The sequence below is a fragment of the Kitasatospora sp. GAS1066B genome, from assembly GCF_041262605.1.
GTDB lineage: Bacteria > Actinomycetota > Actinomycetes > Streptomycetales > Streptomycetaceae > Kitasatospora.
The window spans coordinates 172,420-217,101 of sequence record NZ_JBGCCO010000014.1; the positions used below are offsets into that span (position 1 = coordinate 172,420).

General features: G+C 71.1%; 40 protein-coding genes (1 of these 40 only partly in view). 19 read left to right on the top strand and 21 right to left on the bottom strand.

All coding sequences use genetic code 11. The features are described 5' to 3' along the window. The 6 genes from pip to ABH937_RS18085 all read right to left on the bottom strand — a co-directional run. Positions 1-211: the beginning of a prolyl aminopeptidase gene (gene pip, locus ABH937_RS18060; RefSeq protein ID WP_370218796.1), read on the bottom strand. It extends 749 nt beyond the left edge of the window; 211 of the gene's 960 nt are visible here — the first part of the coding sequence; its start codon is at positions 209-211; its stop codon lies beyond the left edge, outside the window. 80 nt (positions 212-291) lie between these two features. After that, positions 292-3,324 (bottom strand): alpha-mannosidase, encoded by a 3,033-nt coding sequence (locus ABH937_RS18065; protein ID WP_370218797.1) that lies wholly within the window; start codon positions 3,322-3,324, stop codon positions 292-294. Between the two features lie 34 nt (positions 3,325-3,358). Further along, positions 3,359-4,618, bottom strand: coding sequence for a glycosyl hydrolase (locus ABH937_RS18070; protein WP_280690143.1), 1,260 nt, complete (start codon positions 4,616-4,618; stop codon positions 3,359-3,361). 49 nt (positions 4,619-4,667) lie between these two features. Then, positions 4,668-5,618: a carbohydrate ABC transporter permease gene (locus ABH937_RS18075; protein ID WP_370218798.1), complete on the bottom strand. Its 951-nt coding sequence runs from the start codon at positions 5,616-5,618 to the stop codon at positions 4,668-4,670. Beyond that, entirely contained in the window at positions 5,618-6,490 is an 873-nt protein-coding gene (locus ABH937_RS18080) for a carbohydrate ABC transporter permease (RefSeq protein WP_370218799.1), read from the bottom strand. The genes ABH937_RS18075 and ABH937_RS18080 overlap by 1 nt, the downstream gene beginning before the upstream one ends. Before the next feature lie 28 nt (positions 6,491-6,518). After that, positions 6,519-7,829: an ABC transporter substrate-binding protein gene (locus ABH937_RS18085; protein WP_370218800.1), complete on the bottom strand. Its 1,311-nt coding sequence runs from the start codon at positions 7,827-7,829 to the stop codon at positions 6,519-6,521. Positions 7,830-8,006: 177 nt separating this feature from the next. Between ABH937_RS18085 and ABH937_RS18090 the strand changes: the two genes are divergently transcribed. The 6 genes from ABH937_RS18090 to ABH937_RS18115 all read left to right on the top strand — a co-directional run bounded on the left by ABH937_RS18090 (position 8,007) and on the right by ABH937_RS18115 (position 16,728). Continuing rightward, on the top strand, positions 8,007-9,026 hold the full coding sequence (locus ABH937_RS18090; protein ID WP_370218801.1) for a LacI family DNA-binding transcriptional regulator: 1,020 nt from the start codon (positions 8,007-8,009) through the stop codon (positions 9,024-9,026). Between the two features lie 135 nt (positions 9,027-9,161). Further along, a complete protein-coding gene (locus ABH937_RS18095) occupies positions 9,162-10,073 on the top strand; it encodes a glycosyl hydrolase family 18 protein (RefSeq protein WP_370218802.1) in 912 nt (303 codons plus the stop codon). An 83-nt stretch (positions 10,074-10,156) separates the two neighbouring features. Continuing rightward, on the top strand, positions 10,157-14,437 hold the full coding sequence (locus ABH937_RS18100) for an NEW3 domain-containing protein (protein ID WP_370218803.1): 4,281 nt from the start codon (positions 10,157-10,159) through the stop codon (positions 14,435-14,437). Then, on the top strand, positions 14,434-15,177 hold the full coding sequence (locus tag ABH937_RS18105) for a hypothetical protein (protein WP_370218804.1): 744 nt from the start codon (positions 14,434-14,436) through the stop codon (positions 15,175-15,177). Before ABH937_RS18100 ends, ABH937_RS18105 begins: the two co-directional genes overlap by 4 nt. Positions 15,178-15,337: 160 nt before the next feature. Beyond that, positions 15,338-15,979 (top strand): hypothetical protein, encoded by a 642-nt coding sequence (locus ABH937_RS18110; RefSeq protein WP_370218805.1) that lies wholly within the window; start codon positions 15,338-15,340, stop codon positions 15,977-15,979. Positions 15,980-16,080: 101 nt separating this feature from the next. After that, the gene (locus tag ABH937_RS18115; RefSeq protein WP_370218832.1) at positions 16,081-16,728 is read left to right on the top strand and encodes a lysophospholipid acyltransferase family protein; all 648 of its coding nucleotides are present in this window, start codon (positions 16,081-16,083) and stop codon (positions 16,726-16,728) included. A gap of 58 nt (positions 16,729-16,786) precedes the next feature. On the opposite strand, the gene ABH937_RS18120 is transcribed toward ABH937_RS18115, so the two are convergent. From ABH937_RS18120 to ABH937_RS18130, 3 genes are all read right to left on the bottom strand, one after another. Beyond that, entirely contained in the window at positions 16,787-17,164 is a 378-nt protein-coding gene (locus tag ABH937_RS18120) for a hypothetical protein (protein ID WP_280690133.1), read from the bottom strand. 101 nt (positions 17,165-17,265) lie between these two features. Next, the gene (locus tag ABH937_RS18125) at positions 17,266-17,949 is read right to left on the bottom strand and encodes a hypothetical protein (protein ID WP_370218806.1); all 684 of its coding nucleotides are present in this window, start codon (positions 17,947-17,949) and stop codon (positions 17,266-17,268) included. A 115-nt stretch (positions 17,950-18,064) separates the two neighbouring features. Beyond that, complete coding sequence (locus ABH937_RS18130) at positions 18,065-18,832, bottom strand: SDR family NAD(P)-dependent oxidoreductase (protein WP_370218807.1); 768 nt, start codon at positions 18,830-18,832, stop codon at positions 18,065-18,067. A gap of 480 nt (positions 18,833-19,312) precedes the next feature. Between ABH937_RS18130 and ABH937_RS18135 the strand changes: the two genes are divergently transcribed. Together ABH937_RS18135 and ABH937_RS18140 are read left to right on the top strand one after the other, a co-directional pair. Then, on the top strand, positions 19,313-20,536 hold the full coding sequence (locus ABH937_RS18135; RefSeq protein WP_370218808.1) for an arylsulfotransferase family protein: 1,224 nt from the start codon (positions 19,313-19,315) through the stop codon (positions 20,534-20,536). A 227-nt stretch (positions 20,537-20,763) separates the two neighbouring features. Beyond that, positions 20,764-21,738, top strand: a complete 975-nt coding sequence (locus ABH937_RS18140; RefSeq protein ID WP_280690129.1) for a serine protein kinase RIO — start codon at positions 20,764-20,766, stop codon at positions 21,736-21,738. Between the two features lie 95 nt (positions 21,739-21,833). On the opposite strand, the gene ABH937_RS18145 is transcribed toward ABH937_RS18140, so the two are convergent. From ABH937_RS18145 to ABH937_RS18165, 5 genes are all read right to left on the bottom strand, one after another. Beyond that, positions 21,834-23,921 carry an alpha-galactosidase gene (locus ABH937_RS18145; RefSeq protein WP_370218809.1) on the bottom strand — a complete coding sequence of 696 codons (2,088 nt, stop codon included), beginning with the start codon at positions 23,919-23,921 and terminating at the stop codon, positions 21,834-21,836. Positions 23,922-24,171: 250 nt separating this feature from the next. Then, positions 24,172-24,897, bottom strand: coding sequence for a VC0807 family protein (locus tag ABH937_RS18150; RefSeq protein WP_370218810.1), 726 nt, complete (start codon positions 24,895-24,897; stop codon positions 24,172-24,174). A 68-nt stretch (positions 24,898-24,965) separates the two neighbouring features. Beyond that, a complete protein-coding gene (locus tag ABH937_RS18155) occupies positions 24,966-25,565 on the bottom strand; it encodes a TetR/AcrR family transcriptional regulator (RefSeq protein ID WP_370218811.1) in 600 nt (199 codons plus the stop codon). A gap of 162 nt (positions 25,566-25,727) precedes the next feature. Beyond that, positions 25,728-26,435: a VOC family protein gene (locus ABH937_RS18160; RefSeq protein ID WP_370218812.1), complete on the bottom strand. Its 708-nt coding sequence runs from the start codon at positions 26,433-26,435 to the stop codon at positions 25,728-25,730. 76 nt (positions 26,436-26,511) lie between these two features. Beyond that, on the bottom strand, positions 26,512-27,768 hold the full coding sequence (locus ABH937_RS18165; RefSeq protein ID WP_280690124.1) for an alpha/beta hydrolase: 1,257 nt from the start codon (positions 27,766-27,768) through the stop codon (positions 26,512-26,514). A gap of 110 nt (positions 27,769-27,878) precedes the next feature. On the opposite strand from ABH937_RS18165, the gene ABH937_RS18170 reads away from it, so the two are divergent. Continuing rightward, positions 27,879-28,337 (top strand): MarR family winged helix-turn-helix transcriptional regulator, encoded by a 459-nt coding sequence (locus ABH937_RS18170; RefSeq protein WP_280690123.1) that lies wholly within the window; start codon positions 27,879-27,881, stop codon positions 28,335-28,337. 68 nt (positions 28,338-28,405) lie between these two features. On the opposite strand, the gene ABH937_RS18175 is transcribed toward ABH937_RS18170, so the two are convergent. After that, positions 28,406-29,305 (bottom strand): AraC family transcriptional regulator, encoded by a 900-nt coding sequence (locus ABH937_RS18175; RefSeq protein WP_280690122.1) that lies wholly within the window; start codon positions 29,303-29,305, stop codon positions 28,406-28,408. A 173-nt stretch (positions 29,306-29,478) separates the two neighbouring features. On the opposite strand from ABH937_RS18175, the gene ABH937_RS18180 reads away from it, so the two are divergent. After that, the gene (locus ABH937_RS18180) at positions 29,479-30,504 is read left to right on the top strand and encodes an aldo/keto reductase (RefSeq protein WP_370218813.1); all 1,026 of its coding nucleotides are present in this window, start codon (positions 29,479-29,481) and stop codon (positions 30,502-30,504) included. A 163-nt stretch (positions 30,505-30,667) separates the two neighbouring features. Here ABH937_RS18180 and ABH937_RS18185 read toward each other — a convergent pair whose 3' ends face one another. Then, positions 30,668-31,693: an aldo/keto reductase gene (locus ABH937_RS18185; protein WP_280690120.1), complete on the bottom strand. Its 1,026-nt coding sequence runs from the start codon at positions 31,691-31,693 to the stop codon at positions 30,668-30,670. A gap of 20 nt (positions 31,694-31,713) precedes the next feature. Continuing rightward, entirely contained in the window at positions 31,714-32,178 is a 465-nt protein-coding gene (locus tag ABH937_RS18190; RefSeq protein WP_280690119.1) for a MerR family transcriptional regulator, read from the bottom strand. A 196-nt stretch (positions 32,179-32,374) separates the two neighbouring features. On the opposite strand from ABH937_RS18190, the gene ABH937_RS18195 reads away from it, so the two are divergent. After that, the gene (locus ABH937_RS18195; RefSeq protein WP_370218814.1) at positions 32,375-32,581 is read left to right on the top strand and encodes a hypothetical protein; all 207 of its coding nucleotides are present in this window, start codon (positions 32,375-32,377) and stop codon (positions 32,579-32,581) included. A 33-nt stretch (positions 32,582-32,614) separates the two neighbouring features. Here ABH937_RS18195 and ABH937_RS18200 read toward each other — a convergent pair whose 3' ends face one another. Beyond that, positions 32,615-32,845: a 4-oxalocrotonate tautomerase family protein gene (locus ABH937_RS18200; protein ID WP_280690117.1), complete on the bottom strand. Its 231-nt coding sequence runs from the start codon at positions 32,843-32,845 to the stop codon at positions 32,615-32,617. Between the two features lie 171 nt (positions 32,846-33,016). On the opposite strand from ABH937_RS18200, the gene ABH937_RS18205 reads away from it, so the two are divergent. Beyond that, a complete protein-coding gene (locus ABH937_RS18205) occupies positions 33,017-33,922 on the top strand; it encodes a helix-turn-helix transcriptional regulator (RefSeq protein ID WP_280690116.1) in 906 nt (301 codons plus the stop codon). Between the two features lie 8 nt (positions 33,923-33,930). On the opposite strand, the gene ABH937_RS18210 is transcribed toward ABH937_RS18205, so the two are convergent. Continuing rightward, on the bottom strand, positions 33,931-34,872 hold the full coding sequence (locus tag ABH937_RS18210; protein WP_370218815.1) for a phosphatase PAP2 family protein: 942 nt from the start codon (positions 34,870-34,872) through the stop codon (positions 33,931-33,933). Positions 34,873-35,072: 200 nt separating this feature from the next. Continuing rightward, positions 35,073-36,047: an NmrA/HSCARG family protein gene (locus ABH937_RS18215; RefSeq protein ID WP_370218816.1), complete on the bottom strand. Its 975-nt coding sequence runs from the start codon at positions 36,045-36,047 to the stop codon at positions 35,073-35,075. Positions 36,048-36,193: 146 nt separating this feature from the next. Between ABH937_RS18215 and ABH937_RS18220 the strand changes: the two genes are divergently transcribed. The 3 genes from ABH937_RS18220 (at position 36,194) to ABH937_RS18230 (ending at position 38,566) form a co-directional block, all read left to right on the top strand. Continuing rightward, the gene (locus ABH937_RS18220) at positions 36,194-37,021 is read left to right on the top strand and encodes a helix-turn-helix transcriptional regulator (RefSeq protein ID WP_280690113.1); all 828 of its coding nucleotides are present in this window, start codon (positions 36,194-36,196) and stop codon (positions 37,019-37,021) included. An 83-nt stretch (positions 37,022-37,104) separates the two neighbouring features. Next, positions 37,105-37,848 carry an SDR family NAD(P)-dependent oxidoreductase gene (locus ABH937_RS18225; protein ID WP_370218817.1) on the top strand — a complete coding sequence of 248 codons (744 nt, stop codon included), beginning with the start codon at positions 37,105-37,107 and terminating at the stop codon, positions 37,846-37,848. A gap of 145 nt (positions 37,849-37,993) precedes the next feature. Continuing rightward, on the top strand, positions 37,994-38,566 hold the full coding sequence (locus tag ABH937_RS18230; protein WP_280690111.1) for a GNAT family N-acetyltransferase: 573 nt from the start codon (positions 37,994-37,996) through the stop codon (positions 38,564-38,566). 142 nt (positions 38,567-38,708) lie between these two features. Here the strand turns inward: ABH937_RS18230 and ABH937_RS18235 are convergent, their stop codons facing one another. Further along, complete coding sequence (locus ABH937_RS18235) at positions 38,709-39,113, bottom strand: RICIN domain-containing protein (protein ID WP_370218818.1); 405 nt, start codon at positions 39,111-39,113, stop codon at positions 38,709-38,711. Between the two features lie 579 nt (positions 39,114-39,692). On the opposite strand from ABH937_RS18235, the gene ABH937_RS18240 reads away from it, so the two are divergent. The 4 genes from ABH937_RS18240 (at position 39,693) to ABH937_RS18255 (ending at position 44,590) form a co-directional block, all read left to right on the top strand. Continuing rightward, complete coding sequence (locus ABH937_RS18240) at positions 39,693-40,568, top strand: alkaline phosphatase family protein (protein WP_370218819.1); 876 nt, start codon at positions 39,693-39,695, stop codon at positions 40,566-40,568. A gap of 111 nt (positions 40,569-40,679) precedes the next feature. After that, complete coding sequence (locus tag ABH937_RS18245) at positions 40,680-41,933, top strand: EfeM/EfeO family lipoprotein (RefSeq protein ID WP_370218820.1); 1,254 nt, start codon at positions 40,680-40,682, stop codon at positions 41,931-41,933. Then, positions 41,930-43,228, top strand: a complete 1,299-nt coding sequence (gene efeB / locus ABH937_RS18250; protein WP_370218821.1) for an iron uptake transporter deferrochelatase/peroxidase subunit — start codon at positions 41,930-41,932, stop codon at positions 43,226-43,228. The genes ABH937_RS18245 and efeB overlap by 4 nt, the downstream gene beginning before the upstream one ends. A 249-nt stretch (positions 43,229-43,477) precedes the next feature. Next, the gene (locus ABH937_RS18255; protein ID WP_370218822.1) at positions 43,478-44,590 is read left to right on the top strand and encodes a hypothetical protein; all 1,113 of its coding nucleotides are present in this window, start codon (positions 43,478-43,480) and stop codon (positions 44,588-44,590) included. Positions 44,591-44,682: the final 92 nt, after the last annotated feature.

Below are 44,682 nucleotides of genomic sequence, written 5' to 3' on the forward strand. Positions count from 1 at the left end.
AGTTGCGCTGGTCGAAGCGGATGACGCGGTAGCGCTCGGGGTCCCAGGCCCTGGTCGGCCGCTGCGGGGCGCCCGCCCCCGGGCCGCCGTGGACGTAGAGGGCGGGCTTGCCTCCGGGGTTGCCGAGCTGTTCGTAGTAGACGCGGTTGCCGTCTCCGGTGTCGATAAATCCATGGTCGTATGGACTGGTGGGAGGGTAGAGATCAACCATAACCGTCGATCCTAGGGCGAGATCGTGGTCGAGTCCCCTGATTTTCTCCCAACCTGACGCCTGGACAAGGGCGTTGAGCCTCAACCGCGCACCAGTCGAAGGGTCACCAGCTGGAACGGGCGTAGCGTCAGCTCCACCGCGCCTTCGGCGAGTTCGGGATCCCCCTCGCCGAGCGGGCGTTCCAGCAGATCGCAGGCCCGCACGGCGGAGAGCGGGAACGAGGCGCGCAGCGCGGTCCGGGCCCGGCCGCCGTGCGCCTCGTAGAGCCGCACCACCACGTCGCCGCTCGCGTCGTCGGCCAGCTTGACGGCGCTGACCACCACCGCGTCGTTGTCCACGCCGACCAGCGGCGCGACCTCGGCGTCGCCCGGCAGCCGCCGCTCGGGCAGGTTGATGGCGTACCCCTCCCGCACCGCGTCGCCGATCGTCGCGCCCGGCACCAGGGCGTGCCGGAACCGGTGCAGGCCCTGGTCGGTCTGCGGGTCGGGGAAGCGCGGGGCGCGCAGCAGCGAGACGCGGACCGTGGTGGTGGTGCCGTGGTCCGCCGCGCGCACGGTGCGGGTCACGTCGTGGCCGTAGGTGGAGGCGGTGACCAGCGCCACGCCCCAGCCGGGCTCGGCGAAGTGGGTGAAGCGGTGGTTGCAGGCCTCGAACTTGGCCGCCTCCCAGCTGGTGTTGGTGTGGGTGGCGCGGTACTGGTGGCCGAACTGGGTCTCGGCGGCGTACCGCTCGGTGTGCAGGTCGAGCGGGAAGGCGGCCTTGAGGAACTTCTCCGTCTCGTGCCAGTCCACCTCGGTGTCCAGGTCGAGCCGCTTGGCGCCGGCGGTCAGGGTCAGGGTCTGGGTCACCCGCGAGTCGCCGAACGAGCGGGCCACCCGCACCGCCACCGCCTGCGGCTTGTCGGCGGCGATCGCCAGCTCGTCCAGGTCGGTCAGGTCGGTGACGGTGTTGCGGTAGAACTGGTCGACGTCCCAGGCGTCCCACATGTTCGGGAAGTCCGGGTGCAGTTGCAGCAGGTTGGCGGCGGCGCCGGGGGCGATCGTCTCGCGTCGCCCGGCCAGGTCGTAGGCCGAGACGACCAGCCCGCGCCCGTCCACCTCGACCCGCAGCAGCCCGTTCGACAGCACGAACCCGCCCGCCGGCCGCGCGTGCAGCGAGCAGTCACCCGCGGAGTCGACCACCTCCCGGGCACCGCCGGCCGCGATGCCCGAACGCTCGTGCGGTGTCGCGTTGAAGACGACCTCATGACCTGATGCACCGTCACCTGCCAGCGCCCGCTGGGCGACCGTGATGATCCCGGTCAGCTCCTCGGCCACCGCCGCGTAGGTCTGCTCGGCCTCCCGGTGCACCCAGGCGATCGAGGAGCCGGGCAGGATGTCGTGGAACTGGTGCAGCAGCACGGTCTTCCAGATCCGGTCCAACTCCTGGTACGGGTAGGCGAATCCGCACCGCACGGCGGCGGTGGCGGCCCACAGCTCGGCCTCCCGCAGCAGGTTCTCGCTGGCCCGGTTGCCCTGCTTGGTCTTCGCCTGGCTGGTCAGCGTGGCGCGGTGCAGCTCCAGGTAGAGCTCGCCGACCCAGACCGGCGGTTCGGGGTACTCGGCCTGTGCCTTGGCGAAGAACTCGGCCGGCTTCTCCCACCGGACGGTGGCCGAGCCCTCCAGGTCCCGCAGCCGGGCCGCCTTGGCGATCATCTCGCGGGTGGTGCCGCCACCGCCGTCGCCCCAGCCGGTCGGCGCCAGCGAGCGGGTGGCTCGGCCCTTGTCCTTGAAGTTGCGGGCGGCGTGCGCGATCTCGCTGCCCTTCATCGAGCAGTTGTAGGTGTCGATCGGCGGGAAGTGGGTGTAGATCCGGCTCCCGTCGATGCCCTCCCACCAGAAGGTGTGGTGCGGGAAGGAGTTGACCTGGCTCCAGGAGATCTTCTGGGTCAGCAGCCACTTCGAGCCGGCCGCCTTGATGATCTGCGGCAGCCCGCCGGTGAAGCCGAAGGTGTCGGGGAGCCAGGCCTCCTCGTTCTCGACGCCGAACTCCTCCAGGAAGAACCGCTTGCCGTGGACGAACTGACGAGCCATCGCCTCCGAGCCCGGCATGTTGGTGTCCGACTCCACCCACATCCCGCCGGCCGGCACGAACCGTCCCTCGGCCACTGCCTGCTTGACCTTCGCGTAGACCTCGGGCCGGTGCTCCTTGATCCAGGCGTACTGCTGGGCCTGGGACATGGTGTAGACGAAGTCCGGCTCGTCCGTGAGCAGCGCGGTCATGTTGGCGGTGGTCCGCGCCACCTTGCGGACCGTCTCGCGCAGCGGCCAGAGCCAGGCCGAGTCGATGTGCGCGTGGCCGACCGCGCTGATCCGGTGCGCGGACGGCACGGCGGGTGCGGCGAGCACCTCGGCGAGCTGCGAACGGGCCGCCGCAGCAGTCGCGTTGACGTCCTGAAGGTCGATGGCGTCCAGCGCGCGTTCGACGGCCCGCAGCAGCTCCCAGCGCCGGGCGCCGTCCACCGGCAGCTCGGCCATCAGCTCGCCCAGCACCTCCAGATCGAGTGCCAGCTGCCAGACGGTCTCGTCGAAGACCACCAACTCCAGCCGGGCCAGCCGGTACTGCGGCTCGCTGCCGGCGGTGGCCTTGTCTCCCAGGCCGGTGGGCAGGAACGGGTGGTAGTCCAGGACCACCGGGTTGGCCGCCGCCTCGACGTGCAACAGCACCGCCTCACCACCCACGGCGGGCGCGGCGACCCGCACCCACTGGTTGTTCGGGTTCAGCCCCTTCACCGGCGTGCCGTCCGGCCGGTAGACCAGGCCCTCGCACTGGAAGCCGGGCATGTTCTTGTCGAAACCCAGGTCGATGATCGCCTCCACGGTGCGCCCGGCCCAGGCGGTCGGCACCGTGCCCGTGACGGTCAGCCAGCTGGTGCTCCAGGGCGCGCCCCAGCGCTCGCCGGCCGCGATCGGAGTGCGCGGCGCGGCCAGACCCTCGGCGACCGGGACCGGCTCGTCGGGCGCGGTCCAGATGCCGACCTCGAGCGGGACGGACTCCGGATGGACCGCGGGGCGGATGCGCTCGTCGAGCACGCGCTTGAGACGGGACTCGACCAGGCTGCGGTCGTCGTGCATGAGGGCTCCCAGGGAAAGGTCGGCTGACGGTGGGTCAGGAGCGGCCGAGGTCCTCGACCGTGACGATTTCGGTGATACCCCGCGCGGCCAGGTGCACGGGGTCCGCCACGCGCTCGGCCAGCAGCGTGGTGGGCCGGGCGCCGTCGGCGGTCAGCCGCATGAAGGCCTCGAAGAAGGCGCCGCCCGGGGCGCAGGTGGACCGCTTGGGCGCCTCGTCCGGCAGCTCGAGGACCAGCGCGGTGCTCCGGGGTGGCGGCGCGCACCAGCCGGCCCGGGCCTCGGCCACCGCCGCGGCCAGCTCCCGACCGGCGGGTTTGGTCTGCTGATCGGTGGTCAGCAGACCCAGGCTGTACTCCAGTTCGGGGAAGTCGGCGAGCGAGCGGTCCACATCGTGCGAGCACCACCAGGTGACGCCCCACAGGTCCGGGCAGTCCAGCGCGGCCGCCACCGTGGTCCGGGTGAACTCGCCGGCCCGTTCGGCGGCGATGTGCGGGGCGGGGGCGCCGACCTCCTGCAGCCAGACCGGGCGGTGCGGGTCGTCGGCCCAGGCCTTGGCGAGCTCGACCAGGTAGGCGGCGTGCTGCCCGGTCGCCACCGAGTCCGCGCCGTAGCGCTGGGCGGTGCCGTTGAACACCCAGGAGTGCACGGCGGTGGCGGCGCCGATCCGGGCCGCCTGGGCCGGGGTGAACGGATGGTCGTCCTGGTACCAGGCCGCGTCGTACTCGGCGTGCAGGTGCAGCCGGCCCGGGGCGCCCTGCTCGCAGGCGGCCAGCAGCCGGCGCAGCCAGGCGGCGGCCTGGTCGGGGGTGATCCGGTCCGGATCGGGGTGCGGGTCGCCGGCGAACTGGTTGATCTCGTTGCCGATGGTCAGCCCGATGAAGTTGTCCCGCTCGGCCAGCGCCGTGGCCAGCGTGCCCAGGTAGGCCGCCTGTCCCTCGACCACCTCGGGGTCGGTGAAGAGGCTGCGCCGGTGCCAGGTGGCCGTCCACGAGGGCAGGAAGTCGAAGCTGGACAGGTGTCCCTGCAGTCCGTCCACCGCGACGGACAGGCCGCGCTCACCGGCCGCGTCCACCAGGGAGACCAACTGCTCGACGGCGCGCGGGCGGATCAGCGTGCGGTTGGGCTGGAAGAGCGGCCAGAGCGGGAAGACCCGCAGGTGGTCCAGGCCGAGGGCGGCGATCGCGTCCAGATCGGCCCGCACCGCGTCCAGGTCGAAGTCCAGCCAGTGGTGGAACCACCCGCGCGAGGGCGTGTAGTTGACGCCGAACCGGGGTCCGGTCAGCTCGTCGGTCATCAAAGACTCCGGTCGTCGTCGGCCAACAGGCCAGCCTTGCACCGCCACGTCAGCCCTTCACCGCGCCCTCGCCGACGCCGCGGAAGAAGAACCGTTGCAGCGTCACGAAGAGCACCAGGACGGGCAGCAGGGCGATCATCGCGCCGGCCGCGATCGCGCGCGGGTCGGCCACCAGGGCGCCCTGCAGATAGGAGAGTCCGACGGTGAGGGTCAGCTTGTCGGGGCTCTGCAGCACCAGCAGCGGCCACAGGAAGTCGTCCCAGGCGCCGATGAAGGTGAGGATCACGATCACGCTCAGCGTGCCCTTGACGCCGGGCAGGGCGATGTGGCGCAGCCGCTGCCAGACGGTGGCGCCGTCGATCACCGCCGCCTCCTCCAGCTCGGCGGGGATGGACCGGAAGGCGTTGCGCATCAGCAGCACGTTCAACGCGCCGATCATCGCGGGCAGCGCCACGCCGAGCAGCGAGTCGCCGAAGCCGAGCCTGGTCACCGTCTGGTACTGCGAGATGATCGTCACCTCGCCGGGCAGCACCAGGGTGGAGAGGAACAGGCCCAGCAGCAGGCGCCGGCCGCGGAACGGCAGCCGGGCCAGCGCGTAGCCGGCGGCGGTGGCGCCCAGCACGTTGCCGGCCACGTCCAGCACCGCGACGATCACCGAGTTCAGCGCGAAGTGGCCCACCGGGATCAGCCGCGCCACGTGCCCGTAGTTGCCGAAGGTCGGGTGTTGCGGCAGCAGCCGGGGGGTGGCGGTGTAGACGTCCTCGTAGGCGCTCTTCAGCGAGGTGGAGAACTCCCAGAGCATCGGCCCGACCGTGATCGCCAGGATCACCAGCAGGGTCAGGTAGCGGGCGGCCAGGCCCAGCGGGGTCACCGCGTCGAACACCGGCGAGCGCCGGCGACCGCGCCCGGATCGCCCGCGCCCGGATCGCCCGCGCCCGGATCGCCCGCGCGGCGGCGTGCTCGGGCCGGCCTCGGCGCGGTGTTCGGAGACGGTGGTCATCAGTCGGTCCTCCGGTTCCAGCGGGCGAGCAGCAGCAACGGGCCGACGGTCAGCACGAAGAGCAGCACGCTGAGCGCCGAGGCGTAGCCGATCCGGCCGTCGCTGCCCGAGGCGGCCTGCTGGATCAGCATCACCAACGACACGTCCTGGCCGCCGACACCGCCGGTGCGCCCGCCCAGCACGTACAGCTCGGTGAAGACGCGCATCGCGTTGACCGCGATCAGCACCGAGACCAGCGCCATGGTGCCGCGCACGCCCGGTACGGTCACCGACCAGAACCGCCGCACGGTGCCCGCGCCGTCCACCGCCGCCGCCTCGTGCAGCTCGCGGCGCACGTTCCCGAGCGCCGACAGGTAGAGCACCATGTAGTACCCCAGGCCCTTCCAGACGGTGAGCGCGATGGCGCTGGAGAGCAGCAGCCAGCGGTCGGTGAGGAAGGGCAGGGTGTGGTGGATCAGGCCCGCCTGCCTGCCCAGCCCGTTGACCAGCCCGCGGTCGTCCAGCAGCCACTGCCAGATCAGCGCGACCACCACGGCGGAGGCGATCACCGGGAAGTAGAAGACGGTCCGGAAGAAGCCCATGAACGGCAGGGTGCGCTGGACCAGCAGGGCCAGCAGCAGCGGCAGGAAGGTCAGCAGCGGGACGCAGACCACCATGAAGATCACGGTGTTCAGGATCGCGTCGCGCAGCTGCGGGTCCTGCCACATCAGCACGTAGTTGCGCACTCCGATGAACTGCCCGCCGCTGAGCGTGTGCACGTTGGTGAAGGAGAGGACCCCCGTGTTGAGCGCGGGCCAGAGGCTGAAGACGGCCAGCCAGATCAGTGCCGGGGCGGTCAACAGCCAAGGGGTGTACCAGCGGTGGGCCTTCATCGAGTCCTCCCTTCGGCACCCGCGTGGCTCACTGGTCCAGCAGCTGGTCGGCCCGGTTCACGGCGTTGTCCAGCGCCTGCTTCGCCGACTCCTTGCCGGTCATCGCCAGCGCGATCTGCTGGTTGAGCACGGTGTTCATGGCGTCGGTCCAGACCGGCGGGGTGAAGTTCACCGCCTTCTGCATGTCCTGGTACGCGAAGACCGAGGCGTCGCCCTGGGCGGTGCCGTCGCTCTTGCTGTACGCCGGGTTGTTCGCGGACGCGGCGCTGCCGGGCAGGTAACCCGGGGCCAGCTTCACGAAGTTGACCTGGTTGGTGTCGTCGGTGACGAACTCGGCGAAGGCCAGCGCGAGCGGCAGGTTCTTGCTCTTGGCGGCGACCGAGACGCCCTGGACGTAGAGCGGGGCGGTGTCCAGCGCGGGGGAGGGGACGATCAGCGGGGTCAGGCTGGGGTTGGTCTGCTGGGTGCTCTGGATGTAGTTGCCGCCGCCGGTGGTCCAGGCGACCTCCTGCTTGTTGAAGAGCGCCGAGTTGCCCTCGTAGGTGCTGGTCAGCACGTCGGAGGGCAGGTAGCCGGCCGCGTAGGCGGCGGTGTACTTGTCCAGCATGGCGGCTGCGCCCGGGGTGTTGAAGGCGAACTTCTTGCCGTCCGAAGTCATCAGTGCGGTACCGGAATTGACGATGTCGGAGAGTCCGGGCGGGCGGCTCATCAGGTAGTCCTTGCCGCCCGACCGGTCGTGCATGACCTTGGCCTGGGCGAGCAGGTCGTCGAAGGTCTTCGGCAGGTGGGCGGGATCGAGGCCGTCGCGCTGGAGCATCGCCTTGTTCCAGAGGCTGATGTCGGTCCCGAGGTACCAGGGCAGGCCGTAGCTGTCGGCGCCGAGGTCGGCGTAGCCGTAGGCGGCCACGCCGCTGTGCACGTAGTCCTGGGCGAGGGTGGGCACGTTCTTGGTCAGGTCGAGCAGCCCGCCGACCTTGGCGACCGAATGGGCGATGTCCGGCGGCAGGTTGACCACGTCGGGCAGGCTGCCGCTGGTGACCTGGCTGGTCACCTTGTCGGTGTAGCCGTCGCCCGGCTGGTCGATCCAGTTGATCGTGGTGCCCGGGTGCCGGGTCTCGAAGTCCTGGACCAGGCCGGTGAAGTAGGGCGTGAACTTGTCGTTCTTCAGCGACCAGGTCTGGAAGGTGATGGTGCCCTTGAGCGGGGCGTCGGCGGCCACGCTCTGCTTGGCCGCGTCGGAGCTGGTGCCGCCGACGCCGCAGCCGCTGAGCGCCACCGTGCTGATCGCCGCGATGGCCGCGACGGCCGCGGGGGTGAAGCCTGCCCGGACTCTTGGCATGGAGCTCTCCTGGGTTCTGCCCGGCCGGTGGGGGAGTCGGCGGGGCGCGGGAACGGGATGAGGGAGCGAATCGAGGGAGTTCCGCGGAAGTTCTGAAGCGGTTTACTAAACCGGTCCAGTAGCTTTTGTGGACTATGCTCCGGCGCAGCAACGGTGTCAAGAGAGGAAACACGACACGTGGGCAGACCGACCATCGCCGACATCGCCCGAGCGGCGGGGGTGTCCAAGGGTGCGGTGTCCTTCGCGCTCAACGGGCGTCCCGGGGTCAGCGAGCAGACCCGCAGCCGGATCCTGCGGGTGGCAGAGGAGATGAACTGGCGCCCGCACAGCGCGGCCCGGGCGCTGGGCGGGTCCCGGGTCGGCGCGGTCGGGCTGGTGCTGGCCCGCCCGGCGCGTACGGTGGGGGTGGAGCCGTTCTTCGCGCAGCTGCTCTCGGGGCTGCAGGCGGAGTTCTCGGCGCGCTCCACCGCGCTGCAGCTGCTGGTGGTCGAGGACACCGTCGCCGAGATCGAGATCTACCGGCGCTGGGTCTCGGAGCACCGGGTGGACGGCTTCGTCCTGGTCGACCTCCAGGTGCGCGACCCGCGGATCGAGGTGCTCGAAGAACTCGGCACGCCGACCGTGGTGCTGGGCGGGCCGGGGCGGCACGGCAGCCTGCCCAGCGTCTGGGCGGACGACCGGGAGGCGATGCTGTCGATCGTCGAGTACCTGGCGGCGCTCGGCCATCGCCGGATCGCCCACCTGGCCGGACTGCCGGCCTTCCAGCACACCCAGCGCCGGATCCGCGCGCTGCGGGACGCGGCCAGGCGGCTCGGCCTGAGCGAGACGCTCTCCTTGCCGACGGACTTCAGCGACGCGCAGGGGGCCGCCGCCACCCGGACGCTGCTGGCCCGGCGGGAGCGGCCGACCGCGATCATCTACGACAGCGACGTGATGGCGGTGGCCGGCCTCGGGGTGGCCGGCGAGATGGGGGTGGCGGTGCCCGGCGAGCTGTCCATCGTCTCCTTCGATGATTCGCTGCTGGCCCGGATCGTCCACCCGCCGCTCACCGCGCTCTCCCGGGACACCTTCGCGCTCGGCGAGCAGGTGGCCCGCACGCTGCTCGCGGTGCTGGACGACCCGGCCGCGGCGGTCGACCTCAAGACGCCGACGCCGCGCCTGACGGTCCGGGAGAGCACGGCGGTGCCGCGCGGGTAGGCCGCCGTCGGCGGGTATCTGACGGACAGTCAGATGATGGGACCATTGACGCGCAAGCTAAATCGATTTAGCGTCCGGGGCGAAGCGGCCGCTTTCCGTGTCCACCCGCCCATTCGCCCCCATCCGGAGGTATCCATGACGGGTCGCCTCGCCCGTGCCTGCACGGCCCTGCTGGCCACCGGCGCCCTCGCGCTGTCGGCCGGCACCGCCAGCGCGCACGCGCACACCGCCCCCGCCCACCATGTGGTCGCGTACTACCAGACCCAGTACGACAACGGTGCGTACGTCTCACCGCTGCCGCTGAAGAACACCGCCACCGACATCGAGGTGGCTGCCTTCCACCTCAACGCCGGCAGCGGCATCACCCTCAACGACGACCCGCCGTCGGCCGCCAAGTACACCCAGATGTGGCGCGAGCTGGCCACCCTCCAGAAGGCCGGCACCAAGGTCGAGGCGATGCTCGGCGGCGCCGCCCAGGGCAGTTACGCCGACCTGCACAACGCCTTCACCACCTACTACCCGCAGCTGCGCGACACGCTGCGCGCCCACCACCTGAACGGCGTCGACCTCGACATCGAGGAGAGCTTCTCGCTCGCCGACACGGAGCACCTGATCAAGCAGCTGCGCACCGACTTCGGCAGCGGCTTCGTGATCACCCTGGCGCCGGTCGCCACCGACCTGTCGGGCGGCTCCAGCTTCTCCGGCGGCTTCGACTACCGCCAGCTGGAGCAAGCCGTGGGGAGCAGGATCTCCTGGTACAACACCCAGTTCTACTGCGGCTGGGGCGACCTGAGCAACACCTCCGCCTACGACGCGGTCGTCCGCAACGGCTTCGCCCCGTCGCGGGTGGTGGCCGGCACCGTGACCAACGCCGCCAACTGCGACGGCTACGTCGACCCCGCCACGCTGGGCGGCACGCTGCACTCGCTGGTCGGCGAATACCCGGGTTTCGCGGGGGTCGCGGGTTGGGAGTACTTCAACGCCGTGCCCGTGAACGGGACCGGCCCGGCCTCCTGGTACGCCGCGGCCAAGCAGGCCACGGGCTGACCTGGGCCGGACCGTCCGCCCGCCTGTTCGCCTGCCCGGCCGCCTGCTCGCCCGTTCGTCTGACGCCCAGAGAGGATCGACCCGTGCCGGTCACCATCACCGCCGTCGAATGCACCGACCTGTTCGTCGGCACCGCCGAGGCGCCCCGCCAGGTGCTGCGGGTGGCCGTCGACGGACCGCCCACCCCGATCACCGTGCGGGGACCGGGCGTGCGCGGCGAGGCGACCGGCACGGGTCTGGTCGAGGTCCCGCTGGAGCTGGCGCCGGACGCCGCCGTGGGCACCGAGCTCCCGGTCACCGTCACCGCCGGCGAGGCCGTCGCCGAGGCGGTGGTCACCGTCGCCGAGCCCGGCTGGACCATGTTCCTGGTCTCGCACTTCCACTACGACCCGGTCTGGTGGAACACCCAGGCCGCCTACACCTCCCCCTGGGAGCTGCTGGCCGGTGACGCCACCACCCGGCCGCTGTGGGAGCGCAACGGCTTCGCGCTGGTCGACGCGCACCTCGAACTCGCCCTGCGCGACCCGGTGTACAAGTTCGTGCTGGCAGAAGTCGACTACCTCAAGCCCTACTTCGACCAGCACCCGGAGCGCCGCGCGGAGCTGCGCCGGTTGCTGGAGCGCGGCCAGGTCGAGCTGGTCGGCGGCACCTACAACGAGCCGAACACCAACCTGACCGGTGCCGAGACCACCATCCGCAACCTGGTGCTCGGCATCGGCTACCAGCGCGACATCCTGGGCGGCGACCCGCAGACCGCCTGGCAGCTGGACGTCTTCGGGCATGACCCGCAGTTCCCCGGCTACCTGGCCGACGCCGGACTGACCGGCAGCGCCTGGGCCCGCGGTCCGTTCCACCAGTGGGGCCCGATCCAGAAGAACTTCAGGACGGCCAAGGACGACGCCACCGTCATGCAGTTCCCCAGCGAGTTCGAGTGGCTCGCGCCGTCAGGCCACGGCGTGCTCACCCACTACATGCCGCACCACTACTCGGCCGGCTGGTGGATGGACTCCGCCGCCGACCTGGCCGCCGCCGAGGCCGCCGTGTACGAGTTGTACCGCAAGCTGAAGCCGGTCGGCGCGACCCGGAACCTGCTGCTGCCGGTCGGCACCGACTACACCCCGCCGAACAAGTGGGTCACCGAGATCCACCGCTCCTGGGCCGCCAAGTACCTCTGGCCGCGCTTCGTCTGCGCGATCCCGCGCGACTTCCTGACCGCCGTCCGGGCCGAACTCGCCGCCACCGGGCGCCGGCCGAGCCCGCAGACCCGCGACATGAATCCGGTCTACACCGGCAAGGACGTTTCCTACATCGACACCAAGCAGGCCCAACGCGCCTGCGAGGTAGCCGCGTTGGACGCCGAGAAGCTCGCCACCCTGGCCGCGCTGCAGGGGCTGGGCCGCTACCCGCAGGCGGCGCTCGACAAGGTCTGGCGCCACCTCGCCTACGGCGCTCACCACGACGCGATCACCGGCTCGGAGTCCGACCAGGTCTACCTCGACCTGCTCGGCGGCTGGCGCGAGGCGCACGACCTGGCCGCCGAGGTGCGGGACACCGCACTGGACGCGCTGGTCGGGCAGATCGACACCGGCGGCGCGGGGCCGGCCGTGGGGTCGGCCGTAGGGTCGGCGGAGGCGGTGGCCGTGGTGGTGGCCAACACTCTCTCCTTCGACCGCTCGGGCACCGTCTCGGTGCGCCTGCCGCAGGGCCGCACCGACGCCCGGGTGGTGGACGACACCGGCGCGCCGGTCGCCTGCGCGGTCGACCGCGGCACCCTGTACTTCCACGCCGACGGCGTCCCCGCGCTGGGCTGGCGCACCTGGCGCGTCCTTGACGGAGCATCAGATCCCCTGTGGCGCCCGGTCGAAGGCCTGACGGCGGAGAATCAGCGGTACCGGGTCACCGCCGACCCGCAGCGCGGCGGCGCGCTGAGCAGCGTCCACGACCGGCTGCACGGACGGGAGTTGATCCAGCCCAGCCAGGTCGGCAACGAGCTGCGGATGTACGAGGAGTACCCGCAGCATCCCGACTTCGGCGAGGGCCCCTGGCACCTGCTGCCCAAGGGGCCGGTGATCGGCGCTGCGCAGAGCGTCGGTACGGTGCAGCGCGAAGTCGGGCCGCTGGGCGAGCGGTTGGTGGTCACCGGCACGGTCGACGGCCTGCGCTACGAGCAGAGCGTCACGCTCTGGCACGGCGTCGACCGGGTCGACTGCCGTACCCGGGTGCTCGACCACCGCGCCGCCGACCGGCTGCTGCGGCTGCGCTTCCCGCTCGACCTGCCCGGCACGCTGCCGGTCAGCGAGGTGGCCGAGGCCGTGGTCGGCCGCGGCTTCGCGCTGCCCGAGGTGGACGTGGCCGAGGCGCCGTGGACCCTGGACAACCCGGCCAACACCTGGTTCGGCCTGAGCGCCACCGCCCGGATCACGCTCACCGACCCGGCAGGGCTCCCGCTCGGCGAGCGCGCCCTGGGTGTCGCCGAGGTGGTGGTCCCCGCCGAGGAGGCCGCCGCCGAGGCCCGCGAGCTGGTGGTGGCACTGGCCCGGGCCGGCGTCACCGCGACCACCGCGAGCGCCGACCGGTCCCGGTACGGCTGGCTCGACGTGGACTCCAACCTGCCGGACTTCCGGATCGTGGTCGGCGGCCCCGAGCGCAACGCGGCCGCCCGGGAGCTGCTGGAGCGGGCCGGCGGCGAGTACGCGGCGGTGCTGGCGGCGCACGGGCGGGTCTGGGTGCCGGCCGGGAAAGCGCTGACCGAGGTCTGGCAGCCGGGCGCCGACCTGCGCGACCTGCGCGCGCTGCCGGCCCTGGTGGTCGCCGACCCGGCCGCGCTGGCCGAGGACCTGGGCGACGCCTTGATCGGCGCCAGCTGCCCCGGTCAACTCCCCGCCGCCGAACGCCTCACCGACCACACCGCCGCGCTGCTCACCTACGGCCTGCCCGGCTTCGCCGTCGACCCCACCGGCGCGCTGCACCTCTCACTGCTGCGCTCCTGCACCGGGTGGCCCTCCGGCGTCTGGATCGACCCGCCGCGGCGCACCGCGGTGGACGGCTCCTCCTTCCAACTCCAGCACTGGACACACGACTTCCACTACGCCCTGGTCTCCGGCGAGGGTGACTGGCGGGCCCTGACGCTGCCCGCGCAGGGGCAGGAGTTCAACCACCCGCTGCTCACCCGGCTGGCGCCCGCGCACGGCGGACCGCTGCCGGCCACCCACTGCTGGCTGCGGGTGGACCCGGCGCGCGAGGTGCGGCTGAGCGCGCTCAAGCCGACCGGGAACCCGATCGCCGCCGGGTCGGCGGCCGAGCTGGACCCGGCCGCCGGGGTCACCCTGCGGCTGGTCGAGTCCACCGGGCTCGGGCGCACGGCGCGGCTGAGCGGGGCGCTGACGCTGGACGGCGTGCACCGGGCGGATCTGCTGGAGCGGCCGCAGGAACCGCTGGAGCGGCTCGACCTGACGGGAGCTCAGGTGCTCACGCTGACCGCGCGACCCGGCGCTTCGGCCTCCTCGGGTGGCCGCCCGCTCGGCCCGGTCGCCGAACTCGCCCAACCCGTGCACGCCCGCTACTGGTTGCACAACCGCGGCCCGGCGCCGCTGGGCTACCTGCCCGTCTCGGTCGGCGTCAGCCCGGGACTGCTGACGGCGCACGGGGGCGGGAGTACGGGCGCGGGCGGGGGCGCAGACGAGGGGGAGGGCGAGGGCGCGGCGCTCGAACTCTCCGTCGTCCTCGCCTCGCAGCTGCGGGACGCGGCGGTCGAGGGCACCGTCGAGCTGATCGCCCCGGACGGCTGGCAGGTGAGCCCGCGCCGCCGCCCCTACCGGCTCGACCCCGCCGGGCAGGTGCGCTTTTCGGCCACCGTGACGCCGCCTGCTGACGCATTGTCAGGACTGTACTTCGTCGCCGTCCGCACCGAGTACGGCGGGCAGCAGATCGAGGACGTGACCACCGTCGCGGTCGGCGAGCTGCCCGACCTGCTGCCGGCCCCCGGACAGTTGCCCGACGGCTGGGGACAGGCCCAGGGCACCAAGGCGGCGACCGGGCGGGACACCGGCCTGTCGGTCGAGGTCGGCGCGGAGTCGGTGCGAGTGGCGCCCGGCGGCCGCGGCCTGCTGGAGGTGGTGCTGACCAACCGCACCCGCGGTGAGATCCGCGGCGAGTTGCAGGCCGTGTCGCCCTGGGGCAGCTGGCCGGCCCTCGGCGCCCCGGTGCGCGGCTTCGCGCTGGCCCCGGGGGAGCGGCGCGCCGTCGGCTTCGAGGTCGCGCCGCCCCTGGACACCGACCCGGGCGCGTACTGGGCGGTCTGCAAGGTGATGTGGTTCGGGCGCTGCCAGTACGCGCCCACCGTCGAGCTGGTGGTGGCCCCGTGAGCACCGACGCCGCTCCCGCCCTGCTCGGCTATCTGGACGGTCGCCCGCTGCCGCGCACCGAACTCGACCGCAGGCTGGCCGCGTTGCGCGGCGGTCCGCGGTCCTCGGCACTGCCCGCTGCAGGCAGCGCCGAGGACCGCCAGCTGACCCGGTGGGTCGCCCAGGTGCTGCTGACCGAGGAGTTGTGCCGGGCGGAGGCGACGGCGCGCCGACTGGACTGCGCCACCGCGCCGTTGGTCAACCTCGATCAGCGGGCGGCGGTCGAGCTCGGTTCGATCGCGGCAGCCGCCTTCGAGGGCAGTGCGGCCGTCCGCGCCGTGTTCGCGGCGGTGACCGACGGGGTCGAGGCCGGCGAGGACGAACGCGCCGCCTACCGGGCTGCTGTCGCCTCGGCGGCCGGGCCCGCCGGCGCCGCCGCCGTCCGCTGGCAACTCTCCAGCCCGGACGGTGAGTTCGAGGCCGACCCGGCCACCCTCCCGGCCGCCCTGGCCGCCGCCCTGCGCGCGGCGCCGCCCGGCGAGCCGGTGACGGTCGGCGGCTGGACGGCGGCGCTGACCGGCGAGGTCACGCCGGAGCGCGATGTCGGCAGCGCCGACGTCGCGGGCCGGCTGCGCGCCTGTGCGCAGCGCATCGCCTTCGTCCGCTGGCTCGACCGGGCTCGAGCCGAGCGCCTGACTCTGGTCCCGGGCCTGGAGCACCCGGGCGACCCGGCGCAGCCGGACAACCACCATCGCCACTGAGGCCACCGAGACTGCTGAGAGGTCCGCCCGGCCCAGAAGTTGGCCGGAAATCAGCCCAACCACTGAGGGCCGCAACCTTGTTGCGGTCCTCAGTGGCGCCCATCCTGAAGTCGCTTGGCAGGGTCATCGCAATCCCGTCGACGCCTCAGGAGTCCCCCACATGAGAACCAAGTCCGTGCTCTCGCGCGCCTCGATCGCGCTCGCCGGCGGCCTGGCCGCCGTCGGCCTGCTCGCCCCCATCGCCTCGGCCGCCGACAACCCGGTCGCGTTCGCCTGCCAGGCGACACCGCCGATCGGCTCCGCGCAGACCTTCAGCCTGGGTGCCGGCGTCAACGCCACGGCGCCGTCCAGCGTGGCGGCGGGCAGCCAGTTCACCGTCACCCTGGCGCCCGACGCGCTCACCGTCCCCACCACGGTCAGCGGTTACAGCATCCAGTCGATCAGCAACATCCAGCTGACCATCCCGGTGCCCGCGGGTGCCACGTTGGTCGGCGAGTCGCTGGCCGGCGGGTCCGGCATCCCGGACGGCAGCGGGAGCGTCGCCGTCAGCGGCTCCAACCTGGTGATCACCGTGAACGCCTCGGTGGCGGGCGGCAGCACCTTCACGCTGCCCGCGCTCAGCCTGACCCTGCAGGCCGGAGCCTCCGGCAGCACCATCACGACCTCGGTGGCCGGCACCAGTTACGCCGACCCGGGCCTGACCTTCGACGCCACCGTCCCGGTCGCGTTCTTCACCGTCAACGTGCCCACCACCTGCTACCCGGCCACGGCCCAGACGCTCAGCACGACAACGGTCAGCTGATCGGCGGCGGTTGAGTACGGCTACTCAGGCCCTGCGCCCCGGGATCCGGCAGGATGGCGAGCATCGCCCACCTGCCACCACCAGGCCAGAAGGACCGTGCCATGCTCAGCCGCCTCGCCACCACCCTCGTCCCCCTCTTCGGCGCGCTGACCATCAGCTCGGAGACCGGCGCCGAACCCGCCCCCGGCAGCATCATCGCCGCCAACCACACCTCGCTCGCCGACCCGGCGATCGTGCTGGCCGCCCTCCACCGGCTCGGCGCCCGCCCGGTCGTGCTGGCCACCGCCGGCCTCTGGCGGATACCGGGCCTGGGCCGCGCGCTCACCCGCGAGGGACACATCCCCGTCCACCGCGGCACCGAGCACGCGGCCCAGGCGCTGGACGGTGCCACCGCCGCACTCGCCGACGGCCGCTGCGTGCTGATCTACGGCGAGGGCGGCCTGCCCCGCCGCCGCGACTCCGGGGAGGCGGCCCCCGGCACCTTCCGCAGCGGCCTGGCCCGGCTAGCCATCGCCACCGGCGCCCCCGTGGTCCCGCTCGGCCAGGCGGGCGCCCGCCGGCTCAGCTCCGGCAGCGCCACCAAGCAACTCGCGGGCGTGCTCACCGCCCCGCTGCGCCGCCCCGGCTACCACGTCCACCTGGGCGCCCCCGTGCGGGCGGTGGGCGGCATCCCCGAGAGCGGCGCGGTGCTGCGCGAGGCGGTGACGGGGGCCTGGCAGGAGGCGGCGGATCGGCTGCTGCGGCAGTGAAGGTGCGCCACCGTCATTCAGAAGCCCGGCTCGCTGGTCCAGGAGCCCGGCCTGCTGGTCACCCTGGGGAGCGCGACAGTGCGTGGGCCAGCCCCTGGGACAGCTCGACGGGGTGGGGCGTGGCGTCGAAGTCGGCCACCCAGATGACCCGGCTGCCGGCCGCGAGTTCGAGCAGGATGGTGTAGGCGATGCGGAAGGGCAGTTCCAGCGGGTCCTGGTCGCGGAAGGCGAAGAACTGCTCGGCCGGCCAGTAGTCGAGCGCGACCTCCTCCCCTGCCACCCGGACGGTGAGGTCGTGGACGTCGACCTCACCGGCCGGACCGGACACCCTCGAGCCGGGCCAGTGACCGGCGACGGTCCGGCTGAGCTGCTCCGGGCCGAACGTCCAGGCGGCGCCGCTCTCCTGGTCGGGCATGATGTAGTAGGTGCCGGTCACGGCGGGGGTCTCCTGAAGATCGGAACCAGGGTTCGGGACGGGGCTGGAGGCGGGACGGGGCCGAGGCGGGACGGGACGGAGCCGGTCGACAAGACGCGGCCCTAGCGGCGCTTGCGCTTCTTCTTGCTCCGATTGTCGGCGCTCGGCCTGGCCCCGCTCGGCCCGCCGGGCGCCTTCGGGTTCGCCGCGGCCTCGCGCAGGCCGACCCGGCGGGTCTGCCAGACGGTCAGCTCCCAGAGGCCGATCGCGACGCCGACGCTCGCGATGCCGACGGGGAGGGAGCTGAAGTCGGTGTCGACGGGCTGCGGGTCCAGCCAGCCGCTCGGGTCCACCAGCAGGTCCTCGGTGGTGCCCGCGTCCTGTGTGCCGTTGCAGCCCATGCCGATGATCTCGGCGTGGGCCAGCGGCTTGCCGTCGGTGCGCTTCAGCTTGCAGTGGTAGATCGGGCCGGTCTTGCCCCTGGTGTGGTACACCGAGGTGATCAGCACCTCGGTGCGTTCCCCGTGGCTCTGCATCAGCCAGGCCTGGAAGACCAGCCCGGAGCCGAACGTGACGGCCAGACCGATGAGCAGCCCGGCGAAGAACACCCACCCCTTCGTCGCGTTCGCCATCAGTACCGCGATCGCGAGGACCACGGTCAGCACGCCGAGGAACAGTGCCGCGATGAACCAGTCCGGGCTGGTGCCGAGCACCCCGATCCCCACCATCAGCAGGGGAGCGAGCGCGGCTATCCGGGCGAGCCGCCGCACCACGTGCGGGGGCCAGGCTACGTTTTTCTGAGACACGGCCGTCAGTCTGGCGAACGCGGGCGGCACGCGGAAGGGCGGGGTCCGGATCAGCCGTGCGAGGCCTGCTCGAACCGGCGCAGCCCGAGCCGCCGGCGTGGGCGATCCGCAGGACTCAGCGCGCCAGGTATCCGCCGTCCACCGGGAGTACCGTGCCGGTGATGAACGAGGCGGCGTCCGAGGCCAGGAACGCGATCGCCCTGGCCACCTCCGCCGGCTCCCCGAGTCGCCCGATGGGGTGCGCCCGGGCCATCTCGTCGAGGTACTCCGGTCCACCGGGTTCGTTCTGGAGCGCCTGGACCCGCTCGGTGGTGATGGTGCCCGGCGCCACCGCGTTGACCCGGATGCCGCGGTGCGCCCACTCGACCGCCAGGTGCATCGTCAACCCGGAGGCGACGAACTTGGCCGGACCGTAGGCGGCTTGGCGAGCCTGGCCGGCCAGACCGGAGACGGACGAGACGCAGACGATCGCCCCGCCGTGCGGCAGCATCGCCTCGATCGCGTACTTGCAGGTCAGGAACATGCCCTTGCCGTCGACCGCCATCACCCTGTCCCACTCCTCGGGGCTGGTCTCCAGCACGTCGGAGAGCGGTAGCACCCCGGCGTTGGCCACCGCGACGTCCAGCTGTCCGTAACGCCTGACGGCCTCCTCCACCATCCGCTGAACGTCCTGAGGAACCGTCACATCGCCGACCACAGCGGCGACTTCTCCCTGGCCGAGCAAGCGATCGGTCAGTCGGAACAGCCCGTCCGCGTTGATATCGGCAGCCACCACCCGGGCCCCGAGCCGCACCAGCAGCTCGACCGTCGCCCGCCCGATCCCGCTCGCCGCACCGGTCACCAGGCAGGACCTGCCCGCCAGATCCACCAGAGGCTCCGTCATGTCGTCTGCTCCCTTCGCCGATTCCGTCCGAGAACCACCCCGCCGCACACCGACCTGAACGAGGCGCCGACACTGGTGGTCACGCGTGCACCCCAGACACCCGCTCGCGCAGCGGTGTGGACCGCGTGCTCGCGGCTCGGCACGCGGCCCATCATGCGGACGGGCATTGACGCTCGGTAGGCGGTGCGGCTAGCTTCCCCGGCATGCGGCAGCAGTCCATCTTCCTGACGACCCGAGGTCACATCGACCTGCTTCGGGTCTGTTCCGCTGCCTGTCGCTCCTGCTGAGCGTCCTCACCTCGCGACAGTCCCGCTGCGCCTGACCGGCTGACGTCATCCGCCGGCAGCGCTGCGCGTCGCGACCTCCGCTTGCCTGCCAGCAGGCTTCCAGCATCCGCAACTCGCCATGGCTGGCGATGAGTTGTGCGTGCCTCCGGCCATCTTCCGCCCTCTGCCCGTTCGGGCTGCCAGAAGGATCACCATGCGAACGAACACCCTGACCCGCCGTGCCCTCGCCCTGGCCGCGACCACGGCGATCGTCGGCACCCTCGCCACGACCGGCGCCTTCGCGGCGCCGACGGCCGGCCTGCCGCTCCCGTTGCCGCCGCTGACCGTGCTGACCGACCGGACCACCGACACCGGCGGCGATCTCTTCCTCGCACCCACCTCCCAGTCGAGCCGGTACGCCAGCGGCGTGGAGATCCTGAGCCCGAACGGCAAGAACGTCCTCTGGTCGCACCCGCTGCCCGCCGGCCAGTCGGCCGCCGACTTCCGCAAGCAGACGTACCACGGCAAGCCGGTGCTGACCTGGTGGCAGGGCAGCGGCCTCGGCGGGCTCTCGGACGGCGTCGACGTCATCTACAACGACCGCTACCAGAAGATCGGCGAGGTCAAGCCCGGGAACGGCTACGCCGCCGACGGCCACGAGTTCCTGATCACCCCGCAGAACACGGCGCTGGTCATCTCCTACGCCGAGGCCACCGCCGACCTCACCGCCATCGGCGGCCCGGCCGACCAGAGGGTGATCGACGGGATCGTGCAGGAGGTCGACATCCGCACCGGAAAGGTGCTGTTCCAGTGGAACAGCGCTGATCACGTGCCGTACGCAGAGAGCGAGCAGCCGCTGCCGGCCTCGGCGAGCACGCCGTGGGACTGGTTCCACCTCAACGCCGTCAAGCTGGACGGCAACGGGAACCTGCTGATCGACGCGCGCAACACCTGGACCACGTACGAGGTTTCGCGGCACACCGGGCAGATCCGCTGGCAACTCGGCGGCAAGGACAGCTCGTTCAAGGCCGCGGCGGCGCCCGGCCAGGTGCTGAACAGTGCCGGGCAGCTCTTCTCCTGGCAGCACGACCCGCAGCCGTTGGGAAACGGGCTCTACACCCTCTTCGACAACGAGTCCGCGGGCGTGGCGAACACCGGGACCGGAGCGACCAGCGAGCTGCCGTACAGCCGAGTGGTCACCGTGCGCCTCGACTTCCGTACGCACCAGGCGACTCTGGTCCGCTCCGTCGACCAGCCGGCGGGGCTCAGCGCCTCCTCGCAGGGCAACGCGCAGCCGCTGCGCGACGGTGGCCTGGTGGTCGGCTGGGGATCGCTGCCCTACGTCTCGGAGTTCGACCGGTCCGGTGAGCTGGTCCTCAATGCCGAGTTCCCCGCGGGCGTGAACACCTATCGGGCGTACCGGTTCGCCTGGACGTAGTCCCGGCCCTCGCCCGGCCGATAAATCAGTTGCGCGCCGACCGGCAGCCGATAGCATTCTGGCGTTCCTGCAACAGGTGAGAGGGGAGGTGCCTTTCGATGACTGCCGCCGTGACGCGGCGCGCTTTCGCCTGCGCGCCCTACGCCCCCTCTCACCACCTGCCTACCGGCTGACGACACGTGCGCTGACGCACCCTCCGGTGGGCCCATCCGCAGGAGATCACCGCAGTGCGTGACAGCTTCGCCGATCAAGAGTCCTTCACCCGCATCCGTTCCAAGGGCGGCAAGGGCGCCGGCCGCCGCAATCCGGACCATGACTTCGAGGCCTACGAGCCGTACTTCGAGGCCTACCAGGGCGCCCCGGACGACCAGGACGATCAGCAGGACCACCCCACCGACTCCCACGCCCCCGACGGCCCGCCGACGGGCGACCGCTGGTCCACCTGGGACCAGTCCACCCCGACCGAGAAGGGGCCCGAGCCGCGCCCCGACTGGGTGGTGACCGAACTGGCGGCCGTCGACACCGAGTTCGGCATCGTCAAGACCGGCAAGGAGGCCGACGTCTTCCTGCTGGAGCGCGCCGTGCCGGAGACCGGACGCCGCACCCTGATGGCCGCCAAGCGGTACCGCGACGGCCAGCACCGGATGTTCCACCGGGACTCCGGCTACCTGGAGGGCCGCGCCCACAAGGAGTCCCGGGTCAGCCGTGCGATGGCCAAGCGGTCCGACTTCGGCAAGCAGGCCATCGCCGGTCAGTGGGCCGCCGCCGAGTTCACCGCGCTCTCCCGGCTCTGGTCGGCGGGCGTGGCCGTGCCCTACCCCGTGCAGATCCTCGGCACCGAGATCCTGATGGAGTTCATCGGTGACCCGACCGGCGCCGCCGCCCCGCGCCTGGCCCAACTACGTGCCGAGGAGAGCGACGTGGACGATCTCTGGGACCAGCTCGGCGCCAGCCTGGCGGTGCTCGCCCGGGACGGCTACGCGCACGGCGACCTGTCCGCCTACAACATCCTGGTGCACCAGGGCCGCCTGGTGATCATCGACGTCCCGCAGATCGTCGACGTCATCGCCAACCCGCGCGGCCGCTCCTTCCTGGAGCGCGACGTGCGCAACGTGGGTGCCTGGTTCGTCTCCCGGGGGCTGGCGGAGCACCGGGTCGACGAGCTGGCACGGGAGTTGGCGTTCGAGGCGCGGCTCGACTGACGTCGTGTCAACGTCCTTGATCAGTAGTCCCATGGACCTGTGGCGCCCGGCGACCGGCCGGGCGCCGCAGGTCCTGCGGTGAGCCGCTCGGCCGGTCAGGAGAGCGTGGTCCACGCCTGCCCGGCGGCGCTGGCGTTGGGGGAGTTGGTCACCACGGTGGCGCCGGCCGTGGTGCCGGAGGTGTCCAGGGTCAGCCCGTTGCCGACGTTGGTGATGGTCAGCGCGCCGGTGCTGGTGTTCTGCTGCGCCCGCCATTCCTGCCAGGGGTTGCCGGGGGAGTAGTTGAGCAGGTAGGCGCTGTTGCCCGCGCCGGTGCCGGCGGCGAGGACGGTGTGGACCTGGGTGCCGGTGGCGCAGTTGTCGCTGATCCGAACCGTGCCGTCGGGGTTGGTGGTGAAGGTCCACTGCTCGGAGGTGTGGGTGCTCCACCAGGTGTTGATGTCGGCGTTGCCGCCCACGGCGGAGCTGCAGGTGCCGGCGACCTCCAGGGCCTGGCCGCCGGTGCCGGCGGGGCTGATCGCGTGGTACTTGCCGTCACCGACGATCGCGGCGGGGGCGGTGGTCGGCAGCGGGGTCAGACGGTAGTACGCGACGGCGTGCGGGGCGAGGACGTTGCCGATGGTGCTGGTGAAGTCGCCGGTGGCGCCGGTCCACAGCTCCTGGTAGGAGTAGCCGGCGCCGGTCAGGCCGAGCGCGCTGAGGCTGGTGGAGACGGTCTGGCTGTTGTTCGGATCCTGGTTGACCAGCAGCACGGCGGTGTCGCCGTTGGCCAGTTGGCGCTTCAGGACGACCGGGGCGGTCGAGGAGGTGGGCGGGCTGCCGACCAGGGTGGCGGGCTTGGCGAGGCTGTCCTGGTCGATGGCGATCATGCCGGGGTTCTTCAGGATCGCCAGCGAGTCGGCGTTGATGCCGGTGGACCAGGTGTTGCCGCTCTGGTCGGTGTGCTGGGACTGCGCGGCGGTGCGCAGATCGGCGCCGGAGATCAGCGGGGCCGCCATCATCGAGAGGATCGAGGTCTCGGTGCGCGACTCGTCGTCGGTGAACGGCTTGTGGCAGGTGCAGGTGTCGTCGACGCCGTAGTCGCCGTAGACGTCGTTCCAGCCGGTGAACATCATGTCCATGTCGTTCCAGCTGCCCGGACGGACGTTGCCCGGGTACTGCAGCGCGGTCTGCAACTGGCCCTGGTAGAGCACGCCGTTCAGCTCGCTGTCGCGGTCGCCGCCGATCCGGCAGAGGTTGGCGACCTGTCCGCACCAGACACCGGTGGGCGAGTAGCCGGGGGCGTCGTACTGCGGGGTGCCGGCGGCCAGGATGACCGGGTCGGTGCGCGCCGGGTCGTTGGCGTTCAGCAGGTAGGGCAGGCCGGAGTGGACGGGCTGCGCGGAGACGCTCAGGGTGACCTTCGGCCTGCCCTGGGCGGCTGAGGCCGAGTCCAGCGCCTTCTGGAAGGTCTGCACCCGGGCGTACATGGACTCGGTGAGTTCCTTGCCCTCGCCCTGGGTGCCGTAGTTGTGGCCGTCCGGACCGGTGATCGGCGGGCCGTAGGGACAGTCGTCGTACTTGACGTAGTCGACGCCCCAGGAGACGAAGTCGGTGGCGTCGGTGCTCTCGTGGCCCAGGCTCCCGGGGTGGCCCTGGCAGGTGGTGTAGGTGTCGGTGGCGTACAGGCCGAACTTCATGCCCTTGCTGTGCGCGTACCAGGCGACGTACTGGATCCCGTTCATCGTCTGCCCGTTGACGGTCTGGCTGGGGAAGTTGTTCGGGTCGGGGACCAGGTCGCCCGAGGTCGGGTCGTTGCCGGTGCCGTCGGTGCCGAGCACGGGGTTGCCGTTGTTGTCGTACAACTGCATGGCGCCGTAGGAGTTCTTCACCAGGTCGGTGCTCTGGTTGCTGCGGTGGGAGAGCGACCAGCCGTCGTCGATGGTGACGGTGTTGTAGCCGGCCGGCACCAGGCCGTTGGCCGACATGAAGTCGATGGTGTCGAGCACCGACTGCTCGTTGACGCCGGTGCCCAGGCTGTTCCAGGCGTTCCAGCCCATCGGCGGCGTGAGGGCATTGCCGTTGCCGAGCGCGGCGGCCGGGGGTGCGGTGGTGAGGGCCAGGGCGCCGAGGCCGGGGGTGGCGAGGGCCAGCGTCAGCAGCAGGCTGGGCAGGCGGGTGGTGCGTCGTGGTCTTACGCGCATGGGTGCGGCTCCAGAAGGGCGCGTGGAAGTGGGGGAGGCGGGGGACGCGGGGGAGCGAACAGAAAAGCACAAGCGCCTCGGCGGATGCCGAGGCGCGGGCCCACCGTGGCGGCAGCGGTGACGAGCTGGGGAGGCTACTGCTGCCGTCCGTGGGAGTGTAATTGCACATACGACATGTCAACAGTCCTCGTGCGTGAGTTTGTTGACATGTGATCGATTGCGTGCGGTGGGTGAGTGAGTGCCCGATCTGTCAGACCTTCAGCCCGTTGCGGGTGACGTACCAGAAGTGGAAGCCGAACAGCCCGCCCAGGACCACCAGCCACTGCAGCGAGTTGACCAGCGGCACCGCCCCGATCGGCAGGGTGCAGGCGAACAGCACCCGGATCCCGGCGTCCAGCAGGAAGCCGGCGCCCCAGACCGCCGTGAGCAGTCGGATCTGGTGCCGGAACGTCGGCTCGGTGTCCCAGCGGTCCAGCCACGCCTGGGCGCCCGCCTCACCGATCTTCGCGGCGACGATGGAGCGTGCGGCGGTGAGCATGAACGGCCGCCGGGTCGCCAGGGTGCCCAGTACCCAGAGGCCGATCACCCCGAAGAACCAGCTGTCCCGGATCAGCAGCACCCGCGGGCTGCCGGTGACCAGCGACATCAGCGCGCCGGCCGTGAGCAGCACCAGGGTGAAGACCGGCATCACCTCGACCCGGCCGCGCCTGACCATCCCGTACACCAGCCAGGGCGCCACCAGCAGACCACTGATCACCAGGGCCGCCCACTGGCTCATGCCCAGGCCGGCCAGCAGGTAGTAACCGCCAAGCGGTAGCGCCAGTTCGAGGGCCAGCGACTGGATCAGCTGCCGGCGGCCGGCGGCGGCCCGGGCCTTGACCCAGGCGGTGTCGGGCGCCTGCGCGGCCGTCGTCGTTGTCGCGGTCGTAGGTGCTGCCGCGGCCGTCGGTGCCGGGTGCTCGACGAGGTTCCCCATGACTGTCTCTCCCCCTGCTGATTGATCGGTGTGTGCTGTCGCCCCGGGCGCCGGGTCGGTGTCGTCCATCACGGCTCCCGCCGGGTCGCCCGGTCGAAGAGGTCCGCCAACTCGGTTGCCAGCCGGGCCACATCGAGATCCGGTTCGGTGTGCCAGCGGGTCACCACGGCGTCGATGGCGCCGCGCACCGCGGTGATCATCACCCAGGTGTCGAACTCGCGGAACTCGCCGAGCGCCTGCGCCTGTGCCATCCGCTGCTGCAGGACGTCCATCACCGAGCGCAGCGACTGGTGGTACCCGGCCCAGGACGGGTCGTCCCCGCGCATGTTGGGCAGCACCTCCAGCAGGGCTGCCAGGTGCTTGGGGTAGACGGCGAGCAGTTCGATGTTGGACTCGATGTACGCCCGCAGCCGGCCGCGAAATCCCTCGGCCTGCTCGATCCGGGGCAGCATGTAGGCCTGCGACACCCGCATCACCTCGCCGGCGACCTCGCGCATCAGGTCGTCCTTGCCCGCGAAGTGGTACGAGATCATCCCGGTGCTGCTCAGCCCCGCCTGCTTCGCGATCTTGGCGAACGAGGTCTTCGCGTACCCCACCTCCGCGAGCGCCTCGATCGCACCCTGCACGATCTGGGCCCGCCGCGCGGACTCGGTGAAGGTTCGGCCCATCTCTGCCCCGCTCCTAGCTTGCTCAAGCTGTTTCTTGCTTGCCTGAGCAAAACTGTAGGCGGACCTGCTCGAGCAAGCAAGGCCTTGGAGAGCCGTGATCGGCGGAAGACGACTCAGCCCGGATCGGCGGCGATCCGGGCTGACTGGTCTTCAGTTGGGCGGCTACGCCTCGGCGAACCCGGCGGGCTCGGGCCCGGTCCAGCCGCAGGTGCCCACGCACGCCTCGTTGCCCTCGGGGTCGGCGAGCACCCAGAAGGACGGCGCGGACTCGGCGGAGACCAGGCGGCCACCGGCGGCGATGGCGGCCGCGATCCGTGCCTCGGCCTGGTCCTGCGGCAGCCAGACGTCGACGTGGAGCCGGTTGCGCTGCGGGCGCGGCTCGTCCATCTGCTGGAAGTACCACGGCCCGTTGCGCCACCGCGGGTCGACCAGGTCCTCGGGGCTGCTGCCGCGGAACTCGTAGCCGAGCAGGGCGCGCCAGAACGGCACCACGTCCTCGAGGACCAGCGCGTCGACGGTCACCTGGACGCACTGCAGCGCCGACGGGTCGGCGGCCAGCCCCAACTCGCGCGCCGCCGCCGAGATCTGGCGGGCCAGCTCGACCTCCCGGGCGCCGAGTCCGTAGTGCTCGGGCGTGCAGGTGACCAGCCGCACGGTCACGCCCTCGAACCGCAGGTCGACGTCGGGGTGACGCTCCGCCAGCCCGGCCAGCTCGCTGATCGCCTGCACCAGCCGGGCGCCGGCCGCGAACGAACCGGTGCGGAAGTACGCGCACGCCCCGTCGCCCAGCACGCGCCAGTCCTCGACGCCGGGGGTCAGCTGGAACTGGCGCGGGGTGATGCGCTCGATGCTCTGTTCAAGTTCGGTCATCCGCTCACCGTAGCGAACGGCGCCGACAGTCGCTCCGGCGGAGGCTGACCCGGTCCACGCACGGGAGTTGGGTGCCTCATGCCCGGCGGGCGTCGGTGATCTGGGTGGGCTCGGTGCCCAGCCACCAGGTGGGGTTGGCGGTGCCGTCGGTGGTGCGGCCGTCGCTGTGGACGTAGTGGCGCACGTCGCGGCCCGGCTCGGCGAGCTCGCCGTTCAGGGCGCGCTCGACCCACTCGGCGCCGAACCGGAAGACCTCGGCGGCGGCGCCGCCCAGCGGGTGGAACTCGTTCTCGTAGACGCGCATCTCCTTGGGGGCGCGGACTCGCTCGTAGTTGGCCATGGCCTGCTCCAGCACGGTGAGTTCGTCGAACTCGCCGATGCCGTAGAGGACCGGGCAGGTGATCTCCTGGACCAGGTCGCCCAGCGGCATGCGGGCGACCAGCTCGCGGTCGAAGGCGTCCTCGTCGGTGTAGCCGGCCATGAACATGTAGTTGTTCTTGAAGGTGGGTTGGGCGCGCTCGAAGATGGTGGTGAAGTCGCCGGTGACGGCCTCGAAGGCGGCCAACGCGGCCAGGCGGGGGTCGGTGGCGGCGGCGCGCGAGCCCCAGTAGCCGCTCATCGAGATGCCGAACATGCCGATCCGCTCCGCGTCGACCTCCGGCAGCGAGGCCAGGTGGTCGATGTAACGGCTGATCGCGCGCTCGTAGTTGGTGAGGTCGACGGTGAGCCCGTTCGCCCGGCTCTCGCCCTGGCCCGGGCCCTCGATGGACAGGGCCACGATGCCGCGCGAGGTGTAGTAGCGCTCGGCCGCGTAGATGTAGTCCTCCTTGATCATGTCCATCCCGGGGCCGAGGATCACCGCGGGGGCGTTGCCGACCTGGCCGGCCGGCAGGTGCAGCAGGGCGAAGATCTGCTGGCCCTCGAAGTCGAGGACGACCCGGCGCACCCGGCCCTCGCGCAGCGCGCCCAGCCGCTCCACGCAGTGGTTGGCGTGCTCGCGGAAGGCGAGCTTGCGGGGGTCGGTGGCGTCGAAGATCGAGTACTGGGCGCGGCCCCACATCACGGAGGCCCGCACGTACAGGTCGGCGGCGGTCTGCGCGAAGCCGCCGCGCTCGTGGTGGGCGGCGCGCTCCTCGGCCTGTCCGGCCACGGTGGCCCACGCCTTGGGCAGCATCACGCCGCTCTGCACCAGGTCGAAGACCTTGTCGAAGTCGGTGTGGTCGTGGCCCAGCTGCTCCAGGGTGCCCTTGGCCTGGGGGTGCAGGGCGTCGAAGCCGCCCTGGGCGAGTGCGATGTCCAGGGCCCAGCTCTGGCCGGTCGAACGGATGGTCATGGGGTGGTCCTTCCTGGTTGCCTAAGTACTTAGTGAGTAAGTACTTAGCTATTAAGTACTCAAGCTAGATTCCTTGTCAAACGGCACCTGTCGACCTGGGAGTCCTCGCCATGACCGAACCCGCACCGAGCTCCGCCCGGGAGCAGGCCCTCGACCAGCTCGCCCGCGCCGCCTACCGTCTCAGCGCCGCCGACTCCCGCCTGCGCGGCCGGGCCACCCGCACCGTCGGCGCACTCTCCCTCACCCACGCCCGCGCCCTGCGGGTCCTCGCCGACCAGGGCCCGCTGACGATCAGTCAACTCGCCGCCGGCACCGAGACCACGGGCGCCGCCGCCACTCAGCTGGTCAACGGGCTCGTCGCGGCCGGGTACGTGACGCGCGAGCGCCCGCCGGAGGACAAGCGCTCGGTCCTGGTCAGCCTGACCGAGACCGGCCGCCGCCGGCATGAGGAGCGGCAGACGGCCCTGGCCACGGCGCTACAGGGGGCGCTGGCGCACCACGGGGTGGCGGAGTTGGCGGCGGCGAGCGATGTGCTGGGGCGGCTGGCGGACATCTACGACGAGCTGTGACGGGGGCGGGTGAACCTCCTTGGAACAGCTGTGCCGTGGCGTTCCCAGCTGCGGGCCCGACCACACGCTCAACCCCCGAAGGAATTCGAAACGCGACCCCTGAGTCGCGCACTGTCTCGGCCCGGGGGCGTCCCGAACGTCTTGCGGTATTCGCGACTGAACTGGGACGGGCTCTCGTAGCCGACGAGATAGCCGATTTCTGCGACGTCCGCCGGTCGGGTCATGAGGAGGGCGCGCGCCTCCTGGAGGCGAATCTGCTTCTGGAACTGGATCGGCGTCATCGATGTCGCGGAGCGGAAGTGGCGGTGGAAGGACGAGGCGCTCATGCCGGACAGGTCGGCGAGGTCCGCGATGAGCAGGGGCTCGTTGTAGTGCTGACGGATCCAGCGGATCGTGCGGGAGATGTGCGCGAGGCTGCCGTCGGCGAGACCGATCTGACGGACGAGGGCGCCCTGATCGCCGGTGATGAGACGCCAGAGGATCTCCCTCTCGAATCCGGGTGCGAGCACGCGGAGGTCGTCGGGGCGGTCGACGAGGCGAAGCAGTCGAACGATCGGATCGAGCAGCTCAGGGGTCGCCGCGCTGACTGCGAGGCCGGTGAAGGCGGGCGGTTTCGCGCTGTTGGTCATCTCAAGCAGCAACGGCGCGATCGCCGTTGGTTTCAGCGCCATGCTGAAACAGACGAACGGCTCGTCCGAGCTGGCCTTGAGGGCCTGGCCGGTCACCGGGAGGTCGACGGACACGACGAGATACTGGCCGGCACGGTAGTCGTATGGCGTGCCGTTCAGCACCGTGCGCTTGACGCCCTGACCGATGATCGCAAGGGACGGCTCCGACATCACGGCGACCGGGAGCGTCGCTTCGTCTACGCAGGTGATGGAAACGCCGTCCAGGATCTGCTTCTTCTGCTGTCCGCCGGCGCCGGCGTGCCGCACGATCAGCATCTGAAGCTCGTTGAGGGGGTCCATGTCCTGAGCCAAGCATTCGGCTGGTGAGAGCGCCAGGCTGCCCGGCTTGATCCGGGCAATGTTGACAGGATCGTGCAGGCCGGCGGCAGGATCTGTCTATCGGTCGTGCGGTCCGGCGTGGTGCCATTGAGGGGTGACCGTACGACCGAAGCATCCGGAAGGCACAGAATAGAATGAAGCGCAGGACTCTCGGGGCAACCGGAATTTCCGTAAGCGAGTTCGCGCTCGGCGCCATGATGTTCGGAAGCCTGGGCAATCCGGATCACGGGGACTCGATCCGTGTCATCCACAGCGCGCTCGATGCCGGGATGAATTTCATCGACACGGCCGACGTCTACTCCAAGGGCGAGTCCGAGGAGATCGTCGGCAAGGCCCTCAAGGCCCGCCGGGATGATGTCGTCATTGCGACCAAGTTCGGGCGGCCGATGGAGGAGGACCCGAACCAGCGGGGTGGCTCGCGAAGGTGGATCGTGCGCGAAGTTGAAAACAGCCTTCGCCGACTCGACACTGATTACATCGACCTTTATCAGATCCACCGTCCCGACTACGAGACGGAGATCGGCGAGACGGTCTCAGCGTTGTCCGACCTGGTCCGCGTTGGCAAGATCCGTGCATTCGGCTCGTCCATGTTCCCGGCGGAGATGATCGTCGAGGCACAGTGGGCGGCGGAACGCCAGGGTTCCTACCGATTCCTGACCGAGCAGCCGATGTACTCCGTCTTCACGCGCAAGCCCGAGGCTGCGGTACTCCCGACGGCGCAGCGCTACGGGCTTGGCGTGCTCACCTTCAGCCCCCTGAACGGCGGCTGGCTCTCCGGGCGGCCGGACCTCGCATCGAGCCATCGGGCCGTGCTGACGTCCTCGGCTTTGCCGTCGCACTACGACGCGTCGACTCCGACCGGCACGTTGAAGGCCGCCGCACTCGCCAAGCTCGCCGTACTCGCTCGCGAGGCGGGGATGACGCTGCCGCAGCTCGCGGTCGCTTTCGTCCGTGCGCATCCGGCCGTCACCTCCGTGTTGATCGGGCCGCGCACGCAGGAACAGCTCGACGGGCTTCTGTCCGGTGTCGATATCGAGCTGTCGAACGAAATCCTCGACCGCATCGACGAGATCGTCCCACCGGGAGTCGACCTCGACCCTGCGGACAACTATGCGGCAGAACCGCCCGCGATCGAGAAGGCGAGGCTTCGCCGTCGGTGATGGATCGGTGGCCGGCTCGGCGGTTCGCCTGTCGGATCGCCCAGCCGGTCACGGGCCGAGCGTAGCGGCTGACAGTCCGTCAGCTCCGTTGCTCCAGGGCCTTCAGCATGCCACGCTCCGCCTGGTCGCCCGCACTTCCCGGGTCGCCGTGAAGCGGCAGACCTCAGGCCTCCCGGGCCACCGCCGTGTGCGACATGTCCGCGTAGCGGTCGCCCGCCACCCGGCCGGCGATCGGCTCCAACAGGGCCAGTTCTTCGGCGGTCAGCGTGATCCGGGTGGCCGCGGCGTTCTCCAGCAGGCGGCTGCGCTTGCGGGTCCCGGGGATCGGTACCACGGTCAGGCCGTGCGCCTGTGCCCGCTGCTGCACCCAGGCCAGGGCGATCTGCGCCGTGCTGGCGCCGTGGTCGGCCGCGATCGTGCGCAGGGGTGCCAGGAGAGCGGCGTTCGCCTCGGCGTTGTCGCCGGAGAAGCGCGGCAGCAACTGCCGGAAGTCGCTGCCGGAGAGCTCCTTGCTCGCGTCGGTGAAGGCACCGGTCAGAAAGCCCCTGCCGAGCGGCGAGTACGGCACGAAGGCGACCCCGAGCGCGGCGGCCGCGCCCACCGCGCTTTGCTCGACGTCCCGGCTGAAGACCGACCACTCCGACTGCACGGCGGTGATCGGGTGCACGGCGTGCGCCTCGTGCAGCTCGGCGCCGGTGACCTCGCTCAGGCCGAGGCGCTTGACCTTGCCCTCCCGCACCAGTTCGGCCATGGCGCCGACGGACTCGGCGAGCGGGACGGCGGCGTCGCGGCGGTGCATGTAGTAGAGGTCGATGGCCTCGACGTTCAGGCGTCGCAGGCTCCCCTCGGCCGCCTTCCTGATATAGGCGGGATCGTTGCTGATGCCCCGGTAACTCGACTCACCGGCGCGGAACTCGAAGCCGAACTTGGTGGCCAGGGTGATCTCGTCGCGGTGCGCTGCGACGAACGGCGCGAGGAACTCCTCGTTCGCACCGAAGCCGTACATGTCGGCGGTGTCGATGAGGGTGACACCTGCCTCCAGGGTCGCCTCCAGGGTGTCGCGGGCCGCCGCGCCGTCCGTCTCTCCGTAGGCGGCGCTGATGCCCATGGCGCCGAAGCCCTGGACACCGACGAGGGGGCCGCCGGTGCCCAGCTCGACCTTGCGGATCTGTTCGACGGCGTTGCTCATGGCGTTGCTCATGGTGGCGTTCAGGCCCTTTCCGGCGCCAGGCGGGCGCTCGCATAGAAGGCGATCTTGTAGTCGAGTGCGGCAAGGGTGTTCTGTAGCTCCGCGACGCGCGCGACGACCTCGCGCCGGGTCTGCTCCAGCACCTCCTGCCGTTCGTCGAAGGTGTCTTCGCCCTGGCGTACCAGCTCCGCGAAGCGAACCATGGCGGCGACCGGCATCCCGGTCAGCCGCAGTGTGCCCACGAAGGCGAGCCAGTCCAGGTCCCTGTTGTCGAAGAGGCGCTGGCCGGCGTGCGACCGCTGCACGTGCGGCATCAGACCGATCTGCTCGTACCAGCGCAGGGTGTGCGCGCTGAGCCCGGTGAACGCCGCGACCTCGCTGATCGTGTAGCGGTCCTGGCCGTCGGGTCGCGGATGAGCCGGCCCCGCGGACACACAGGCGCCCACGGGTGGGGACTTCACGGGGGTGCTGTCGATCACCGTCATGTGGACCACGCTAGAACCTTCGAGTGCGCTCGAAGCAACTGCGTCTGGGGCCCACGCGGTGGCACTACCGCCCGACGGCGTGCAGGATGCGGTCGTCACCAGGTCCGGTCGGTCGGTCTGCAACGCCTGGCCGGCGCCGGGCACGATCTCCACCCGGGCCGACGGACGGCCATCCTGCCGGGTGCGGTGGCGAGCGATGGAGAATCTGAGCGACGAGGACCAGCGCGGCCTGACCGCGCTGTTCTGGTCCGACGTCAACCCGCACGGTACCTTCCGCCTGGACATGGACATGGACATGGACAAGCGGCTCGCGCTGGGGCTGACCGCTGCCGTGCCCGTCCCCGCACTCCGGTGGACACCGCCGACCGATCGAGTACGGGGACATGATGAAGGGCCTCGCTGAGGTGCTGTCCTGGCCGAAGGACGGCCGGTGCGGTCAGACGCCGCCGGTGTCGGTCGGTGTCGCCCCGCCGAGCATGGCGAGGGTCAGCACGTTGCCGGAGATGCCCCAGCCGCCGTCGGCGACCTCCTCGACCAGAACCATGGTGGTGTTGCGGGCGCGCTCGCCGTAGATCTCGACATACAGCTCGGTGGTGCGGGTGACGATCTCCTCCTTCTGCTTCGGGGTGAGGGTCTTCTCGGGGACCTTGAAGTTCGCGAAAGGCATGGCTGGTTGTTCCTTCTCTCAGTGGGGCGTTACAGCGGTCGGGCCGCGGCCTTGCCGTTGCTCTGCCGCGTCCTCCACGATCGGCCCGTCCCCCATCCCCAGCCAGGGCTGCGTCTACCCAGGGGATGCCACCCCCTGGCTGCGCTCCGGCATACGAGCGACCATGGAGGGGTGAACCTTCCAGAACTCGGTGCCTTCCTCAGGACACGCCGCGACCGCATCCGCCCCGCCGAGATCGGTCTCCCGCAAGGCCCGCGCCGGCGCGTCCCCGGGCTGCGCCGCGAGGAAGTCGCGCAGCTGGCAGGGCTGTCAGCCGACTACTACACCGAGCTGGAACGCGGCAGCGCGAAGAACGGCGTGCAGCCCTCGACCCAGACCCTGGCCGCCCTCGCCCGAGCCCTGCGCCTGAACGGCGACGAGCGCGACCACCTGTTTCACCTGGCCGAGCGGCCGGTCCCCCCGTCAGCACACGGACCATCGGCGCACGTGCAGCCCGCGCTCCTCGGACTCCTGGACCGGCTGTCCAACACCCCTGCGCGCGTCATCACCGACCTGCACGAAACCCTGGTGGAAAACGACCTGGCCCTGACCCTGCTCGGCAAGTCCCCGGCACAGCGGGGCCCGGCGGCGAGCCTCGTGTACCGCTGGTTCACCGACCCGCAGGCGCGCGAGATCTACCCGCCCGAGGACCACCCGCACCACTCCCGGGTGTTCGTGGCCGACCTCCAAGCAGCGGCCGCCCGGCGAGGCCGGGACGCGGAGGTCACGAAGATGGTCGCCGTGCTACGCCGCCGCAGCGAGGAGTTCGCAGCCCTCTGGGACACCCACGACGTCGCGGTGCGCCGCATGGACCACAAGAGGATCGTCCACCCCATGCTCGGCGTCATCGAACTCGACTGCTACAACCTCCTCAGCGAGGACGGACGGCAACGCCTGCTGTGGTTCACCGCCCCACCCGGAAGCCCGGGAGCAGAGCAGCTGGAACTCCTGTCTGTCATAGGGACCCAGGAGCTGAGCGGCACGGCGGGCCTGGCACCGGACAGGTTGTCCGCGGCGGCCACGGCAGCGAACGCATGATCACCCCGCTACTTTGCGGCTGGAGTCTGAACTAGGGCGCCGGGGCCCGGCTGTGGCGTCCGGACAGGTTCCGCCGGCGGTGCGCCGTAGACGGGCCGTCCTTGCAGGATGCGCTGGACCAGGAAGCCGGCGCCCACGGTGACCAGGCCGCCGACCGCGTCCAGGACGTAGTGGTTGGCCGTCGCGATGATGACCGTGAAGGTCGCCACCGGGTACAGGATGCCCAGGATCTTCACCCACTTGCGTTTGGCCAGGTGGGCGATCGCCAGGGCACACCAGACCGCCCAGCCGATGTGGAGGGACGGCATCGCGGCGAACTCGTTCGTCATCGAGCCGGACAGGCCCGCCACTCCGCTGCACGTCTGCTCGCCCCAGGTGTGGTGGACGCAGAACGTGTCGATGAACCGGGTCGGGTCGAGCAAGCGCGGCGGGGCGACGGCATAGAGGTAGAAGCCGATCAGGGCCACGCCGTTGATCGCGAACATCACGGTGCGGATCGCGCGGTAGCGGTCAGGGAACTTGACGTAGACCCAGATGAAGACGGCTATCGTCACGATGAAGTGGAGCGTCGCGTAGTAGTAGTTCATCCCCACGATCAGCCAGTCGATCCTGGCGATCGTGTGGTTGAGCCAATGCTCGATGTCGAGGTGGAGCGCGTGCTCCAGGCTGAGGATGTCCCGGCCCCGGTGGTACGGAGCCTCGCGGCCGGTGCGCGCCGCGTTCTGCGTCACGCGGTAGCAGTAGTAGCCGATGCCGATGAGCGCGATCTCGATCCACATGGTGGGGCGGTTCACCGGTCGCAGCCGGGCCGGCAGGATCGGGCCGATCTTCGAGAACCCGCGCTTCGCGCGCGTCCCGGCGTCGGTCGCTGCGCCGTTCGTCCCGTTCTCGGTGCCAGTGCCGCGTCTTGTGGACTCGGATTGTTGGTCGAGCAGTCGTGTCGGCGTCATGAAATCATCCCCATGGCCGGCCAGTCTGCCAGGCCGCCGTGGCCACGCTCGCACGGTCCCGGTGTGGGGGCCCGTCAATGAGGAGTTGACGCGACACGCACCACTGCGGGATACGTGGACCCGGTGAACCGATCCGGCGAACGGCGGCGAAGGCGCCGCCACGCGAGCGGTGGCGGCGCCTCGTCGGTGCGTGCCGGTGATCAGGTCAGCGGGATCTCGTCCTTGTGCTCGTGCAGCCACTCCTTCAGCGGCTTGAGCTGCGGGTTGATCTCCCGTGCGAGGTCGAGGTTCCGGACGGTGGTGAAGTACGCGTCGGCCTCCGCGTAGAACTGGTACATGTTGGCGACCTCGTCGGCGCCGGGCGCCCCGGACGCGCGGACCTCGTCGTGGCTGAGGGGCCGGTAGGCGACGTGCTCGCCGAGCGCCTCCGTGAACAGTTCGGCGAGCTCGGCGCCGGTGGCGTGCGTGCCGGCGAGACCGACGGTACGGCTGATGTACGTGGGGCCGGCGCGGAAGATGCCGTACGCGGTCCGGCCGATGTCCTCCGCGGCCACGAGCGCCATGACGCTGTCGCCCATCGGGTTGGTCAGGACGAGCTCGCCGTTCTCGTCGCGGTGCGGGCCCTGCCCGACCAGGAGCGACTCGTAGTAGAAGGTCGTCAGCAGGAACGTGGTGGGGATGCCGAGTTGGGTGAAGTAGGCGTTCGCCTCGCCCTTGGCGTCGAAGTGCGGCACCTTGTAGACGTCCAGCAGGGTCGGCAGCCGGCTGCCGAGGTGCTCGAAGTGCGGCCGGGTGTCCTCCAGCGTGGACCAGACGACGTGCTTGAGACCTGCCGCCTTCGCGGCGCGGGCCGCGGTCGCGGCCTGGTCCAGTTCCATCTGCGCCCGGGTCCGGGCGGCTTCCTCCTCCGGGGTCCGCTGCGCCCAGAAGTTCGTGACGACGAAGGCGCCGTACGCGCCGTCGAACGCCGCGCGCAGGCCCGCCTCGTCGTCCAGATCGGCCTCGACGACCTCGGCCCCCCGCGCGGCCAGCTCCTTCGTCTTCGGCGAGCCGGCGCTGCGGGTCAGCACGCGCAGCGCGAACGGCCCGTCCGGGTCGTCGAGAATGGCCCGTGCCAGGCCGCCGCCCTGCGATCCGGTCGCGCCGACGACTGCGATGATCTTCTTCTCGGCCATCAGTTGTCCCTCTTCCCTGAGGAGTTGACGAGTCGAACACGTCCTCAATGAGATTGGACCCCAGGGGCACTCGCGTGCCTCACCACGTCGTGGGTACCCATGGCAGGGGATGGCGGGAACCGGTGCGGGGGAGGACGATCGTGACCATGAGTGAGCAGCGGAACACCGCCCTCGGGGACTTCCTGCGCTCCCGCCGGGCGGCCCTGTCGCCGGTGGACGTCGGCGTCCCGACCTACGGCACGCCGCGCCGGGTGCCCGGCCTGCGGCGCGAGGAGGTCGCGCAACTCGCCGGGATGAGCGTGAACTACTACACCCGGATCGAGCAGGGCGAGAGCCATCAGCTGTCCGACTCGGTGATGGAGGCGATCGCGAGCGCGCTGCGCCTGGACGAAGGCGAGCGGCTGCACCTGCTGCGTCTGGCGTGGCCCGCGCAGGTCGCGCGGCGGGATGCCGGGCCGGAGCGGGTGCGGGACTCGGTGCTCGCGCTGGCCGGGAGCAACACCGAGCAGGCCGTCCTCGTCGTCGGCCGCCGGATGGACCTGCTCGGCGGCAACCGGCTGGGGTTCGCGCTGCACGGCCTGAGCCCGGAGCAGCGGCCGAACATGGCGAAGCAGATGTTCCTCGAACGGACGATGCGCGACCTGATCGTCGGCTGGGAGCGGGAGGCGCGCAACACGGCGGCCTACCTGCGGATGGCCACGGGCGACCAGCCCGACGACCCGCTGCTCGCCGAACTGATCGGGGAACTGAGCATCAAGAGCCCGGAGTTCGCCCGGATCTGGGCCACTCACCCGGTGGCCGAGTGTCTGCACTCGGTGCGCCAGTACGACCACCCGCTGGTCGGACGCCTGACGCTGAACGAGGAGTCGCTGCGCCTGCCCGACGACCCCGGCCAGCGGATGCTCTTCCTCGGCGCCGCCCCCGACTCCGACTCCGCCGAGCGGCTGCGGCTGCTGGACTCGCTGGTGTCGTGACGGCTGCCTGAACGGTGCCGGGACGGTGCCGGGCTGGGGCCCGCCCAGGACAGAAGATCACGACGACATGGGAGCGATCCGACATGACGAAGATACAGAGCGGCCGCGTCGCGCTGGTCACCGGTGGCTCGCGCGGGGTCGGGGCCGCGACAGTGCGCCGCCTCGCCCAGGACGGCGCCGACGTCGCCTTCAGCTACGTCAGTTCCGAGCACGAGGCCGGGAAGCTCGCCAAGGAGGCGAGCGCGTCGGGGGTGCGGGTCGAGGCAGTGCGCGCCGACGCGGCCAGTGCCGAGGAGATGACGCGCCTGGTCCAGGACGCCGTCGCGGGGTTCGGACGGCTGGACATCCTGGTGCACAACGCGGGGCTGTTCCTCACCGGCCCGCTCGCCGACCCGGACCGGGACGAGGAGGCCATGGCCCGCCAGTTCCGGATCAACCTCCACGGCGTGGTGGCCGCGACCCGCGCGGCCGCCCCGCATCTGCCGGAAGGCGGTCGGATCGTCCTGATCAGCTCGGGCGGGGCGGACCGCAGCGCGGGCCTCCTGGCCGGCGACTACGCCGCCACCAAGGCCGGGATGGAAGCCTACGGCCGGGCCTGGGCACACGAGTTCGGGCCGCGCGGGATCACCGTGAACAGCCTGCGGTTGGGCGCGATCGACACCGACATGCTGGACCGCGCCGCCGGAGCGGCCCTCCTGCCGTCGATCGCGATGCGCCGCCTGGGCCGCCCGGAGGACGTCGCCGACGCCGTGGCCTACCTCGCCGGCCCCGGCGCGAGCTACGTCACCGGCGCGACCCTGCGCGTGGACGGCGGCCTGCACGCCTAGCGGGCCTGGCCGGCGGATCTTTTCCGTTCGCATGCAACTGGCATCTCGTCGGAGCGCGTCCCGATGTGTGGCGACGTCAGAAGTCGTTGCCTGCCATGGCCATACGAGGTCGAACCGTGTGGCCGAGAGGATCAGGAGCCGTTCCATGTCGGACGAGATCACGGTGCACCCCGTCGCCTGGCCGCCTGCCCCGATCAGGACCGAGCGGCTCGTGCTCCGCGAGTCCGAGGCTCGGGACCGCGCGGCGATCATCGAGCTGTTCGCCTCGCCGGAGGTGAACGCCTACCTGGGCGGCCCGCAGGCGCGTGATGAGCTCGAGCGCGCGTTGCCCGAGACGCCCGAGAAGCGCCCCGGCCTCTTCGTGGTCGAGCTGGACGGAGCGATGATCGGCACCGTCGAGCTCAAGCAGCCTGACGCGGAGCAGCGGAGTCAGGTCAGCCGGGATGCGGGGGAGGCCGAGCTCGGCTACCTGTTCCTGCCACAGGCGTGGGGACGCGGGTACGCCGCCGAGGCGTGCGCGGCGGTGCTCGGCTGGTTCGCCGACGCGCGACCCGGCGAGCCGGTGGTGCTCGCCACCCAGACCGCCAACGACCGTGGGATGCGCCTCGCGGCGAAGCTGGGGTTCACCGAGGTGAAGCTGTTCGAGGCGTGGGGCGCCGAGCAGTGGATGGGCGTGTGGTCCTCGGAGGCCTCCGCTCGGTCGTCGGCCGCGCTCTAGCGGAGAGCCCCGAGCCGCGCGAGCCCCGAGACCCCGACCGGCGGCTTCCGGTTGGGGCCCCGGGCATCACCCATGCGTCGCGGGGCTGGTAGGCGATCGAAGGAACTCCACTCTCGACGGCCTACCTCCCGGATGCCCTGGTCTAGCCGGCGGACTCCAGGACCCAGGTCCGCTCGAAGCAGTAGCCGAGGAAGGCGGGAGAGTTGGGGTTGTCGACGGTCACACAGCCGTCGCGGTCGGCATTGCGGATGGTAGTGGGGATTCTGGGACCGGGGGCCTGGATCACCCAGCGCTGGTAGGGGAGTCGATCACAGGCGCCCACGACCACATCGGGCGGGAAGCTGGCGAGACAGCGGCTCGAGTTGCCGGGCTTGGCGATCTGGACGGTACCGTCGCCCCGGTTGGTCACCTTCCACGGGGTGCAGTCCCCGAGCGCGGCCGGGGTGATCGCATCGTCGTCGGCGGGGGCCAGGCACCTGCCGGTGTTGAGGTCGCGGATGAGGTAGCTGCCGTTGTCGACGGCTTGGGCGGGCGAGGCCAGTGCCACGACCGCAACAGCGGACCCGGCAAGGCACAGCAGAGAACGGACACGCTTCACAGCGGACTCCAGTTTCTGGGGGACAGGGGTGACCGGGCCGTACCGGCCCGACGGACAGGACGATCACACGCCCAGGACACCCGGTTTGCTGTGCCCCGCCATAACCGCCAGTGCTTCACCCGGACGGGTGCGGGGTTCAACCGGCCCAACCGGTCGCCGGTCCTCATATCGGCCTGGTCCCCTCTCGTGGCAGCTTCGTCCGCCCACGACCGAATCATCAGGTCGCCCGTGACGTCGTCCCGGCAGATGGCCGACGACCCGTCAGCCGGGATGCTGGGGTAGGTCCCGAGGGCCTCGTGGTCGCGGCGTGCGACGAGTGCTGTGCCCAGGCACTCCCAGCACTTTCCGTTGGCCGGGCTTGACGGTTGGTGTCAGGGACATTGCCAGCTCATGTCATGGAGTTCATCCTTTTGACAGGCCATGGACAACCCCCACCCGTCCACGGCCCCTACGCTCGTACCCCGCACCTCCTCCGTGAGCCGGCCAACCGGGCCGGGCTCGTGCTGTTCCGGAATTCCTGGAGTCCCCATGCGTTCGAGGTCGCGTCTCGCCGGACTGTGCGCCGCCGCTCTGACGGCTGCCGTCTCGCTCTCCGCCGCCCTCTCCAGCGGCAGCTCCGCCGTCGCCGCCCCGGCAGCGGCTGGTACCGTCCCCACCCCCGCGCACGTGGTGGTCGTGGTGGAGGAGAACCACTCCTACGACGACATCATCGGCGACAACGCCGATGCCCCCTACATCAACTCGCTGGCCGGTCAGGGCGCCCTGATGACCTCCTCGTTCGGCGTCTCGCACCCCAGCGAGCCGAACTACATGGCGCTCTTCGGCGGCAGCACCTTCGGCCTCAGCTCCGACGCCTGCCCGGTCAAGGAGGGCAACGCGGACAACCTCGGCTCCGAACTGCTGGCCGCCGGCCAGACCTTCACGGGCTACTCGGAGGACCTGCCCTCGGTCGGCTCCACCAAGTGCACCTCGGGCGGTTACGCCCGCAAGCACGCGCCGTGGGCCAACTTCGGCAACATCCCCACCGCCGACCAGCAGCCGTTCTCCGCCTTCCCGAGCGACTACAGCACGCTGCCCACCGTGTCGTTCGTGATCCCGAACCTGAACGACGACATGCACGACGGCAGCATCGCGCAGGGCGACAGTTGGCTGCAGAGCAACCTGTCGAGCTACGCGACCTGGGCGCAGCAGAACAACAGCCTGCTGATCGTCACCTGGGACGAGGACGACTACACCGAGAGCAACCAGATTCCCACCATCGTGGTCGGCGCGGGCGTCACGCCGGGCCAGTACAGCGAGACCATCAACCACTACAACCTGCTCGCCACCCTGGAGCAGATGTACGGGCTGAACAAGGTCGGCAGCAGCGCCACCGCCGCGCCGATCACCGACATCTGGAGCTGACGACCCGTCAGAATCCGCACCAGCAGGAAACTCTAGCAGCCCCGGTCGCGCGCACCCGCGCGTGCGCGCGACCGGGAGGCAGTCGATCCGACCGGAAGGAGCGCTCCCGCCATGCCGCAGCCCGCCGGCCAGCAGCCCGCCGTGCAGCAGTCCGCCGTCCCGCCGGAGCCGAGACCGCGCGCGGGAGCCGTTCGTCGACGGCCGCTGCGCACCGCTTCGGTCGGCCTGCTGGTCCTGGCCGCCGCCGCCCTGATCGGCTCCGCGCCGTCCGCCGGTGCCCCGGCGGCCCCGCCCGGCGGCACGCTGCGGATCGACACCGCCGGCTGCGGCAGGCCTCCCGGTCAACTGCCGGCGGGGCGCGTCTCGTTCACCGTCGGCAACGCCTCCAACGTGTATGCGACGGTCTACCTCACCTCCGCCGACGCGGGCCTGGCCTACGCCGAGATCCCCTGGCTCGGCCCGGGCAAGACGCTGCCGCTGGCCACCACGCTGACCGGTGGCCGGTACGCCATCCGGTGCGTCTTCTCCAGCGGTCCGGTGCGGACCACGACCCCGATCCAGGTCAACGGCACGGCGAGCGGTGCGGTGGCCGGCTATCTGCCGATGAACGACAAGGAGTTGACCGCGCCGGTCAACGCCTACCGCTCCTACGTCGAGGCGGCGCTGCCGAAACTCCTGGCCGCCGCCCAGGCCCTGGATGCCGACCTGGCCCACGGTGACCTCGCGGCGGCCCGCACCGACTGGCTCGCCGCACACCTGGACTACGAGCGGCTCGGCGCCGCCTACCACTCCTTCGGCGACTACGACGACTCGCTCAACGGTCTGGCCAACGGCCTGCCGCAGGGGGTCGACACGCCGAGCTGGACCGGCTTCTTCGCCCTGGAGCAGGGCCTGTGGCACGGCCGTAGTGCCGATCAACTACGGCCGCTCAGCCAGCAGTTGGTGAGCGATGCGAGCAGTCTGATCGACGACTTCCCCAGCGAGGACACCGATCCGGGTGACCTGCCGCTGCGCGCCCACGAGATCCTGGAGAACGCGCTGCAGTCGCAGCTGACCGGCATCGCCGACTACGGCAGCGGTACCACCCTGGCCACGCTGGACGCCAACATCCAGGGCACCGAGGAGGTGCTCAGCGTGCTCACTCCGGTGATCCAGCCGCGCGACCCGAGTCTGCTGGCGCAGCTGACCAGGGAACTCCCGGCTCTCGACGCCGAGGTGACGGCCGCCAGGGCCGCGAACGGCTCCTGGACGCCCGTCACCGCCCTCACTGCCGCTCAACGTCTGCGTCTGGACGGCGATCTCGGCGCACTCCTCGAACAACTGGCCGTCCTGCCCAACCTGCTGACCCCGAGGAACCACGCATGACCCGGCCTGACACCACCCCCACTCCCGACGCCGGCCAGTGCCCCATGACGGCGGCCGCCCCCGCGCTGCGCCGCCGCGCCTTCCTGCGCGGCGCCACCGTCGGCGCCGCGCTCGGCGCGGGCGCGCTGGTCGGCGCCTACGCGGCCAGCGCCGACGACACGACCGCCACCGCGCCCGGGCCGTCGGGCCGGGCCATCGCCTTCCACGGGCCGCACCAGGCGGGCATCACCACCCCGCCGCAGGCTGCGGCCAGTTTCGTCTCGTGCACTGTGATCGCGCCCGACCGGGCCGGGCTGCAGCAGTTGCTGCGCACCCTGACCGAGCGGATCCGCACGCTGACCGCGGGCGGCCCGGTCCCCGCCACCGACCTCGCCTCGCCGCCCACCGACAGCGCCACGCTGGGCCCGGTGCTGCCCCGCGACGGCCTGACCATCACGGTCGGCGTCGGCGCCTCGCTCTTCGACGCCCGCTACGGGCTGGCCGACCGCAAGCCCGCCCAGCTGGTGGAGATGCCGGCCTTCCCCGACGACAACCTGCTCGGCTCCAAGGAGTTGCACGGCGACCTGTCACTGCAGATCTGCGCCGACTCGCGGGACACCGTGATGCACGCGCTGCGCGACCTCACCCGGCACACCCGCGGCCTGCTGCAGCCGAGTTGGAAGGTCGACGGGTTCCACGCCGCCCCGCGCCCGAGCGGCACGCCGCGCAACCAGCTGGGGTTCAAGGACGGCATCGCCAACCCCGACACCACCGACCCGAAGGTCACCGATGCCGTGCTGTGGACCCACGGCGGTGCGAACGGCGAGCCGGCCTGGGTCGAGGGCGGCTCCTACCAGGTGATCCGGATCATCCGGATGCTGGTCGAGTTCTGGGACCGGGTCTCGCTGCACGAGCAGGAGACGATGATCGGGCGCCGCCGCGACTCCGGGGCGCCGCTGGACGGCACGGCCGAGTCCGACCCGCCGAACTACCAGGCGGATCCGCAGGGTCTGATCATCCCGATGACCGCGCACATCCGGCTGGCCAACCCGCGCACCGCCGCCACCGCCGACCAGCTGATCCTGCGCCGCGGCTACAACTACGAGCGGGGGCTGGACCTGGACGGCAACCTGGACGTCGGGCTGGTCTTCTGCTGCTACCAGCAGGACGTGGCCAGGCAGTTCCAGGCCGTGCAGCAGCGGCTGGCCGGGGAGCCGCTGGTCGACTACATCTCGCCGACCGGCGGCGGCTACTTCTTCGCGCTGCCGGGCGTCAAGGGCCCGGACGACCAGTTCGGCGCGGGCCTGCTCGCCTGACGCGCAGCACGAGTTGACACCGCGTCACACCATGGGTACGCAAAGTTTCGGTGCGGACAAGGTGTGTCGAAAATCTAGCGAAGATTTTGACTGTACGTCATCATGAGCGAGTCGCCGTTCACCACGGCGGCTCGCTGCGGGCGTTCGCCGCGTCCGCTCTGAAGAACCGTGCAACGGACGGGTCGTGGCTCCTGCCAGCCCGTCCGCCTTTCGACCCCCATGCGACAGCACGGAAGGAATCCCCACAGGATGTCACGCTTCATCGGTGCCCTCTCCTCACGTCCCGCCAAGGCTGCGGCCGTCGCCGCGGTCTCCTCGTTCGCCCTGGTCGGCGGGGTGTTCGCGGGCAGCGGGCTGGCCCAGGCGCAGACCGCCCCGGCGGTGGCCTCGCACGCCTACCGTCACGGCGCGGTGCCCAAGCTCGACCCCGCCACCGGCCACGCGGTCACGGCACCGGACGCCGCCGCCACCAACGCCAACAACCTCAACTACGGTGGCGCGATCGACGGTATCGGTGTCACCACCGGTGCCCCCAAGGTCTACGTGATCTACTGGGGCTCCCAGTGGGGGAAGGCCTCGACGGACAGCCACGGCCTGGTGCACCTGGCCGGTGACAAGTCCGGGATGGCGCCCGACCAGCAGGGCTTCTTCAAGGGCCTGGGCAGCAGCACCGACGCCTGGTCCGGCGTCATGACCCAGTACTGCCAGGGCATCGCGACCGGCGCCCAGAGCTGCCCGGCGGGGGCCGCGCACGTGGGTCACCCGGGCAGCACGGGCGCGCTGGCCGGCGTCTGGGAGGACACCAGCGCGGTTCCGAGCGCCGCCAACGGCCACCAGATCGCCCTGGAGGCGATCAAGGCCGCCAAGCACTTCGGCAACACCACCGCCGCCAAGAACCGCAACGTCCAGTACGTGATCACCTTCCCGTCCGGCACCAACCCGGACAACTACCAGACCCAGGGCTTCTGCGCCTGGCACGACTACAACGGCGACACCACCCTCTCCGGCGGCGCCGCCACCTCGCCCTACGGTGACATCGCGTTCACCAACATGCCCTACCTCCCGGACGCGGGCCAGAGCTGCGGCCAGGGCTTCGTCAACTCGCCCGGGGCGCTGGACGGTGTGACCATCGTCGGCGGCCACGAGTACGCCGAGACCATCACCGACCAGAACCCGGCGGGCGGTTGGACCGACTCGTCGGGCGCCGAGAACGGCGACAAGTGCGCCTGGATCTCCTCCGGCCAGGGCGCCTCGCAGAACATCACCCTGAGCACCGGCAAGTTCGCGGTCCAGTCGACCTGGGGCAACGACGGCAACGGTGGCGCGGGTGGCTGCGAGGTCTCGCACGCGACCGTGAAGTGACCTCCTAATGATGTTGTCAAGCCGCTGATGTGACGGGGAGTGCAGGCTCGTAGCTCTTCCCGTCACGGATCAGGGCCCATAGAACGTTGACC

Coding starts and splice junctions, on each gene's coding strand:
- ABH937_RS18230 (WP_280690111.1), top strand. CDS start 37,994: ATGTCGGACGAGATCACGGTGCACCCCGTCGCCTGGCCGCCTGCCCCG.
- ABH937_RS18190 (WP_280690119.1), bottom strand. CDS start 32,178: ATGACGGTGATCGACAGCACCCCCGTGAAGTCCCCACCCGTGGGCGCC.
- ABH937_RS18195 (WP_370218814.1), top strand. CDS start 32,375: ATGGAGAATCTGAGCGACGAGGACCAGCGCGGCCTGACCGCGCTGTTC.
- ABH937_RS18210 (WP_370218815.1), bottom strand. CDS start 34,872: ATGACGCCGACACGACTGCTCGACCAACAATCCGAGTCCACAAGACGC.
- ABH937_RS18155 (WP_370218811.1), bottom strand. CDS start 25,565: ATGGGCCGAACCTTCACCGAGTCCGCGCGGCGGGCCCAGATCGTGCAG.
- ABH937_RS18200 (WP_280690117.1), bottom strand. CDS start 32,845: ATGCCTTTCGCGAACTTCAAGGTCCCCGAGAAGACCCTCACCCCGAAG.
- ABH937_RS18085 (WP_370218800.1), bottom strand. CDS start 7,829: ATGCCAAGAGTCCGGGCAGGCTTCACCCCCGCGGCCGTCGCGGCCATC.
- ABH937_RS18135 (WP_370218808.1), top strand. CDS start 19,313: ATGCGAACGAACACCCTGACCCGCCGTGCCCTCGCCCTGGCCGCGACC.
- ABH937_RS18170 (WP_280690123.1), top strand. CDS start 27,879: ATGACCGAACCCGCACCGAGCTCCGCCCGGGAGCAGGCCCTCGACCAG.
- ABH937_RS18070 (WP_280690143.1), bottom strand. CDS start 4,618: ATGACCGACGAGCTGACCGGACCCCGGTTCGGCGTCAACTACACGCCC.
- ABH937_RS18240 (WP_370218819.1), top strand. CDS start 39,693: ATGCGTTCGAGGTCGCGTCTCGCCGGACTGTGCGCCGCCGCTCTGACG.
- ABH937_RS18220 (WP_280690113.1), top strand. CDS start 36,194: ATGAGTGAGCAGCGGAACACCGCCCTCGGGGACTTCCTGCGCTCCCGC.
- ABH937_RS18110 (WP_370218805.1), top strand. CDS start 15,338: ATGAGAACCAAGTCCGTGCTCTCGCGCGCCTCGATCGCGCTCGCCGGC.
- ABH937_RS18150 (WP_370218810.1), bottom strand. CDS start 24,897: ATGGGGAACCTCGTCGAGCACCCGGCACCGACGGCCGCGGCAGCACCT.
- ABH937_RS18145 (WP_370218809.1), bottom strand. CDS start 23,921: ATGCGCGTAAGACCACGACGCACCACCCGCCTGCCCAGCCTGCTGCTG.
- ABH937_RS18185 (WP_280690120.1), bottom strand. CDS start 31,693: ATGAGCAACGCCGTCGAACAGATCCGCAAGGTCGAGCTGGGCACCGGC.
- ABH937_RS18180 (WP_370218813.1), top strand. CDS start 29,479: ATGAAGCGCAGGACTCTCGGGGCAACCGGAATTTCCGTAAGCGAGTTC.
- ABH937_RS18255 (WP_370218822.1), top strand. CDS start 43,478: ATGTCACGCTTCATCGGTGCCCTCTCCTCACGTCCCGCCAAGGCTGCG.
- ABH937_RS18160 (WP_370218812.1), bottom strand. CDS start 26,435: ATGACCGAACTTGAACAGAGCATCGAGCGCATCACCCCGCGCCAGTTC.
- ABH937_RS18115 (WP_370218832.1), top strand. CDS start 16,081: ATGCTCAGCCGCCTCGCCACCACCCTCGTCCCCCTCTTCGGCGCGCTG.
- ABH937_RS18225 (WP_370218817.1), top strand. CDS start 37,105: ATGACGAAGATACAGAGCGGCCGCGTCGCGCTGGTCACCGGTGGCTCG.
- ABH937_RS18130 (WP_370218807.1), bottom strand. CDS start 18,832: ATGACGGAGCCTCTGGTGGATCTGGCGGGCAGGTCCTGCCTGGTGACC.
- ABH937_RS18095 (WP_370218802.1), top strand. CDS start 9,162: ATGACGGGTCGCCTCGCCCGTGCCTGCACGGCCCTGCTGGCCACCGGC.
- ABH937_RS18165 (WP_280690124.1), bottom strand. CDS start 27,768: ATGACCATCCGTTCGACCGGCCAGAGCTGGGCCCTGGACATCGCACTC.
- ABH937_RS18080 (WP_370218799.1), bottom strand. CDS start 6,490: ATGAAGGCCCACCGCTGGTACACCCCTTGGCTGTTGACCGCCCCGGCA.
- ABH937_RS18075 (WP_370218798.1), bottom strand. CDS start 5,618: ATGACCACCGTCTCCGAACACCGCGCCGAGGCCGGCCCGAGCACGCCG.
- ABH937_RS18245 (WP_370218820.1), top strand. CDS start 40,680: ATGCCGCAGCCCGCCGGCCAGCAGCCCGCCGTGCAGCAGTCCGCCGTC.
- ABH937_RS18215 (WP_370218816.1), bottom strand. CDS start 36,047: ATGGCCGAGAAGAAGATCATCGCAGTCGTCGGCGCGACCGGATCGCAG.
- efeB (WP_370218821.1), top strand. CDS start 41,930: ATGACCCGGCCTGACACCACCCCCACTCCCGACGCCGGCCAGTGCCCC.
- ABH937_RS18175 (WP_280690122.1), bottom strand. CDS start 29,305: ATGGACCCCCTCAACGAGCTTCAGATGCTGATCGTGCGGCACGCCGGC.
- ABH937_RS18065 (WP_370218797.1), bottom strand. CDS start 3,324: ATGCACGACGACCGCAGCCTGGTCGAGTCCCGTCTCAAGCGCGTGCTC.